This window comes from Glaciecola siphonariae (assembly GCF_042652645.1).
Lineage (GTDB): Bacteria > Pseudomonadota > Gammaproteobacteria > Enterobacterales > Alteromonadaceae > Glaciecola > Glaciecola siphonariae.
Window position 1 is genome coordinate 173,014 of sequence record NZ_JBHSGU010000029.1, and the last position, 57,671, is coordinate 230,684.

The following is a 57,671-nucleotide window of genomic DNA, read 5'->3' on the forward strand; positions in this document are numbered from 1 at the left end:
AAGCCACCGCGATGGCCGAGGCATGGCCAGGAATATCAAACTCGGGGACAACTCTAATGCCTAGCAAGCTGGCATATTGCACAAGCTCCTTTATTTCCTCTTGTGAATAATAGAGATTATCAGAGGCAAGTTGGTGTAACTTAGGATAGCGTTTTGACTCAATTCTCCAGCCTTGATCATCATTTAAATGCCAGTGAAATACATTGAGCTTTGCCGCCGCCATGCCCCTTAACTGCCGCTTAATATCATCAAGCGGTATAAAGTGGCGCACGCTGTCTATGAGCAGGCCACGCCAAGCAAATTCAGGTTTATCAACAATATTGATGAGCGGCAACTTTAATGACTTAGGCGCTGCGCTCTGCTCTTTTTGACCTGCATATTGACCGGCATGTTGACTTGCATATTGACCTGCATAACTCCCTTCGTTTGCGCTAAAGAGCAACTGCATTAAACTTCTTAAGCCATGCATAGCACCAAAGTCAGTATTCGCTTGAATGAGCACTTTCTTGTTGCCACTCATTTCTGTATCGCTGGCCTGAGCATTCATCGCGCTTAAATTTAAAGAATAACTTTCATCCATACCCAAATACGGATGCACAAAACGATTCACTTCAGGTGCGGTGTATTCGGTCTCTTTTAGGTGTTCTGGGATGGCGAGCGATGGCGCATTTGTGCCGTTTTCAACAACCTTCAGGACAATATGCGCGACGGCCTCATCATCAACCCGTTTGAGCGCGGGTAAGTTGATGCCTTGTAAAGCATCATCAAAATGATTAAGCGCGTCTTCTTTTCGTGGCTCGCTCATGCCGTTTACATAAATACTAATGGGTAAGGTAATTTTGTGCTCGCCCGGCTGCAGCCTTACTTCAAAAGGGCATGGCATGAGCGCCACAGCGCAAGCTTCATTGTTATTCTCGGCATAACTTTTTTGTAAAACCGTACAAACAACAAGAAGGGCAATTGCGAACAAGAGCCCCAAGTTCTCTCGCGTGGCATATCCGTTAAACATTATGTTTTAGCCTTTATCATGTAGAAACCTCTAGGTCGCGCGAGCCTTGCTCACAGAACCGTTTTCTGACTAAGCGAAGCATCTTCAGCTTGCGTTTTTTGCGTCATTAAACTCACCACAATGCCACCCAAAGCAGCAGCGACGAGCGCGGGTAAAATAGAGTTACCGAGTTGTTCGATTAATGGGGTGTAGGCACTCACTCCTAGCGCTGTAAACATACCCGCGAGCAAGCTAGCAATTGCGCCTTGCCATGTGTACGCTGGCCATAAACGACCCAATAGGCCGCAAACGCATAGACCCGACATCAGCACGGCTATCATTTGGGTAATATAGCTGATGATGTTATCCGAGAGCATAGCCAACAATGTGGCGATTGATATTGTAATCACTAGCGCAAAACGCGACAACAACAGGGATTTATTTTTTGCTGGCGTTTTCCTAAATATAACGGTGTAAATATCGGTGAATAAAATGCTCACACCGGCGATAGCGTCTGAGCTGGCGCTAGACAGCGTAGCCGAAATACCAGCAATAATGATAAGCACACCTAAGGCAAGCGGCAGCACGTTGAGTGCCAGATGAGGAAAGGCAAATGCTGAGTTATCTAATTCACTATTTATGGCATAAGCGCTCATGCCAATAATCGCCGGTACAATAGAAAAACCTAAGTACAACAGACCAGAACTCACAAATGATTTTCGAATAGTAGCAACATTTTTGCCCGAGTAAATGCGTTGACGAAACGACGGCGTCGCCAATACCCCTACCAATATTGCTACAGCAAGCGAAATAGCGGGCACGATACCTAAAGTATTACTACCGTCCATTGCCTTGTGCTTTGCGTCTTGCGATGCAAGCATACTCTCCCATCCACCTACATACTGCACAGAAAAGTACGCCATCAAAATAAAACCAGTAAAGAGAATGAGCGCCTGCATCGAGTCGGTCCATACCACCGCTGTGTAGCCACCAATCACTACATATACCGCAAAGCTCAGGGCAATAATGAGTTTACTGGTTTGCATATCGATGCCCGTTAACCAAGACAAATACAAACTTCCGCCTATTATATGTGCACCTAACCAACCTATGCTTGCAGCATAAATAATAAAGGCGATAAGGTTTTTTACGACCTGATTGTTTTGCACATAAAACGCCAATTCTTCGCTCATGGTGGTAAAGCGAAAGCGCCTCATAGGTGCAAAAATAAAGGCTAATAGCAAGATGCCTAGCGCACCTCCGAGGCCATAGAGCGCTCCCGCCCAGCCATTTTCATAGGCAAAACCAACCGCACCCATCGACGACCCTGTTCCTACCATTGTCGCAACAGTGGTGCCTAAAGACAGCAAAAACGGGACTTTACGGTCTGCCAATAAAAAGTCATCACTATTAGTTTGCTTTCGCGACACCGCCCACGACAAGGCAATCATGGCGAGGGTGTATACAGCAAATGCAAAAATGTAAATATAATTCATACTACACGCTCGCCTATACCTGACATGCCGCTGGCGAACATTTAATCACTCAAGGGACTTTTAAAGCAGGTCACATCCACCTCTACCTTACAATCAATCACCAAATCGGCCACCATGCAAATGCGCGCCGGAGGATGGTCACCAAATACTTGCTGAAACACTTTATTAAACGACTGAAAATACCGTGCGTCGGTCAGTACAACAGACACGTGCACCACATGCTCAAGGCCATAGCCTGCTTCGTCCATGATATTAAGGCAGTTTTCAATGGCGAGTTTAGACTGTTCAACTATGCTACCCTCAACCACCTCACCATCTCGCATCGGTGTTTGACCAGAGACTTTTAACCAGCCGCCTGCCTCTACGGCTCTTGAAAATGGCAGATGCTGCCCCCCTGTTCCTTCGCCGCCCTCTGCGCCATATCGCTTTATTGTCATCGTGTTTTCCTGTTCCAAACTAAGCTAAGCTTTGTGCATTTGTTTGGCGCTTCAAAAATCGCCCAGCGCCTTTTTTAGGTCTTAATACAGCGCCTTCAGCCTGATGTGACTGAAAGCTCAGTTGACCATTTACCCACACTTTTTCTATGCCTGTAGACATTGCCATAGGGTCTGTAAAGTCAGCCATATCGGCAATATTTTGGGCGTCAAACAACACTAAGTCGGCATAATAGCCAACGCGCAAAAACCCTCTTTTATCAATCGAAAACTCGCTTGCAGATAAACCTGTCATTTTATGAACTGCCTGCGCCAAGCCAAACAGCTTTTGGTCTCTGCAGTAGCGACCGAGTACACGAGGAAACGCGCCCCAAAGCCTAGGATGCGGATGCGGATCGCAAGGCAAGCCATCTGAACCCACCATGCTGAATGACAAAGCTAGGAAATGCTTCATGTCGTCTTCCTTCATCCCGTGATACACAGCCCCTGCTGGCTGTAGTTTTTTAGCAGCATCCATCAGCGAGAGCTCCCACTGCTTGGCTATGCTCTGTAAGGTCTGTTTTGCTTTTTCTGGATGAGATTCTGACCACGTAATAAAAATATCAAAGTCTTCGGTAACTTGCGCTAAATCTAAGGTACTCGAGCTAGCATGGTAGGGGTAACAGTCGCAGCTGATTTTTTGCGCTGTTTGGCGCTTTTTAATATGTTGGCTAACTTCTTGGGCGCGCCCCCAGTTGTTTTTACCCGCGCATTTCAAATGCGAAATAACCAGCGGGGTATTCCCGTGCTGAGCTACTGTAAACGCCTCATCTAGAGCGTCAATAATGCCATCAAACTCGGTTCGTAAATGCGTGCTATATACGCCGTTAAATTCCGCTAGGTGACCAACAAGTGCTGCCACTTCTGCCGTAGAAGCGCCCTGAGCATTTTTGTATGCCAACCCAGTGCTTAAGCCAATAGCGCCTTGCGCTAGCGCCCCTCGCAGAATGTCGGTCATTGCCGCGATTTCTTGTTCGGTGGCAGACACACTCATGTCTTTCATGACTTGTGCTCTCAAACTAGTGTGCCCAACCAACGCAGCGGCATTAACGTAAGGTGCTGCTGCCTCAAAATCCACTATATAATCTTGCAAACATGCGTAACAAAACTCCTCCGCCTTGCCCAAAAGATTAATTGGGTCGGGCGGGGAGTTTGATGAGGCATAGGGGCTTGCGCTGATGCCGCAATTACCGATGATAACGCTGGTTACGCCTTGGCTGATTTTGTTTGTCATACTCGGGTTACGCAGCAGCTCTAAATCATCATGGGTATGCACGTCAATAAAGCCCGGTGCTAAGTACAAACCCTTTGCATCAAGCGTATGTGCTGCGGTCATGTCCTGCAAGTCACCCATTGCTACAATCTTATCGTCTTTGACCGCGACAGCTTGGTTAACGGCACTGGCACCACTGCCGTCAAGCACCTTCGCATTGGTAATAATGAGGTCTGCATGCGAATGGGATTGCGACACAGGATGATGCATTTCTTGCACGGCTCAGTCCCCTAGTGGCAATCTGTTTGATGTAGACTGCATACCGCTCTGCTCTCGGTGATAATCGAGCTGAATTTTGATGCGCCTTAGCTTTTCTCGCGATTTACGCTGGTTTATAACAGCAAGCTCGCTAGACAGAATATCGATGGCAGCCAGCATTACGTAGCGAGAAGCACTAGGCTTAAATATATAGTCGCTTTCTTGAGTTTTTATGGGCAGGTGAAAGTCAGCATAATCTGCTAACTCGCCTTGTGGGCAAACCGCCACTATGCAGGCTCCATATTCTTTGGCGATGCGCATGGAGCTAAATACGTCGGCACTGATACCGCTTAACGACAAACATATCACTACGTCGCTTTTATCCACGGTGGCAGCGGTCATTCGCATCATCATAGGGTCAGAGTAAGAGTTACTCGCAATGCCCAGACGGAAGAAACGATTAGTGCATTCCTGTGCCATCATGCTGCTTCCGCCCCCTACACCAAACACCAAGCAATGCTTTGCAGCACAAATAGCTTCACTGGCCCCTTGCACTACCTCAGCCTGTATTAGGCCAGAATTAAGCAACAAGATATCGCTTATCGATTGGTATACATGAGAAATATCATGCTTTTCTACCGTTTCTTCATTGGTAAATCGCTCGCCAATAGCAGCCGACTGCGCAATTTTGAGCTTAAATTCACGCACATTTGCACAGTGCACACTCTTTGCTAGGCGGGTAATAGTCGCGTGACTAACGTCTGCGCTTTTCGCCAATTCATTAATGGTCGCATTGGCAGCAAAATTCAAATCACGCAAAATAAACTGAGCAACCTTTTTCTCAGCGGGGCTGAAGTGCCTTAGTCCCTCTTTTATGCTGTTAACAACATCCATTAACGTTTCCCTAGCGGTGAGTTGTTTATGAGTTCCAAATGCGTCGTTTGTGCAAACACAATGCGTTTAAAAAAATGTTTCAATGGTTTTCCTTACCACAAAGTCTTCGTCAATCAGCGCAATGTAGCGCCATTTGTCCATAGTTAAGCATGGATGCGAGGTTGAAAAACATACCATATCACCCGGCGCCAACGATAAAGTCGTGTCAAAAGATATCATGCAATGCTGATCCATGACCTTGATTACCTCGCAATGCTGGTCTATGCGCGTGGGTCTTAATGCTAAACAGTCGCTTGTTGGACGGTACACCCATTCGGGTTTTGGAAAACCAGCATCAAATGCAAAGTCTCGCTTTCCGGCACCTACAATCGCGAAACCTGATTCTGGAACAGAGTGAACATAAGCCCATACCGTTAAGCTCGATACCAAATCGCCTTTTAAGTCACATGCTATCTGACTGCGCCCTAGCACCTGATTTTGCGCATCCTGATAAATGCCTTTGTCATGAATTAAATAACACCCCGGGCGAATAATCGCGGTAAGGTCAATCCCCTGCAGAGCTGGACTAGACACAATAATGTCACTCACCAAATCGTACCAAGCGGAGCCGGCACCGGTTAATATTGGCTCGGTTAAGCTGAAGTGTTTGCTGTGATAAAGCCTTGCAAATAACGCACAAATACGCTCTACAAAATCACTCACCATCGCCTGTGCATTTTCACTGTGGATCACGCCCTCATAGAAGCTCAGACCACTAAGTTTCAGCCTTGGATATAAGCGAATTGCTTCAAGCAGCGGAGTAATATTATCGGCATCACGCCAGCCGCATCGACCATGCTCAACGCCCACCTCGATTAAAATATTTAAATCAAGGTTACGTTGGGTAAAAAACTCCCCCAATGCATGAATGTTTTGCACCGAATCTACAAAACAGTAAAAATCTAATTCGCCGGTTGCGAGCAGCTCTGCAATAGCGTTCATGTGGTATTTACCCACTAACTGATTGGCCATAATGATTCTTTTGATGCCATGTACAAACGCATTGTGTACTTGGGCAACCGTGGCCAGACTAATACCCCAGCAGCCCTGTTCTAATTGCTGATGAAACAATGTGGGCGCCATTGTTGTTTTGCCGTGAGGCGCAAGCTTTACCTTAGCTTTTTCGCTGAATGCCTGCATCCATCTTGCGTTGCTGTTTAGGTCTTTAATATTGAGCACCGCAATAGGCAGGCTTACTTCTTCTTTTAGCAAATGCCATCCATCGGTGCTGAGCACATCCTTACAGCCCGCCCCCTTCTCAAAAATCTCAAGACTTCGGGCCTCGTAAAAACTGGTGTCTGACTGACTATCTGCCAAAGCAAACCTCTTTGAATCAAATATAGGCAAAATTGCCCATGCTTGTAATAAAATTGTGAAAAAATTAAAAAATAAGTTGAATTACACATGAGCATAATGTTAAAAAGTAACAAGTTCAACAATATAAATTTGTTATTTAGTAACTTATACATTTTGTTTTAGACGGTTAATTATTACTCGCTGGCATAGTCAGATATCAAGTCAACATTACAAAAGCGTGAGCTGCTAATCCTCAATAAACCAAGGCGCGGTCTTTCTTACATCGGTAAAAAGAAATGACATAAGCGTTTATTTTTGTAGAACTAATGACAACGCTGTCAAGCAAAACTAAGTAGTGTTTATACAATTAAAAATGTGCTTCCAGCGTTATAAGCAGCCAAAACTGAGGTGAAACTAGGCACCCGGTTTATGCAACATACTGAGGGATAAATATGTCTATTGCATTTAAGAAAAAACGCCTCGTTATTGCCGTCTCAACAGCAATGTCGTGTGCCTTGTCGCATCCAGTGTTAGCGCAACAAGCCGCTCCTGAGCAGCAAACCGCGGAGGCGTCTACAGAAATCATTGAGGTTCAGGGAATTCGAAATAGTATTCAAGCGGCTCAAGACCTAAAACGCTACGCCGACACCGTTAAAGATGTGATCACCGCCTCAGACATAGGCGCCCTTCCAGATCGCTCAGTAACTGAAGCATTGCAGCGTGTGCCTGGTGTAACCATTGAACGTTTCGCCGCTTCGGATGATCCCAAACACTATGCCGATGAAGGTACAAGCGTATTAGTACGTGGCTTAGACCGAGTTCGCAGTGAAATTAACGGGCGCGAGTCGTTCAGCGCAAACCCATATGGAGGTCTTAGCTACGAAGACTTTCCCGCGGAATTACTCGGCGCCGTTGAAGTGGTAAAAAACCAAACGGCTGACTTAATTTCAGGCGGCATAGCAGGTACCGTCAATCTCATTACCCGCAAGCCTTTTGACTCAGACGAGCAACTCATCGCTGTAAGCGCACAAGCAAATTATGGCGACTACAGAGAAGAGGTCACGCCCTCTTTCAGCGCCTTGTTTTCAGATAATTGGGATACCGATTCTGGTAAGTTCGGTGTGTTGGTCGCTGGCTCTGTGTCTGAGTTTAAAACGCGCGGAGATGGATTCGGTCTTGGGAATTTTCATAGTCGCGGGCCGGTTGACACCTTTTCATACGACCAGTGGGGTACGCCCAGCCCTGGCGTAATCGCTGGTTTTTATTCTAATCCGTGCATACCCGGCGCGGCAGATTGGCGCGCATGTGGCGCAGGTTTTGAAGATACAGTGCAATATTCTGAGGCTGACCAAGCCGCTTATGTACCAGAGTTTGAAGGCGAAGCTTTAGAAGGACAACCTGAGGGTGTTACCTACTTTGCACCGGCTAGCTACACTATGTCGTCAGCAGAAAACGACCGTAAACGAACCGGCTTTACGGCTGCATTGCAGTGGCAAAGTAATGATGAAAAAATCACCGCTAGTCTTGAACACATCAACTCAAAGGCGTCTCTTGAATGGCGTGAATACGTCATTGCCTCTGGCGACCGCGGTTTTTTACCTTACGCTCCTAATGCGATTCAGTGGTTTGACGAAGCAGACGAAGGCAGGCCACTCACGGTTGACGAGGGTGGATATTTGACCTCAGGTGTGGGGCGTTCGAACGAACCTGAATTGCCTTTACAATTTCGGTCTCGCTATAATTTTAATGAAAGCACGGTTGAAGATACTTCTGTTAACGTCAAGTTTAAAGTGACCGACCGCTTAACACTGTTTGCGGATTATCAGCACGTCGATTCAGAACAGATTGTTCATAACAACTCTGTGACCTCGCGTATAAATGGAAACCAAACCGCCGAAAACGCACCGTTCTTTTTAGATTTAAGAGGGTCATCACCATCGCTTGAATTCTTAAATAGCAATACCTCGATGCCGCCCGACGTTGAACCGAATACCAATCCTATTTTGCGCATTTCTAATGGTATGCAGCAAGAAGAGCACAATGAAGCAAGCGCAGATACGTATCAACTAGACTTAGAATACGAACTTGATGGCATGTTTAGTGAAATCAAAGCCGGTCTTTACTATTCTGAAAAAGAACTTACCGTGCGCAACACCGAATATGAGGGCTGGCAAGCGCTCGGCACTCCATGGATGGCGCAAGCCTCGTATAACGCATCTCCTCAGGTAGTGCCAGAGCTATATGATCGTATTAGCTTTGCCGATCACTACAATGGCAATACGCTTATTGGCGCCAACACCAGCTTTTTGTTTCCGCGTATGGATTTAGCTCAAAACTATGTGCAAACACTGCGCGACAGTTGTGGTACGTGGAATGCTCTTGGCAACGCTATGGACGGAAGCGGCGCCTGCGCGCTGCCCTATGAAGACTTATCAGATAGAGTGTTCAGTCATTTTGCTCCGCGCCATATCAGTTCGAGCAACACTGAGCGAACAGAAGCCTATATAAGAGCCGATTTTTCTACCGACGATTACGGTGTCTACATTACCGGTAATATTGGTCTTCGCTATGTAAATTATCAGTTGGAGTCTACGGGTGGGATCAACTTGCCAGCCACCGCAAGACGAGGCACAGACGAGACCGGTTCGCTGTATCAGGTTATGCTAAACCAGTATCCGAGCATTTTTAACCTGGCCTCCGGAGAAACCTTTGCCAGCACTATTGACGGCACCGATTATGATACTGTGCTGCCTAGCCTGAACCTGAACTTTGGCGTGACCGATGACGTGGTCATTAGATTTGGTGCTTCCAAAGGACTTTATTTCCCTAGTCTGATTGATTCAGCCAATAAAATGATTGTGAACTTAGATTACGAAGAAGTCTTGCTCAACCCTGAAGAGGGTAAAGACGAGGCAAGCAATCCAACCGTAGACCTGCGTAATATTGAAATTAGCGCAAACGCTCGAAATGCATTTTTAGAGCCTGAAGAGTCGGTTAATTTAGACTTAACGGCAGAGTGGTATTTTGCAGAAGTCGGCTCACTCACGTTTGGATTATTCCATAAAAAACTATCCAACATTATTCGAAATCAGCCCTTTATGACAGAACTTGAGGTTGACGATACCGTGTATCCGGTTTCAGCTTATGGGCCAGATAACACTGGCTCCGGAACGATTCGCGGCTTTGAGATTGCTTACACTCAATTTTACGATATGTTGCCGGGTATTTGGAGCGGCTTAGGCTTACAGTTCAACTACACCTATATTGACCAGAACGGACTAGAAGACCCCAACACTAACCCCACCCGACAAATTCAATTTAACGGAGCGGGTGTGCCCATTAGTGATAACCGAAATACCTTCCGTCAGTTCACCGGCTTGCCACTTCAGGGCTATTCTGACCAGAACGTGAATATTGTAGGGATGTACGAAAAAGATGATATTTCATTTCGCTTAGCCTACACATGGCGCTCAGAATATTTGCTCACCTTACGCGAATCTGAAGAATTTGTGCCCGCCTATTCCAAGGCCCAAGGCATGATGGACGCAAGCCTGTTTTACAATATCAACGAAAACCTCAAAGTAGGTTTACAAGTTAGTAATGTATTGGCAACCGATACTGAGACACAGTATCAACAGAATCAAGAAGGTACCAAAACAGATGCCTTTACATTTACCACCGACCGTCGTTATGCCCTGACAGTGCGGGCCACTTTCTAATCGTTAAGTTATTTAGAAGTGGTAACATAAACTGCGCAGTAGCAATGCTGCGCAGTTTCTTTGTTTAAGCCCTTGCGAATTTGCACAAGGTTTAGGGCAACGGGTAGTGGTTAATTGAATTGAGTTTTAAGATGCAAAATTCTCTACGGTCGATTTGTATTGTTGGTGGTGGCACCGCCGGATGGATGGCCGCAAGCTTGCTTAGCAGTACCCTTCGCGGCAGCAAGATAAAGCTCACGGTAGTTGAGTCACCCGACATTGCTACCATTGGTGTGGGCGAGTCTACCGTACCGTCAATTATGGATTTTGTACAAGCCAGTCAACTGGACTTAAAATCACTCATCCAAGCCTGTGCAGCCAGTTTTAAGTTGGGTATTCGCTTTAACGAATGGACAAGCAAAGACAGCAGCTACTTTCATCCTTTTGGCAAAATTGGCAAAGATATAAATGGCTTTGATTTTTATCAGGCATGGCTTAAGTCAATTGCCGATGGGCATCAAACTGAATGGCTCGAGCACTCTCCTAGCGCGGTTATGGCGCAAAACGCGCGTTTTATGCTAAGACCTCAAAACCCAAGGAACTGGGTTGAAGGTAGCTTTGCACATGCTTTGCATTTAGACGCGGTGCTGTTTGCTCGATATTTAAGAGACATTTGCATAAAAAGAGGCGTAAGAAGAGTAGAAGCAACCGTCAGCAAAGCCGTCGTCAGTACAAATGCCTTCATTGAGCGCCTCGAATTACATGATTTAAGTACGATTGAAAGTGACTTCTTTATTGATTGTACTGGCTTTAGCGCACTGCTATCTGAGCAAACCTTAAAGGTGGGCTATGAAGACTGGTCGCACTACTTACCTTGCGACAGAGCAGTGACCGTGCAGAGTGAAAGCGCCGAGCAAATACCGCCCTACACAACAGCAACCGCCCTGCCAGCTGGCTGGGCTTGGAATATCCCCCTCCAGCATCGTCAAGGCAATGGATATGTATTTTCAAGTCGTTATTGCACCGATGCGCAAGCCACAGATGCCTTACTTGAGCACATAAAAGTTAAAGCACTCAATACACCGAAAATTATTCCATTTAAAAGCGGCAAGCGAAATAAAATTTGGCATAAAAACTGTCTGGCGCTTGGACTATCAGCGGGATTTTTGGAGCCACTGGAATCGACCGCCATCCATTTGGTTTATAAAACGCTTGTTCATTTCATTAAACACTTCCCAGACAGAGACTTTGACACGCACACCGAGCAAGTTTTTAATCAGAAAATTGATTGTGACTATGAAGAGGTGCGCGATTTTATTATTCTGCATTATTACACTTCAAAACGTCGTGACAGTGAGTTTTGGAAATGGTGCCGCACCATGCCTATACCCGATTCCTTGCGCCGCAAGCTACTGGCCTTTGAAATAGACGGGCGCATAGACGATATGCCTGGGTGTTTTTTCACATCCGACAGTTGGTGTTCGATTTTAGAGGGGATGGGAATAAGGCCAAAAAAATATCATCCTTTGCTAGATGCTTTTAGTCGCCAAGACCTTGCCAATACCTTAAGCCAGAACATACACACAGTGCGCTCATCTGTTGCCAGCATGCCTTTTCATACTGACTTTATCAAAGCGCACTGCGCAACAAAGCTATCATGAGCGCATTTAAATCTATTGCCGAGTACGTCAATTTGCAGCCAAAGCAATTTTTCGAGTATGTTGCAAACGAACAAAGGCCTGTTGTTATTCGTGGTTTTGCTCGTCATTGGCCAATGGTGGCGCATGCTCAAAACTCAGCAGAAGCATTTGTGCGCTATCTCGTCGGGTTTTACCACGGGCGTAAAACCAAAATGGTCGTTGCGCCGCCGGCTGCCAACAAACGGTTTTATTACAATGAGGATATGACCGATGTAAATTATTTAAGTGGCGAGGAGCGCGTTGACCTGTTTTTAGGCAGGCTTTTGGAGCTAGTTGACGCATCTGTTTATCCGGCTATTGCAATGCAAAGCACGCTCATTAACGATATTTTACCCGGATTAACAGACGACAACCCTTGTACGTTTTTCAAAGATACGCCGCCGCGATTATGGGTGGGCAACGAAGGTGTCGTAAACACCCATTTCGATGGGTCGGACAATATGGCGTGTGTCGTTGCCGGTAGAAGACGATTTGTGCTTTTTCCTCCCAGCGAAAGTGCGCACCTTTATCCAGGTCCGCTTAATTTTACACCAGCCGGTGCGCCCACTAGTTTAGTTGACTTAAACGCGCCTGACTTTGAAAAGTACCCCTTATTTAAGCACGCACTCGCAAACGCATACAGCGCAGAACTTGGCCCAGGCGATGCTATATTTATCCCAATGTTATGGTGGCACCATGTTGAATCATTAGACAAAGTAAATGCATTGGTAAATTACTGGTGGAACGGTTCATCTGCGCCCAATGCAAGCCCGCCAAGTGCTATCGACAGTTTAAACATAGCATTACTGGCGATGCGCGACCTAAGCCCTAAACAGCGTGAAGCATGGCGTTATTTATTTGATCATTACCTATTTAAACAAGGCGTTGACCCAGCATCCTATATACCTGAGCATCAACTGCATGTATTGGGTCAAATGTCACCTGAATACATCGCCGCCGTAAAGGCATATTTTGTGCGAAAGTGGCAACAATAAAAAGCGGCAACAATAGGCTGGCCCATTCAGCAAAGACGAATAAAAAGAAATTACTATGATACATGAGCAAAGCAAACCCAAAAAAATCGTAATTGTTGGCGGCGGCACAGCCGGATGGATGGCGGCAAATCTACTGGCATCTACATGGCGAGAAATAGACATTTGCTTAGTGGAATCAAAACAAATTGGCATTATCGGAGTGGGTGAAGGTAGCACTCCTCATCTCAAACTATTTTTTGACAGCATTGGCCTTGAGGATGCTCAGTGGATGCCTAAGTGCAATGCCACTTACAAAGTGGGTATCACCTTCGACAAATGGTCGACCAAACCGGGGTTTGGCGCTTATTTTCATCCCTTTGCGGCGCAAACGGATGACATCTTCACCCTGCCGCTATTTTACAAAAATATTCAAGCACGCAAACACGGCTATGATGTAAACCCCCATCCTGATCATTATTTTTTGCAAAGCTATTTATCACGACAAAACCGTGCCCCTTTAGCCGCTGAGTCTTTCCCCTTTGGAATGGCATATGGCTATCATTTTGATTCGGCATTACTTGGCAACTTTCTAGCAGATTACGCTACTGCAAAAGGTGTAAGCAGAATATTTGGCGAAGTTGAAGATGTTCTGTTATCGCAACAAGGCTGCATCGAAAAAGTCATACTTAATGATGGTCAACACATAGCAGCTGACTTTTTTATAGACTGCACCGGCTTCGACTCGCTATTGATGCAAAAAACACTCAAACAGCAGTTTAAAAGCTTTAAAGACACTCTATTTAACGACGCTGCGGTGGTTTTACCTACTTCTATTGCTAGTGTGCTGCCAGTGGAGACAAAAGCGACTGCACTTTCTAACGGTTGGGCTTGGAACATCCCGCTGCTTAACCGTTTTGGGAATGGCTATGTTTATAGTCGCGACTATATTGATGCAAACCAGGCTGAAAGCGAACTGCGGCAGCATTTAGATATGAGCGATAGCAACACAGAAGCTCGCCACCTCTCAATGAAGGTGGGTCGCCTAGAAAAGCACTGGCACAAAAACTGTCTGGCGGTGGGCTTATCACAAGGTTTTATCGAGCCCTTAGAAGCGACCGCCATTGCGCTATCGTTTAATACCATCGCGCAATTTATTCAGCTATACCAACGAGGCAATTTCAGCAATCAATTTGAAGATGCGTTCAACCTCGAGATTAATTCAAAATTTGACGGCATCAAAGATTATGTCGTTTGCCACTATAAAGCGAACCAAAGAAGCGATACGGATTACTGGCGCGATAATGCGTCGAACACTAAAATATCTGACAATCTCAATAAAGTCTTACAACTGTGGAAGCACAGTCCTAACTTTGTTGAAGACATGAACGCGCATAAATTGGTTGATAGCTATCAGGCGAAATCTTGGGCATGCATGCTGGCCGGTTATGGCGTGTTTCCTGAAAAACAAGCCAATACTTCAGTTGATTATTCTGCTTATCATCAAGAGATGGCAGCGCTAGATGATTTTATTCGGCGCTGTGGCATGAACTTCAAACAGCATCACGAGCAGTTAGCGTTCGCTTAACGTTAACTATCGTCCTCTAGCACAATACAGTCTCGACCTCGGCGTTTTGCTTTATAAAGTAAAACGTCGGCACGCTTAATAAGACCATCAGAGGTCTCAGCTTCATTTGCCTGAATCAAGCCATAACTTAGGGTCACTGTTAGTCGTTCGCTAGAGAAGGTGGTAGACGCAATTAGATTTTTTAATTTTTCAATGACCGGTAAGGCGCTGCTCAACTCACAGCGGCGCAATATGATTGCAAATTCTTCGCCCCCCCAGCGGCATACTGCATCACTTTTTCGTAAATTTCGGTTGAGTATGGTGGCTATTTCAACGAGTACCTGATCGCCAATTTTGTGACCATGTTCGTCATTAATCGATTTAAAATGGTCTATATCTGCCAAACACACACAAAATGGACCTCCACCGTCGGCGAGTGTTTTGTTATCGTATTCCAATAAGGTATCAAAAAAGCCGCGATTAAATAGCTTAGTTAAGTTGTCGTAGTTGGCTCTATACTGCAGTTGCTTTCGCTGCCTGATTTGCACGCTTTTAATAGACAGCAGCACTATCATCAAGGGAATAGCAGAGCAAACGGTCGATATCAAAAAAATCAGGCTAGCATAGTTTTCAAAGGGTCTTACGTTGGTTTGTTCGGGCACTAGTGCATAAAGGGCGGCTAATTCAATTAAGCATAAATACCCCATCAATTTGGTTTGTAGCTTATTCTTATTGATGCTGAATGCGGCATATACCACTGCCGGCCATAAAATTAATTGTGCGCCATAAACAGTGCCCACAATCCACACCATTATGCCGACATGAAACATCATTTCAAACACGCCAATATTCACTGCGGCCACAAAGCGTTTTTTACGCACAAAATAAATGGCCATGCTCCAGAAAAGCGCACCTGAAACTGACAAACTCATTAGAAAAAACATATTGATGTAGGCAAAAGCAACAAACAAGATGAAGTTCACTACCAGGCCAGAGAGCGCGGCCACTAAAATACCGAAGTATTCAGGATAATCCTGAGCGTCTACACCCTCAGGAACGGTGAATAAACGCTTTGCCGCTGAAGGCATCATGTTGTTGCCCTCTGTGTTTGTACGTTGTTTCTGCCGGCACTCTTTGCTTGATATAAAAGTTGATCGGCTCGCTCTAAAAGGGCATCAATACTCTCAGTGCCGTCTGATTCAACCAAACCAAGACTCATGGTAACTTTAATGCCCTGAGTTTGCTGGCTGCTAATGACGTCTCTGAGCGCCTCTATAACCGGTAGGCCTTTTTCAATAGTACTGTGAGGGATGAATACAAGAAATTCTTCTCCTCCCCATCTACAGGCAGCATCGCTTTGTGCTAAGTAAGTGTTAAAGCACTTGGCAACGTGCTTTAAAACCTCGTCGCCTTTGTCGTGCCCGTGGGTGTCGTTGATTGCTTTGAAATGGTCGATGTCTCCCATCGCCACTGTAAAAGTGCTGCGCTCTCTTATGGCAATACTGCATTGGTAATTTAAAAAGGTGGTGAAGTACTGACGGTTGTACATGCCGGTCAGTGCATCATGATTTGCCAACTGGATTAAGCTATTTCGCTGCGCTGAAAAAACCGTACGAATAGACATAACGCCCGACACTAAAATGGCGCCAAATATCAGAATTAAAATTTCTTTTAAGCCGCTGAAAACGTAGTACTGCGTATATTCTGGCGCGTACAAACTCAAGGTCGCAAAACTGACGAGGCAAACACCCGCAAAAATGATGGCGATAGTCATAGGAACGCGATTGTTTACCGCAAAAATACTGGCCAAAGGCCAAAGCGCCATGTGTAATCCCGACTCGCTTCCAAACACCCACGTTGCAAGGTTGATTTGAACGAGGATCAACATAGAATTTAGCATGACCACGGCTCTGTTTTGGCGATGGTGGAGCAAAAATACTGAAAACAACCATGCCACTACCGCAAATACGCTTGGCCAAATCAGCCACGCTATCGACTCCAGCCAAAAATATCCGAAAGCCAAGGTGTTTAATACTAAGCCCGTTCCCACGAAAGCTTTTAATCTGCCATGCTCGCGCTGGCCTGATATGAGCCGATTGACCAATACGTCGTCGTTTTGAGGCATTACTAGTAAGATATCCGTTTTAATACGTGCACAATTTGTGCGAATTTTTAGCGCGAGATTGTTTTTACTACGAGTTTTTTAGCTGTTTCGTTTGAGATTTCGTCTAAGCTTTCGTTTAGCTTTCATTTAAAAGAAACGCAGTCAAAATGTCATCATTAATCACTAGGGCTGCTAAGCTCGTTAGTGAATTGCGTACGACTCTATCCCATATTCCTTTGAAACTATAGCGCAAACAGTAAAAAATACGCTGTAAAATCGCTATCATTCCACCAAAGTTTAAAAAGATAACTAGGATATATCCACCTTATCTGAAAGCTCATGCAGACTAAACTCAGAGATTGTGATGTCAGTTAAGGTGCAAACAGATTTAGTGGCTAATTGTGATAGGACGACATGTGTCGCTTGCATGACTGCCGATTAACTTCTCTTAAGCCTTACAATTTTCATAAATTCAAACGACAAACCGGCAATTTCTTCTTCACTGGGGTAAAAAGTGATATTGACTAGAGCACCCTGCAGCGACTTATAACGCTTTTTACGCTTATATTTGAACGGTACGTCGTACCCCTCTAGCATCACAGTATTCACCCACCAGTCTCCCTCTTCTCGCTGTACGTGTGAGGCCACTTTCATATCTTCGTTATGAATTAACTGTGGGTGCTTTTCTAACAGTTTTTCAACAGGCGTTTTGGCCATACATGGAATACTTCGTAGTTAGCTCTGTGTTAATAAGCATATCATTCATGCTATGCAGGTACACGCATACAAACTACAGAATTTACAGGGCGAGCATTGCCTGAATCATTCCAAGCGGCTTATTCCAAACGAATTATTCGAGATAACTTATTCTAGACGACCTTTTCTAAACGGCCTACTCTAAACGAACAGTACAGCTTTGTCCCTCTGTAAGCGCGTCATGCCCAATGGGCATTTGCTCATATTCGCATACAAATTCTTGGCCTTTGACGCTTACGGCGTACTTGCCATACAAACCAGTAAACTCGGTAACGCCTTTTTTGTTTGTTTTCAGAGCTTGTTGATTATCGCGTAGCGCTTCTAACCAGTTTAAATAAGCAAGCGCATTAGGTTTAAACTCGTTATTAGGATTAATAAGCGCGCCGGCTGGGCGCCACATTACTGGCTCATAAAATCCCCATCGGGTCACTCCCACCGTTGCCGGATGAGCGTACATCGCTTCGTAAAAATCGGTATCAAAAGAGGCCTGCCCGCTTGTATCTCGGGTATCGCTGTCATATTCGGTAATGCGTATAGGCAAATTAAAACTAGAAAATCTATCCAGAATGTCCCACATTTTTTCAATCGGTGTCACTATTCCGTTAAAATGCCCCTGCATCCCAATACCGTGGATGGGCGCGCCCTTCTCGAGCAACTCAGTGATCAAGTTAAAATAATGGTCTTTTTGCCCTTCATTGTCGCCGCCGTCAGTCAAAATTGAATTTTCATTGATGTATAAAATGGCATCTGGGTGCAAGGCATGCACGCGCTTGTACCACTGCACTACGGTATCAATGCCGACTATATCCAGCCACTCTTTTTCAGCGCGCAGTTCATTAATCACATCATATTCTTGCATGCCGTGTGCTTTTAAAATTGGCACCATTTCGTCAATTTGTTGGTTCACACGCGCAATAAACGCTTCCTTGTCATCTTGCAAGTCAATCAACACCTTAGGACTAAAGCGAAATGCAGGATAGAGCAATACATGTCCGCGCATATCAATGCCCTGCTCTTTGAAGTATGCCATTTTATTGAGGTAAACCTCGCGCACTCGCGGATTCTCCCAGCCCCAATCGGCCCAATAAATGGTAGCGGTAGCATAGTTAAAAAATTGATCAAACCACAAACGGTACTGCTCGCCAAGTTCACTGTCTTCAACGAGGAGTTCGGTCGCCATGCTGCCGAGCTCGTAGTCTACGTCTATCATACTAATATCGACCTTAGCGTTACTTACAGCTTGCCCCTGCCTATCTAGCACAAACAGTTTGTGCGTACTTTGTCGATGAGTCTTAATCATTTCTTTTGCTTTATTGCGCCATGGTGCATCTAGCTCCATGCCCGCATAAGTAAGCTGCGTGACCGGGAATACCGATGCCTCGACCTCGCCGGGCAGCGATAAATAAATAAGATTGGCAATATCAAGCGTTTGCGCTTTTGCGGCGAGGTGCAATGACACGTAAGTTGAGCCTTCGGCTAAGTTTTCAGGCGCCCTGCCCACAGCAACTACGCGCGTCCAATGTCCACTTGGGGCTACGCTGGCGTCCGACACCATCATCCAAGAAGGTACACTGCGTTCAATAAATCCTCTAATGTTTGCCGTATTGGTGCCCTCACTGGCTCTGGCATAGTAACTGGCGTAAACCCAATCGCCTTTTTTTATAGCTTGCGTATTAGCCAATGAACGTAGGGTAGCATCCCATGAATTTTCCCCTGCAGCACTCACCTCTATGCGCACAAACCGCTCAAAATCTCCGCCTTGCGCGTCCATCCAACTTGCTGACACTATGGGCGATTGTTCGTTGATGAACACGGTCTCTTTTGAGCTATTTTCAATAAATACTGTTGGTGTGATATCAGCGGGGAGACTAACCTTTAGCTCTGCCATTGCCTGATTAGCAAAACTCAAAGGGGCCATGCACCATAGCGCAAGTAAAATTAAGAGGCTGAGTTTGCTGCGAGAAGTAAGTTTAAGCATCATATTACTAACTGTTAAAAGTCTACCTATGCAAGAGCATCGCACACTTTGTGTGCACAACTCAAAACCTTAGTTTTACTTCGTTATTATGAATTTTATTTATGATTTTATGAACGATTCTATTTATAAGAAAGCGCTTATTATTTCTTTCTTAAATTAGTGGGCTCTTCACACTTAAACATATTCTGGTGTTTCACCTTATTATTTTCAGCGCCTTCACCTTTTGCATATTGTGAATTCCATAGCTCTTTAAGCTCGGGCTTTCTGCCCTCTCGCGCCCACTGCTGTTCGGCGTCTTTTTGTTTTTGATAGTTTGTGCGCCGCTCAACTTCCCACTGCTGCACCTGTTGCATAAAGCCGAGGTCGTCTGCGAGGTCTCGAATTTCCATTTTCATCTCATTTAACAGCGCCAAAGGATAAGGGAAAATTCTGCAGATAGGTTCACCTGCTTTGAACACGATTTTTGTATCAGGCTGGGTGATGCGCCAATTCATGGTAAACGGAAACGACAGCCAATCGGTACGAATAAATGCATCTAAGGGCACTACACCCGCCTTGTCTTGATTAGCTGGCCCTGCCACTATTAATCCATAATCTGGCGGTGTTCTAAAAATAAACGGCACATACCATGTAACCGTGCCACCACCAAAATGAGGCCTAGCGGCAAAAGGGTCGGCTCGCTGTACTTTAAAATGCAGTTGGTCGCCCTTTTCTTTGCCGTCCCACACTATCTCGGTGTCAACCGGATTTAATATTTCCCATCCCATGGAGTTAGCGGCCGTCAGCGGTATACATCGATAGGCATAGCGGGCTGGGGTGGCGTCCATCCAGTCTCTTGTAATTTTGCACGGGCGTATTGATTGGCTAACATCATGCGTTACGCCTGGCACAACGTAAGCCATGATGGTATTAGAAGGAACGTCTAAAGGTGTCGTCATTGATTTATTACCTTAGTAGATGGCTTTTGCGCGCGGCCTTTCTTAAAGCTTACCGACACCTTCTCACCCAGCATAAGTAGGCTCGGCGTAATTAAAAGGGTTAAGGCCGTGGCAAAAGTCAATCCGCCGGCAATTGTACTAGCAAGCATGGTCCACCACTGCGCAGAAGGCGCGCCTACAGATACCTCGCGGTCGATAATGTCTATCGTTAACGCAAACACCATTGGCAACAATCCTAATATAGTGGTGACAGACGTAAGCAGCACCGGTCGAATGCGCTGCGCCGACGTTCTAAGAATCGCTTCTTTTGTCGACATACCTTTGCTTTTTAAATCATTAAAGGTATCTATCAGTACAATATTATTGTTTACCACAATCCCCGCTAAAGCAATAACGCCAATTCCGCCCATCACAATACCAAAGGCCTGCCCAGTGGCTACCAATCCAAGCAAAACGCCTGCGGTAGAAAACACGATTGCACTTAACACAATAAAGGCTTGATAAAAGCTATTGAATTGGGTTAACAAAATCACCAGCATTAAAAATACTGCGACAATAAAGGCATTACTCAAAAAGGTCATGGCTTGCTGTGAGTCTTCGTCTTGACCTTTAAATTTCACGCTCACGGAGCTAGGTAATGGGTCCTTTTCAAGCGCCTCTTTTAAGCGTTTTGTTTGTTCATCTGCGAGCAGGTCTTCTCTCACGCTTGACTTAATTGCCATCGCGCGTTCACTGTCGACTCTAGTGACCCGCCCCATCTTTTGCGCAGGCTCCAATGTTACAAAATTGCGAATAGGCACTAAACCCTGATTTGTGGGTATGGTCAGCGCAAAAAGTTGGTCTAAATTACGACTTTGTTTGGGAAAACGCAGTCGAATTTCAACCTCATCCTCTACGTCATCTGGGCGATATTCTGCCAACAGCGCACCATTCGTAATGAGGGTTACTGCGTTACCTAACAAACTGACGTTAACGTCAAACTGAGCCGCTAACTCCCGATTTACTTTTAAGCGCCACTCTATGCTGGGCAAAGGCCGCCCATCTTCGGTGTCAACAAAGCCGCCGAGCTCGTCCATAATTCGCCTAATATGAGCAACCGCTGGGGCAAGGTCGGCCGGATTATGCGCATTTACATTAAGCTGTACCGGCTTACCCGCAGAAGGACCAGACTGCTGCTCGCGCACTTGCACTTTAATTCCGGCAATGTCTTTTATTTTGCTGCGTATTTCGTCTATCAGTTCAACCGAATTAGGTCGGGTTTGCCAGTCTGCCAAATCAAGTTGAATTACACCAATTACGTCCTCGGGCATATCTGATTGCGACTGCATTCCTGCACCAAGCGTTTTGGTATATACCGAATCGATATGCGCTTGTGATAGTAATACTTCCTCAACTTTTGCTACCAGCGAATCTCGTTCGACAATCGACAAATCGCCACGCGCCTGCACTTGCACCTGCAAAAACTCCGGCTCTATTTCAGGAAAAAACTCAACGCCCTTACCCTGAATAAAAAATGCTGCATACGACACAAACATTGCGGCTATCGCAACGAGTAGGCTTTTACCAGGGTGCTCTAGCAACACAGTGAGCACCTTTAAATATCCCCCAACCCAGCCCTTGATGCTGCTTAAGTCGCCACTTTCGGCGGCGCGAATGTCGGCGCTGGTGCTGCTTTGGCGTTTAGAATCTAAAGACGCTTGCTGCTGTGAGTCGAGCGATTTGACCTTGTTTGTGCTAGCGCTACCGTTTGTGTTAGAGCGCATCAAAATGCCGCCCAAAACCGGAATAAATATCAGCGCCATAAAAAGCGAGGCAAACAGCGTAATGATCACCGTGATTGGAAGGAACTTCATAAATTCGCCTACCAAACCGGGCCACACTAACAAAGGCGCAAACACCACCAAAGTCGTGGCGGTAGAGGCAATTATTGGCCACGACATGCGTTTAGAGGCAGAGGCAAAGGCGGTTTGAGGCGATTCTCCCTCTTGCATATAGCGGTCTGCCAGTTCAATGGTCACAATGGCACCGTCTACCAGCATCCCTACTACCAATATTAAGCTAAACAGCACAACAATATTAAGCGTAAAACCAAACAGATTAATGACCACCATGGCCGCTAAAAACGAGCCCGGTATGGCAAGCCCTACTAAAATAGACGGGCGTACACCAAGCGCAGCAATGATCACAATCATCACTAATACAATGGCTGTAATTACGTTGTTTTCCAAATCTCCGAGCATGGTCTTAATTTGGTCTGACTTGTCTTGCAAATAATTAATTTTTACTGCCGCCGGCCATGCTTGCTGCGCCTGAGTCACAAGCGCTCTAACCTGGGCAACAGTTTCAATTATATTGGCACCGCTTCGCTTTGATATTTCGAGTGCAAGAGCCGGCTCACCTTGAATGCGTGCAAACGAGCTTGGGTCTTTAAAGGTGCGCCTTATGCTGGCAACATCAGAAAACGTCACAATAGTATTGCCGACTTTTTTTACCGGAAGGCTTGCCAAGTCTTCCATGGTTTCAATGACCCCCGGCACTTTAAACACCATACGACCTGCGCCTGTGTCTAAAGCCCCTGCCGCCACCAATCGATTGTTTGTGCTAACAAAATTAAATACGTCAGTGAACGAAAGCTGATAGGTTTCTAGTGCGGTGGGGTCAACAATAACCTCAAGTAACTCTTCGCGCTCACCACCAATATTCACCTCAAGCACGCCCGATAAAGCCTCAATACTCTCCTTGAGGTTTTTTGCAATATTGAGCAATGAGCGCTCGGGTAAATCACCCGACAAAATAACAGTGAGCACCGGGAACAATGAAATATTGACCTCTGCTACGCGGGGCTCTTCACTGCCAGGCGGCAACTCAGCTTTCGCGATATCGACTTTCTCACGCACATCCTGCAGCGCTTGGTTTGAATCAAACCCTGCATCAAATTCGAGCGTGACAGATGCAAAACCTTGCGAGCCTGTTGCTCGCATCTCGCGCAGCCCTTCAATAGACTGCAATTCTTTTTCAAGCGGACGAATGAGCAAGCGCTCTGCGTCTTCTGGTGAAATACCGTCATACACCACCGACACATACACAATGGGTATGGTCACGTCTGGTTCGGCTTCTTTGGGAATCGAAAAGTACGAACTCGCACCAGCAATAATCAGCATAATAAATACGAGTGCGACGGTTCGGCCTCGGGTAAATGCAGCGTCGATTATGGCGTGCATATTAACGAGCTTCTTGCGGGCTAAGCTCTTCAACAGCAACCTGATTGCCGTCTTTTACAAAGCCTTGACCGTTAACAATAATGCGTATTTGCGCATCTAAACCGCTTACCCAAGCGCCTTGAGTGTTACTTTGCAAAATACTGACCTCACGAAAATGCACCACGTTGTCACTATCGACCACTTTCACGCCTATTTCACCGCCCGTGCCCAAAGAAAAAAGCGACGGCGAAATAAAATGAGCCATGGCTTGTTCGGTCGCAATTTTCGCTCTTGCGCTCATGCCGCTTCGCAGTTTCCCGTCGGCATTATTTATTTCAATTTCTACCTCAAAGGTTCGGGTTTGCTCATTTGCACGGGGAGAAATATATCGAAGCGTGCCGGTGAGTTCTTCGCCAGTCGACAAGCTGATGTCGGCTTCGCTGCCAATTGATAACTTATTTACGTCTTGTTGAGCAATGGGCAAACGGACGATGAGGGGCGATTGCTCGAGCAACACCGCAACGGGCGAATTAACTTGCACAAAATCACCTTGCTCTGCAGAAAACTGTTCAATAACGCCGCTAATAGGCGCTTTTATTTGAGTGTGCTCTATCTCTAATTCAATCGCTGCGATATTGGCCTCAGAGGCTTTCACGTCAGCCTGTGCGCGGTCAAGGTCGCTTTGAGACTGATAGTTACTCTGAGCAAGCTGCTGCAAACGCTTAAGAGTATTGCTGCGAGAAGCTAACAAGGCCTGCTCTTGTTCAAGCCGTATCTTTCTGTCATTTAGTTCAATCGCAGCAATCACCTGCCCCTTCTCAACTCTATCGCCCTCTGTTGCAAAACGCTTTTCAATTTGGCCTTGTGTTTGCGCTCTCACTTGCACTACAGAGTTAGGTTCAACCTGTCCGTTGGAAGTTACGTATAGCTGGGTAGGCTTAGCTTGCATTGTTTTTACCGCTACCTTAAACAAAGTATTTTGCGCGCTTTGCCCGGACTCGCTCGACGAATCTGAATTCCCATCGCTATCGGAGGCATCAAACAGCATGCCCGATAGCATCCATAACACAAACAACAGGGAGCACAATGCGGCGATTACGTAGGATTTTCTCATTGAAAGTATTATCTCTTTAGCGAACTAGAGTGCGGAATTAGCTAATTAACTCGCAGTTACAACTACTAGGGTGTGTGGCTACTTATAATACACTTTTTACGGTAAAATTAAGAATTTGAATCACCGTGCACTGCTTTAGGCTGGCTCTCAAGCGCTGACTGTTCAGTCCATGCTGCAAGGAATCAATAACGCAGGGTCGCCTTTTAGCCAAAACCAGGCACAAAGCTGCCTAAGAGCAACTGGAAGAAACTACAAGCTGCCAGTACTCTTGCTCAAAGGCTGTTTACTATCTGCTTGAGCTGCTCTTGAATAGACTCAATCGCCTCTTTCATTTCTTCACTTTGCTCTGTGCTTTGATTGAACTGCTCCGTTTTACCGGCAACGATGGACGTAAGTTCGTCTTCTTGTTGTTCGAGTAAGCCGAGCTTGAAAAAGGCCTGTTCAAATTCAATATTCATGTCTTCAATAATATTCACAATGCTTGATTTATTCGTTTGATATTGTTTTGACAACATGTCGAGCGTACTGGCCACATCTAATAATCGCTCTCGTAATTCTGGTGACGTCGATGCAGCTAGGTTTTGTTTTGCGTCGGCAGATGCTGCGCCATCAGAAGTTTGTGCAGAATCTGGCTTGACAGGAGAACTAGAGGCAGCAGGGGATGCACTGGCACCCAGTTTTGTATTGAGTGCATCGGTATCTTCTAAAATCATCATCAGGTTGTCGCGCAAATCGCCTTTTACGATGTCGTCTTCCGGCATGTTTTTCACAATTACCGAAATGCTCTCAAAGTTAACTATGTAACGATTGCCTTTTTCTAGAAAACGCGCCTGCATTCTGCCAGCCCTGCTCAACAAATCTTCTTCAAGGGGCGTGAGCATGCCGCGAGTGGCTTTGTTTATCACGTTAACTGGGGTGCGCAGCTGCACGCATACGTCCATATTTAATCCGTCAAAAACATCAAAAAGTGCACTTAACAGCCCTTCGTGCGTTTTTATTTTTAAACCCGCTCGCAAAAACCCTAGCACTGTTCCCAAATGGCCGGCACTTTGAATCACTGACATCACCATGTCAGATGTGTTTTTATGTTCGTCTTGCAACTGCTGCAGTAACTCGCGCTCATGAACAATCACATCGACCTTTCTGGCAACAACATTGGTATCAATAGGCTTGGTTAAATAATCTACGCCACCTACATCAAAGCCTTTCAAAATTTCGTCAGTCGAATCGTTTGCCGATACAAACACAACGGGTAGCTCAGGCGATATCGCAAGGATCTCTTTGCACGTGTCGTAGCCATTTTTAAGCGGCATATTTACGTCCAGCATCACCAGCTCGATTTGTTTGTCTTCCTTAACCATATTTACGGCTTGCTCACCAGAAGTGGCCACTACGATGGCATACTTATGCTTGAGCACCTCCATTAAAATACGAAGTTCATTAGGTGAATCGTCAACCAGTAAAATGCGGTGTTTATCCATTATTTAATCCATCGTAAGTCTTGCTTGAGTCAGCGCTTTTGCCACTGCTTGAGTGTCAAAAGCCTGCATGGCAGTCTCTGCACTTTTAAGTACAGCAAGTAAAGTTGCATCTAAATCAAAGCTTAAAAGCTCGTTTAAGGCAGCTTCGGCTGCAAAAACATCTTGCTTAAGGTTTTGTTCTATAAGCGATATCTGTGCCAGTATTTGCGTAGGTGACGCTGAAACAAGTGATTTTTCTGGCTGAGCGTCGGCCGGAGACGCTAACGCCTCAAAATCACGACGAGTTTCCTCCAGCATCTGGCTCATTTGCTGAATAACATCATCACTTGGCCAAGTATTATGTTCGAGTAACATCGCTTCATGGCTTGATGCTAATTCTGATAGTGCCTGCATGCCTAAGTTACCGCCGCTGCCTTTAATTTTATGCAGCATAGATATCGCATAATCTGTCATATCGTCTGCTTTTGCCTGCTGAAACACCGGTAAAAAATCAGTAAATTCCAACAAAAATCGGCTTAATAAACTGTGCAGCAACAACCAATCACCGCCAACTCGTGGCAAAGCGCTCTGCAAATTAAGATGGGCAATGTTAACAGGCGGTAAATCAGCGGACTCTTCATTGGCATCAATGTCTTGTGTCACATGCTTTTGCAACACGCTAAGCAGAATATCTTTATCGAGAGGCTTTGAAACATGCGCCTGCATACCGGCGTTAAAACACTCTTTTATGTGCTCATCGCTGCTGTGTGCAGTCATGGCAATAATGGGTATGGAGTCGGCAATTAGGCCCTCGTTACGCATCACTTTTGCCGCCTGCACGCCGCCCATCACTGGCATTTGCAAATCCATGAGGATGCCGTGATAGTCAGCTTGCTTCACCATTTCAAGCGCTTGCGCGCCATTTTCAGCCAAGCTCACGTCAAACCCCCAGGTCTCTAACAAGCGTTGGGCAACAAGTTGGTTAACTTTGTGATCCTCAACCAATAATAAATGGGCTTGTAAAGTGTTTGAGCGTTGCTCGTGATGCGTGCTCTGGGAGGCGCTTAATTCAGGCGCTAGGTCCATACTTACGTCAACTGTAAACGTGGTGCCCTCACCTAAAGTACTCTCAATATCTATCGTACCGCCAAGCATATCTACCAAGCGTTTTGTGATATTCATACCCAAACCAGTACCACCAAATTCTCGCGTAATACTTGTGTCGGCTTGTTCAAATGCAGAAAACACCGACTTTAAATTTTCTTGGCTAATGCCAATACCGGTATCAATAACCTGTAAGCGATACCTGCCCTGCTCTAAGCGTTTAAACCGTAGGTTAACGGTACCGCTGTGGGTGAATTTAATTGCATTTGACAGCAAGTTGGTAATGATTTGAGTCAGTCTTAACTTATCGGTGGTAAGGGTTTTTTCTACGCTTGGGTCAACCTCAACGTTTAGAGCAATATTTTTTTGCTTCGCCTGCAACACAAACGGCGCTGCCACACCGCTTAAATAGGGCGCTATTTCTACAGGTCCGAGTTCAATACTTATTTTGTTAGCTTCTATTTTCGAGAAATCGAGAATGTCGTTTATCACTTCGAGCAAATGCTTTCCAGAAGACTCAGCAATGTCTAGCAGCTCTCTTTGTGCAGGGCTCACCTTTTCATTTTGCAGCAGTGTTAACACGCCTAAAACACCGTTCATGGGTGTTCTGAGTTCGTGACTCATATTAGCGATAAAATCGGTTTTCACTTTTAATGCATTTAGCGCATCGTCGCGTGCTTTTTGCATTTGCGCGGTACGCTCAGCCACCAGCTTTTCTAGACTTTCGCTTAGGGCAAAAAGCTCTAGGTTTTTTTCATAAAGCGCCGCGCTCTTTTCTTCTAATAAACGCTCAGCCTCTTTACGTGCTAAACGCTCTCGCTCAATTCGGCGCTGAAACTTATCGGCATCGGTCATTCGCTCAATGCCTCACTTGCGAAGAAACCTCAGGCCTAATTTCAAAGGTTGCGCAATGCACCGAGCCTTCTTGCCAGTGCTTCACGTCAACTTTGTGAGGTTCGCTGTAGTATTCAAAACATGCGGTTATAAGGCCATAGGCCAGCAAATAGAGATTTCGCTCTGAGCGATAGTGCAGTTTAAACGGCGTGTCGGCGGTAGCATCTTCGTACTTAAAGTCGGGAAGCTCTGCATCGGGATAGAGTTTTTTTACCTCAACATGAATATGCCGGTCTATTTCTCTAAATAGAGCTAAGGCAGAACCAGCCTCAACAAAAAATTGTGCGAAATTTTGCGTAAAAACGCCTGCCAGATGCTTGCCAAAGGCTTGCAGTAAGTCGCCTACGGCCATCCCTGACTGCGCGGAAAGCTCAACAACCATGTTTTCCAGCTCTTGGTAGTCGTATGAACCTACAGCAGTATACGCCCCTCCAGATTTTGGCTGGGTATTATCAATGAGGGTGTCGACCATATCATAGTCAAATGTATCCTCTACCATTTCTAAAAACTCGGTAAATACTAAGCCTCTCATTGTTGCTCCCTATAAGAATACGTGGCATTTTGTTCGATTATTAGTCATTATCGGCCTTAGCACGTAATCATTAAGCAATTTTAGTGAGTTAAGGCACGCTTATTTTGCCGATTTGATGCATCGCATTTACGTACTGATTGATTTGAAGGAAAACAAACTTCGTCTATGAGCAGTTCTCTTTACATACAGATAGCGAGATTAGTAGGAGCGATGGTACTGGTGACTGCGCTGCTGATTTTAGCTGTTGTGTGGAATAACCTAAGCCAAACCGTTCACAAAAATATATTTTCTGGGCTTACAGGGGCTGAGTATGGCTACAAGCGTGAGTTAGGTAATTTCCAAGCCAATAAAATCGAAAAAATAAAGCTCATGCTTGAAAACAGCGCTTACATAAAGGCCTTACAAAGCCCTGAAAAAGCAATCCAACAGCAAGCCTTGCTAGCGATGAATGAAGAGGTTGAGGCCACGTTTGTCGCCCTAAACGACAGTTCACTCTTAAACGCTCACGTGGTATCAAACCCCAATGTTATTCTGCCAAAAGACGTGATTGAAGAGATGGTAAATGTCGCCGAGAAACGAGAGGCCAGCTCTTTTTTTTATAATCTAGACGGTTCACTGTATTGGTTGATGAATGCGCCAGCACAACAAATGGGCGAAAATAAATGCGTATTGGTTGCCTACAAATTTGACAGTGACATTATAGACAGCTTGTCTGACGCCTTAGGCATGCGGATTGCGGTCACCTTCAATCAAAACAATCCTCAGTTAATTAGCTCATTAGACAATGTATCGATTGACCAACTCGAAAGATGGCAAATCAGCGACGATTATCTTGACTTATTTAACCCCAGTGTGATGTTTGGCCTTCAGTCTTTGTACACCAAACGCATACCTGTTGAAGGCATGAAAAACGATACGGCTGCAACTTATCTAACCATAAATGCCCAGCGCGTTTCTAACAACTTTATTACCCTGCAGAGCACGATAGCGCTTATTAGTTTAGTGGCAGTGGCCCTTGCCATAGCGGTTGGCGTGTATCTGGCCAGAAAAATCACTCGCCCCTTATCGAATATGGTGACCTACACCGAAGGTATCGCAAGCGGCGATTACTCACAAAAGCTTAAGTTTGAGAACGTTTCATCAGAATTTAAAGCATTAGCAAACGCCTTTGACAATATGCGCCGCGCCATTCAGGAGCGCGAGGCGACCATTACCGAGCAAACTCAAATCGACACCCTCACCGCCTTGTACAATCGCTCATATTTGCGCGTGATAATTGAGCAAAAGCTAGGCGCGAATATCGGCTTTCAAGCGGTTGGCATTAATATTAGAGGATTTAGAAGTATCAATGATGTATTCGGCTATGAGATAGGCGATGGCTGTTTGCAATTGGTCGCTAAAAGGGTAAAAGAATTAAGCGGCGTCGCAGCAAGGATAACGGGCGGCGAAATCATATGGCTACCTGATGAAAGCTATAGCCGTGCCGCCCTGTTGACCCTGCAAGACGAGCTTGAAAATGATGTTGTGGTTAGAGGCGTAACGATTAACCTTAAAATTGTAATTGGGGTTTTGTCGCTACCTCAAGATGCAACTTGCGCAGAAGATTTGTACCGGCGAATGAACATCGTCATAGACGAGGCGCACTCCAGTAAAACCTTTTTGCTGTATTACAACGAAGAGCAAGAACTTAGATACTTGCGGCGCTTGTCTATTATTAGCGCACTGAAAAAAGCCATTGAGGATGATGATGGTCAACTGCGCTTGGTCTACCAACCGAAAGTTCCTTTGCAAAACAACCAAGACAACAAGCTAGGCGATAAGGTTTATCTAGAGGCCCTTGCGCGATGGGAACACCCCGAATTAGGGCACGTATCACCCGATGAATTCGTCAGCGCTGCTGAGCATGCTGGCTTTATCAATATGTTAACACGCTGGGTTATCACTACTGTTGTTGCAGATATTTGCGACATGAGGCAAAGCGCTCCAGACATCAAAGTCGCCGTTAACATTTGCGCCGACGATGTGCTAGATAGCTCATTACTACCGTTTATTGAAAACCTCCTTAAAAAGGCGGGGTTGAAAAACAGCGCAATATTACTCGAACTCACAGAGCGAGTGATTGTTAGAAACCCAGATACTTCAATAAAACGGCTGCGAGCGCTAAATCAAGCTGGATTTAAAATTGCGATAGATGATTTTGGCACCGGTTATTCATCACTTTCGTATTTGACCAAGCTGCCCATCGACATATTAAAGATTGACCAAAGTTTTGTGTATGAACTACATAAAAACAAAGAACAGCAAGCCATTTGTAAAACCATATTAAGTTTGGCTGAAAACCTAAACATTGACGTGGTAGCAGAGGGCATAGAAGATGATGCCAGCCTAGAAGTTTTAACGAAACTTGGATGTAAATGGGGGCAAGGCTACCTAATTTGCCGACCAACTGCTAAGGCTGAAATAGTCGCTTGGATAACAACATGGCCTAAAGCTCACTAGCTTAGCCTATCGCACGCGGTCAATAAATACGCGCTAATTTTAGCTCATCAAACCTACTTCTTTTGCATAAAGGTTGATATTATCTAGCGTATTAGTTTAGTAAATTAGTAATTCAAGGAAGTTTCATCATGATTAAGCCTATTGTTTTAGCAGGCGGCACCGGAAGTCGCTTATGGCCAAAATCGCGCGCGGCGCTACCCAAACAGTTTTTAGCGCTCACCTCTGACAAAACCATGTTGCAAGACACGATTTTACGCCTACCTCGTAACGACGTATCGGCTCCCATGGTCATTTGCAACGAAAACCATCGCTTTTTAGCCGCCGAGCAACTGCTGCGCGCGGGCATAAAGCACGACGGTATTTTGCTAGAGCCAGTTGGCCGCAATACTGCACCTGCCATTGCGCTTGCCGCTATGTTAGCCGCCAAGGCCGGCGATGACCCTGTGTTGTTAATTTTGGCTGCCGATCATTTAATTGAAAATCATGATGCCTTTGAACAAGCAATAGCCAAAGCAAACAGCCTAGCTCAACAAAACAAATTAGTGACCTTTGGTATTGTGCCAAGCGAAGCACATACTGGTTATGGATATATCAAGGCCGGTGAGACAATTGGCAATGGTTTTAGCGTTGCTGAATTTGTTGAAAAACCCGATGCCGCGACCGCTCAAAGCTACCTCGATTCTGGGCAATACTTTTGGAACAGCGGCATGTTCATGTTTAAGGCGAGTGTATATTTGAGCGAGTTAAAGCAGCACCGACCTGACATTTACGCAGCCTGTGAGGCAGCGGTAAGCGCCACCGAAGCTGATCTTGATTTTATACGGATTGACCAAGATGCATTTGCAAGATGCCCAGATGAGTCAGTCGATTACGCGGTGATGGAAAAGACCGAACAAGCAGCTATGGTAAGTTTAGATGCTGGCTGGAACGACGTTGGCAGTTGGAGTTCTTTGTGGGATACCAGCAACAGCAAAGACGCTTTTGGAAACGTGAGTGTGGGCGATGTAATGCTAGAAGGCGTGACAAATAGCTACGTAAACGCCGAACAGCGCTTGGTATCAGTAATTGGTTTAGACGATGTCGTGGTGGTTGAAACTAAAGACGCCGTGATGGTGGCTAACCGCAACAAAGTGCAAGACATTAAGAGCGTTGTAAATACTTTAAAGGCTGAACACCGACCTGAGTTTGAATTTCACCGAGAGGTATTTAGGCCATGGGGCAGCTATGATTCAATAGACAACGGCACGCGCTATCAAGTTAAGCGCATATCGGTAAAGCCCGGCGAAAAGCTCTCTGTACAAATGCATCACCATAGAGCTGAGCATTGGATTGTGGTGAGCGGCACAGCCAGCGTGACCGTTGGCGAACAAACGCAATTGGTCACCGAAAATGAGTCTGTTTATATCCCTGTGGGCGAAGTACATGCATTAGAAAACCCCGGCAAAATCCCGCTTGAACTCATTGAAGTGCAATCTGGAAGTTATTTGGGTGAGGATGATATTGTACGGTTTTCTGATCGGTATGGGCGGGTTAAATAGACTCGCTGTCATCACGCTGAAATTACAAAATCTACGCTGGGGTTTCCCAGCGTTTTTCATTTTGCCGAACGATTAAAGTGCTCGCGTAAGTAGTCGAAGGCTCGTAGACTGCCTGCTTCACTAAGGTGCGCATGGTCAGACACCATCAAATGCTGGCTGTCGTAAATGGCGCACTCTCCTTTGTCTGTGCAGAAAGCTTTATGAAGATTAATAACCTGCGCAGATGAAAACTTGCGCTGTATAAGGTTCGCCGTCTCAAGTCCACGAGCCGGTTTTAAATAATAAGCATTGTCTAAAGCCTTAGCGTTTTCTAACCGACTCAGTAAGTACTCTGGGCTGCTTATCGAATATATAGGCAGTTGATTGATAATTGATACCGTGAACCCCTTTTCGAGCAGAACATCAACGGTTTGCTGCATTTGCTCTATTAACATTCCGCCATCATTCATTGCATAAAACCAACTCGCAGCTAAATAAATGTGCTTAACAGAAGTGCCCTCTAAAAAGGCAATAAAAGCATGATTATTTTCAACGCACCTTGGTCTACTTTTAATTGTGCCAAAAAGTGTGGGCGGACAACCCGCACTCGCGTAAGCATACAAACCGGCTTGCAATTCTGTTTGCCGAGCACTTATGCCGGGCAACAGATGATTAGCATGAGAATCTCCCCAAAGTGCATGGGTATTTTCGCCAGTTGCGGTGCCGAATACACATTTGTTGGCCTGCCAATTTGAGAATGCAGCGTTTGTTTTTAAAAAACATGGGTTGATTTCGTCTTTTTTAGCCGCGTATTGTTCAACCACTAAAGCGCTAGGCTTGAAACGCTCTGGCAAACCATTATTGAGGCTAACAAACCCGCCTAAGGCTATAAAACACGCTGACAAAACTGTCGTTACCGCTAATGATTTTACGAAGCTAAACTTATGCGATAATTTCCTAAAGGGCGATTCAAACACGTAGTATGAGAAAAGCGAAAGACCCAAGGTAACAAACATCATGAGCAGTTGATCAAATAATTCAAACGGCCTTATCAGCCAATATCCGTAAAAAACAACAACGGGCCAGTGCCATAAATAAAGCGAATATGAAATTTTACCGGTAAACACAAACAAGCGTGTTGAAAGTAGCTTGCTGACTAAACTAGTAGATGAGCGAGCCGCTATAATACAAACAGCACCTATGACTGGCATCAGCGCGAGCAAACCGGGGAAGTGTGACGCTTTTGAAAATGTGAGTGCGGCAAAGATAATAAGGCTTAAACCTAACAAGGATACGATGTTGCAATATTTGTCGGGCAGCGTGTACTTTTGAAAGTGTAAATATCCCAAAATCGCCCCAGCCAATAACTCCCAAAACCGCAGAGGCGAAAGAAAAAACGCACTGCTTGCGTGGTTTTCTAGCGTCGCCATACCAGCAATAAACGAAACCAGGGTAACAACTAAGAGAATCGGAAGAATAAACGCTTTTATTTGCTTAAAACAAAAAAGCAGAAAAACCGGGAAGATTAAATAAAATTGCTCTTCAATGGCCAAAGACCAAGTATGTAGAAGCGGCTTGAGCTCAGAGGGCCCCGCGAAATAGTCGCTTTTAAGCCAAAAATAAAAGTTAGATACATACAAAGCTGTTGCCGCTGCGCTTTCTGCAAACTCCTTAAATTCGTCTGGCATAAACAGAAAGTAAGCTGTAAAAAACGACGCGCCGAGCATGGCGAATAATGCAGGAAACAAACGGCGAATACGCTTGTCGTAAAAAGTAACAAATGAAAATGTGTCGTTATGAAAATCGTGCAATAAAATAGACGTAATTAAATATCCGGAGATAACAAAAAATACATCCACACCCACAAAGCCGCCGGAGAGCGTAGTTGAGCCAAAATGGAACAAAAGCACTGAAAGCACAGCGATTGTTCTGAGGCCGTCTATGTCTGGTCTGTATTGCACGTTAATTCCACATCATGGTTATCTGGTTATCTGGTTATCTGGTTATTTGAATATTTGACTACGCATTTTTATAGTAATGTGACTTAGCAAAAGACACTAGTATTGAATCGTATTTATACAAAACTAGCCCTGTCGAGCGGCGAGGTCTCGCCGATAAAGAAGTCTAGAGAGCATCAACTAAGGGTCACACTTCATGTCTTTTAATCTAAGAGCTGTTTTTATTATCGCGTTTTGTATCGCTGTTCAGTCCTGTGCGATTGTAAACAAGAATAAGAGCGAGACAAGTAAACAACTCGGCGAGACGCTTCTTCACGTTCACAAGCAACATTCTAACCTTGGCCGCGAAGAACTTGAACACATGTTCAAAAACGGTGAAATCAGTAAGCAAGACTTAGCATTTCTGCAGCGTGATATTGCCTTGCTCAATGAGTCCTTGAATACAATCTCGACAAACAAAGACCTATACTTATCATTAGAAGTTATCTCTGCTAACGATCACACACACTCAAAAGACATATTGCCGCTAATTTTTTGGATGTATCCCAATGAAGTCAACAGGCTAATTGAAGAATTAGAAAGCTCTGAAGCATTTTTACATGAGGATGTAGAGCGAGCAGCCTTAATTGCTCGGCTAGACCCCTCTGTAGCATTCGAACCAACCGCCTCCGGTATCAGCGGAGAAAAAATTGTGCCATTGATTAACTCAGCAAGCATCACGCTTTATGGCTTTAATGAGGAAATACAAAACGAAGTATGGTTTAAAGAATCTACCGATAACGTTTGGCAACAAGGGTATCCTTTACAATGGGAGCCAGTTGATGGCGCCCTATCGGGAAGTATTGTTTATCTTTTGCCTGATACTAAATATGACGTGAAAGTGTCTTATACCTACGATGGGCAAAATACTGAGCGGTCTTATTCATTCGTCACTCGCCCTGATTCACCACCAATAGACCCAGATAAGATTTACTACCTGTCGGATCTCTACAGTGGTGGCTCCTTTGACCTCAGCGCTTTCGATATCAGTGGGTCAGAAAAGGGCTGGGCAAAAATAATAGGCGATGGCGTAGTCATTGATGGAGATGAACTTACTGAGGCCGCTTTTGATATTGGAGATGCCAGCTATCTATTACTTGAAAACATTGTTGTGAAAGGAGGTCGAAATTATGGCATCCACGGCGACGGTGCCCATCATATTTGGATTGATGGCTGTGATGTTGAGCAATTTGGACGCAAACCTTATGAACGCAGAAAAGGCATAGCCTACGAGAGCGCAGAGGCCACTACAGCTATTAACTACGACTCTGGGATATTTTTTCGTTATAGCGGCGTTATAACGATTGAGAACTGCCATGTTCACAACCCGAATGTAGCGGCTAATCATTGGGGTGATGGCCACCCTAAAGGTGCCAGCGCATTATTATTAAGTGCCAAACACCGCAACCCGGAATATCAGGGGCAATACATTGTGCGATTTAATAAATTTACCGGCTCGCACGACAATCGTTTCAATGACGTGATAGAAAGTCGCGCGAATGTCAGGCGATGGGGCGGCTTTTTTCGTGACTCCGCCATTCATGATAATTTTTTGGCCTATGCCAATGACGATATTATGGAGTTGGATGGTGGGCAAAGTAATGTCTTGGTTTACAACAATTACATGACACAAGCTTACTGCGGGATAAGCGTAGCGCCAAATATGCAAGGACCAAGCTATATTTTCAATAATGATATTGTAGATTTAGGAGACCAAAGAGACGCTCAGTGGGCCGCGATTAAAATGGGAGGTCTTTTTGCTGCTCCATCGGGCAAAACGCTGGTTTTTCAGAACTACATTGATGTTGGAGCGCACGGCATAGCAGGTGCATATTTGCGTGGGGACAAAAGTTTTTGGACAGAAACTCGTTTAAATATAATAAGACTCTCAAGCTTTAGAAATCAAAAACGAGGTTATGGACTTAGAGACGATGAAGGCTATTTTTTAAATCATTTTAAAGACGACCTAATTTATAACGAAGTGACAAAGCAAGCAGAGGTTTGGCTTAACCAAGGGAACAATCAACTAGATTTGTATGCCCCCAGTGAATCGGAGCTCGAGTTAGTTTCAAACAAGCTTTTAAAACAACTCGACTTAAAAAAGGTAGTTCCGCTACCCAACTTTTCTTCTGAAACTAAAGCCTCGCCAAATACCGCGCAAGCAATACCAGTGCTTAGCGATGCCATTTTAGAGGGCTTTGATACACAAGATTCTGCCCCGAAAGTATTATCAAAAAATGACGACCAAGTCACTCTATCGGGCAACACTTGGAAGTCGATATTGCTAGCACAACCGCTTACAAACAATGCCGTAATTTCGCTTGATGTAGATATTGACGGAACAATTGAGATAGTGGGGCTTGGTCTTGAAAACGACAATCGCTTGAGCCCAGAACGAGTTTTTAATTTGTATGGGACACAACGGTTCGGGAATACGGCGCTCAGGAAAGCTGAAAAAACGCAGCGACGTTTGCTATTTAAACCCAGTGATTATGTTGATGGCGACATAAATCGACTTGTCTTAATTGTTGATAACGATAGTCCTGAGCTACAAACCGCGTCGGTTACCTTTAGCAATCTAGAGATATTCAGCGATGCTAATGAACAAAGCGTTAGCAGCACTCAAGCAATCAGTGACCATATTGCAGTAGGCATGCGTAGACCAACAAACGAGGATTGAAAGCAATTTTTACATGTTCAGTGGTAAAGATTATTCTATAATTGGCTCTAACGCCCGACGCACTTATTATCAAAGGAAAATAGACAGTTGATTTCACACAAATACGGTTTTATTTTCGTACATATACCCAAATGCGCAGGCAGCAGTATTGAAAAAGCTTTTGGGCACTTTGATAAGTCCAACTCTCGAGGGCGTCAAGACCATAGAAGCATTAGAATGATCGAGAAACCTTTTTCTCCTATCAAAGCAATAAAAAATACTGAAAACATTAAAGATACTATCAGAAGGTTCAGAGAACACTTTCGAAGCCATTCTAATCCGAACAACAAGTTACAAGTCAGCGCCGATCAATTCAGGGACTATTTTAAGTTCACCATTGTGAGAAACCCATGGGATCGCGCCTATTCTTGGTATAAGAACGCGATGCGTGACCCTATTCATCAAAAAAATTACCAAATACCGCCAGACATTAGTTTTGATGATTTTATTAGGAAGTTTGCCGGAAGCGGGTATTTGCGCCCTCAAACCTACTGGCTTGAAAATTATAACAATAAGGTAGAGCTCGATTTTATAGGTAAGTTCGAGCGACTGTCTCAAGACTATGCACACATATGCAAAACGCTTGGCGTTGATACACCCGCACTCCCGCATGAGGTAAGCTCAGGTAGCGCAACAAAATCTGACTATAAAGTGTCCCAAGCTACCATAGACTTCGTAAGCAACTTTTATGCAAAAGAAATAGCACTGCTAGACTATGATTTTGCAAAAGATTCTGTCATGACAACAAAATAACCTGTCACCAATTTGCAACACACCTCCATAAACTGTATATTTATTGAACGCTTTGAATATTAATCACGTATTATTTATGCATAGGCGTCACCAACCCATTTGGAGGTTTTATGAAGTTTATCTGTTTGCCGCTGGTGTTGTTGGCATTAACTTTTCAAGCCAAGAGCGCTTTTATTACCAATGATGATATAAGCTCAATCGACATCGTCACACCAAAAGGGTGGACCTTTATGAATGAGTCCGCACTCTTTGACGGCGACACTAGAAAACGCAGAAGCCTTGCATTTCGGGCCAACCAACAAAATAGCGACTCCATAAGCGCAGTGAACCCCTTAGAGATAAACGTATCGCTTACAAATGCTTTCAATATAGATGGGTTCTCTTTTTTCAATGACTGGGGCTATCACTTGAAACAGCAAGTAGTTGGTATGGACATCAGCTTCTTTGATGCACAGCGTCAAGTCTTGTTCTCATATAGCACAGACAGTCTATTACTAGACCGCTGGGAGCAAATAGATGTATTTACACTCAGTGACGCTATTCAAAACGTAAGTGTCTTAAGAGTTTTAATAACCCGCTCTCAAAGCAGTGAATTTGAAATAAGAGAACTGCTGTTTCAGGCTACTCAGTTTGTAAATAATCCTGACACTTTAAACGACCCGACCGCAAATGTAGCGGCTCCTGCGATGTTTAGCGGCTTGTTATTGCTCTGCATCGGATTATTCGTAAGACGGGGTGTTGCTAATTAGCAACAGAATGTCTGCTTTTTTTACAGCTTATTTTTTAATATTAATTTTTCCCATATAAAACAATAGTTTAAAACTTGGCAAGCATCTTGCTTTTAAACGGTTAAGTAGTTTAAAAATTTAAGGATTAAGATGAAATTAGTGAAGAAATTAATTGCTGCAGCAGCCCTAGTAGGCGCTAGCTTGTCGGCAAACGCTGCATTAATAACCATAGACGACATCGACGGTGGTGTTGCTGGGTTCACTGCAACGGGTACTGGTTTTACGTTCGAAAACTTCGACGCGTTAATCGACGGTAATTTTAGCACTCGCATAGCGACAGAGCGTTTTAACGGAATGGGCGCTGGTATTGTGGCTGGAGAGATGGTTGTAATCGAGGCGAATTTCAACAACTTATTCACTGTTGATAGTTTCGGCATCGCGCAAGATTGGGGTCGTCGATTCAATCAGCAGATTGAGGCCTTAACGCTTGTATTATTCTCAGAAGACGGCGATGTAAGATTTGATGTTACCGGCTTGGCTACAGACACTTTTGATGTGCATAATCTGTTTTCTGGCAACGTAGAAAACGTTTCTGGCTTTGCGCTTGAAATCACAAGCCTGCAAGCGCGTGAGTTTGAGATTCGCGAGTTGGTAATCAGCGCTACTGCAAACCCTGTAAATGCTCCTTTGATGGGTGCACTTACTTTGCTTGCTTGCGGTATGATCCTGCGCCGCAGAAAGTAAATAGTTCAATCGCTTAGTTAAAGTCGGCTTTGTGCCGGCTTTTTTTTTGGATATACTTCAACAAAAAAAGCCTTTCACGAATGTTTCTTCATTAAGTGTTGAGAGAAGCGCGTAAAAATTTTCCATTTAGAGAATATAAATTTTGATTAAAAGTAAACGTGACTTGTTTCGTTACCTACAGCAAGACATAAAGAATAGTCATTTTAATCCAACATTTATGAATTACTTGTTTAGTGACATGTGGTGTTTCCACCGACGCCTAAGACGATTGGAGTATTTCCTAAATACAAAGCGTGGGAAATTTTGGAAAATCATTATTAAAATTGAAAAATATAGATTCAAAAAAATAAGTAAAAAACTCGGATTTAGCATCCCACCAAATGTTTTTGGGCCAGGTCTTTGCATTCCACACTATGGAACAATTGTAGTTAACCGAAAGGTAAGAATTGGAGAGAATTGTAAGATTCATACTTGCACAAATATAGGCGCAGATTTTAACGACCCCGACTCGTTCCCTACCCTGGGTAATAACTGTTACATAGGCCCTGGGGCCAAATTGTTTGGAAATATCAAAATTGCTGATGGAGTTAAAATAGGTGCTAATGCGGTTGTAAATAAGTCTTGCGAAGTAGAAGGGGCTGTTCTCTTAGGCGTGCCCGCTAAAATTCATTCATAAGCTCACACCCTTCTAATAAGAAGATATTTAGTAGTTGAAACCCACCCTGTGTACTTAGCAGCCAAGATAAGCCAACCGAGCTTATATCGTCTAGAAGTAAAATTGTGAAGTAGTTGGTGAAGTACCCTTTTTTTAAAGGCTTTTTCTCCAAGCCATGCTCTATGTTTTATAGCTGATAAAAGGCGCTTTTCAGCGGCTTCTGGTCGAAGAGTCTTAAGCCTTTGAGTGATTCCTCCTTGAGTACCACGACGATACAAGTAGAGGGCTTGAGATAAGTTTTTTAACTGAGCCCCGCCATTAACGACTCGAATAAAGAAATCCCAGTCTTGACCATTCTGTAATTCTTCATCGAAACGAAAGCTTTTAGCAACAGAAGCTTTAACAGTAACGCCGCTCATACCACAGTATGTGTTACCCATCTTTAATTCTTCTAACGATACATAGGCTGCACTATTAACAATGCACTCACAATCAGTGTCCATTATTTCCTTGCCTGATGTAGTACCCGATATATCTGGCTCGTCTATATATGCTTGTTCTATGCTTGCCAAATACTGCGGCTTCCACGCATCATCATCATCTAAAAACGCAAGGATGTTAGATTGCGCCAACGCAAGGCCTATATTTCTGCAAGCATTCGCACCGTGCACGGTTTCCAAGCGTTTTATCAAGATGTTTGGCGCACTGCTTTGTATTGTTTGCCAATCGTAATCGACGGTTGAAGCATCATCTACAATAATAATTTGTTCTGGCAAACGCTCTTGGTTTAAGACGCTTTGCAATGAAGTGCGCAGATAGTCTGGACGATTTTGAGTTGTTATTATTGCGGTTATACTTAATGTCATATGTTCGCTTGCGCCGTTTTAAAGATTAATCGGGTTTTCGCTATCTTGAGTCTAGCACTGTTTAATTAATGCGCTGATTGCTCTTTTATATCGCTTAAGAGTGCAAAGTCGTTCGCATAACGCTTTTTTATTTTATCGCACGTCGTATCACTAATGGATGCCAGCTCACGCTGTGATGTCCTCATTTGGTTCGCATTCATCGAAACCGGCACAGTCAAGCCTCGTTTATCCATCAGCATGTGTATGACAGCTTGAATCTCATTTAAAGGATACAGGTGCAGTTTTGTATTCGATGATGCATCACTTTCATACAGCTTTGCTTGTGAAATCCAATGACGGTCGGCGTAATCATCAGAGCCCTCCTCGGAGCAAAGCCAATCAACAAAATCGTCAAATGGCATATTAGGATAAAGCCCTTTGAAACGAGTAATAATGAAAATATCAGCAGCGCGCTGTTTAGTGCTTATTTTGTCCTTCCAGCAAGAATAAATTCTCTCAATCGGGTCACGAACAAACGAGAAGTGAAACATATCCTCAGACCGCTCGTCACGTTTTATGTATGTGTTATACGATGCATCCAAGAAAAACTCGCTGCCGGGTATATCGTTTAGAAACAGTCGTTTCATGGTGCTTGAGGCAACCTTTGGGTTGCCAACATACAATAAGTTAAATGCTGTGTTTAGAATAATGCCGCCGCGGTTGTCGGCTTTTGGCGGTGTCATTTTGCGAAGCAAATATCGAACGATGTATATACCAAACGTTATTACACGCAGCAACCATGGTATCGCTGACAAATATGAAAGTAAGCGATTGATGACTCGTTTATATTTCCAGTTGTTCTTAACTATCACTTTGAGCTCACTCTATGATTTCTTTTTATTGCCGATTTTAAAATCTGAGGTGTAGGGGATTATAAGGCTTCTTACTGATACACCCTCACGGTAAGACATTAGAATACAACATCCAAGCGCAGCGATGGCATAGCTAATTGTGGTAGATATTGCAGCGCCTGTGCCGCCATAAACTGGTATCAACAATATGTTAAGTATAATGTTTAAACACGCAATTGTACCCATCAGATAAACGGTCACAAGAGGTTGCCCCTGCCCTGAAAAGTATGAGTTGATGGTTTTAAAAACGGCTGCGAGCACTAGCCCTGGCAATAAATATAGGATAATAAAAAAGCTGCTCGCAAACTCTTCACCAAAGACCGGTCCAATCAAAAAATAGCAGGCGAACGCAAAGGGTAAGGCACTAAAGGCGGTGATAAGAAGTGTAAGCCTAGTTGTTTTTGCTACAGTCAACACTATCGAGTTATCAATGCTATTGGCTGTTTTAGACATTATGACTAGTAATACGGCCCCAGGTAACTGCCATAAAAGTTCGCCTAACTGCACGGCTATGGCGTACCGTCCCACCTCATCAGGCTCTGCCATCCAGCTCATAATGAGTAGGTCGATTCGATAATTCGCGGTGATAAAAAAGAAAGCGAGCGCGTAAACCACGCCTAATCGAAACATAGGGAAAAAGGTCTTAGCGCTGAAAGTAAAGCTTAAGGTCTCATGCTTTTTAAGAAAATAAAGCGCCTGTACTAAATTAAATATAGCAGCGCCAACAGTTGCGAACATTACGGTTGATACGGTTAAGGTGTTAGATACATACAGCAGCGCTATTGCCGCAACAAATAGAATTTTTTGTACCCAATGGGCTTTGTTAAACTGTTTAATTCGCTCCTTACCAAGAAAAACGCCCTTAATAGCGTTCACGGCAAGTGTCGCTGGTAAAATCGCTGCTGCAGCGAGCATCATAATATTTGTAAACGCGTCTGGCCCAAACGTGCGCTGAAGCCAGTAAACCATCAAATATCCTATACTACCTGCCAAAATCGTGTAGCTAAGCAAGGTACCAATAATTTCGGCATCGCTCGCTTTCTTTTTACCGATGTAAAAAATAGCTGCCTGCCTCATGCCGCCTTCTGTCAGGGTGACCAGTAGCGCTGGATAAACCAGTAAAGCAGCATATATTCCTCGACCCTCGGCTCCTAAACCGCGAGCAATTAAGACTGCACTGATAAGCCCTATCGATAATACAAATATTCGTGTTGAAAACACCGAAAAGATGTTTCTAACTAAGCCTCGTTTTGCATCAGACATACGACAAAACCATCAAGCAAGACGCATTAACACGAACAATCAGCCTGAGGCTATTGAGCATTGGTCTTGCGTGCTTTAAAAAACAGAATGGCATGTCTAAACCACCTCTTGCTTAGACTTTTGATTTTCATTACAAATTATGAAAAAACAGATAAGAAACAAAAACATGTCTACACTATTGTGGTTGATAATAATGTAGCCAATGTAATTTATTATAGCTTGAATAATTACCATCATGAGTAAAAGCGAAGTCAGCTTTTTGTTCGCAGGCGCAATGTAAAGCTTAATTGCGTTGACCAACTGAAAGGCCAATAAAAATAATAGAGCGCCCAAACCAACAATCCCACTATGCAGCATGATTTCTCGATAACCAGAGTGGGCGTTACCAATAAAACCCCAGCGTTCAATAAACGGGATCGCGCCCTCGCTCAACCAAAATGCACCATAGCCATAGCCAAGCAACAGCTCCTCAACAATCAAGGGATCGATAAGCTCCCATATAATAGCTCTATTTGTTAATGTAGGGTCTCTGCCCAAGGCGCTTAGAATAAACTCGTATGCGATGTTTGCGATGTAACTTCCTAACAGCAACAATGCCATGAGTACGATGAATCTGAGCAAATTCTGTTTGATTGCCTTGCCCTTAAAGGTGTTAAACAAAACAATTAATCCTGTTCCCATCACCGCCATAACGACTGCTGTCGCCGACTGAGACACCAAGACCGCAAACACAAGCAAACTCAGGCACACGAGGTCTCTTTTTTTCTGATACCTGCCTAATCCAATGAACAGCAGCAAACCATATGTATAGACTCTTGCTGCCCCATTTTTATCGCCAAAAATTCCCCTAAACCCGAGTGATCTGTCAGACAAGCCGAAGCTTAGACCTTGTCCACTTAATACTGTAGTGATTAGACCAAGTACAACGGTTAAAACGATTGCGTTAGCAATAACATTCAACAAACTTGTGGGAGTGTACATTTTTACTAGCGCCAAGCAGGTGAATACCATTGTGATTAAGGCAATCACCCGACGAACAGAGATGTTTGGCGTATAAGACCAAGTGATCGAAAAACTAAATAGCACTAAAAGCGCCCACAAAGGCCAAGCCATTTTAGCGATTTCACTTACGCTTACTTTTTGAATTTTAAATAATATAAACAGCCCAGCAAAAAAAATTGCCAGTCCAAGCACCTGATTGATTCGATTGCCCGAGCGAGAGCTCTCAATACCAGATTCGATGTTAAATAATAAATCGGCGCCAAATCCTACAATTGACAAGTAAAACCCTACTGCCATAAGGAGTGTTATTTTATAGAAGTCTTCTTTAGCGATTTTCATGAGAGGATTAATTCTCTGTATCTTGCTGCTGAATTCTCGGACGTAAATTGCTCTACAGTTAGTATGGGCTCCGTCGGGCTAAGCTTGTTTTGCGATAAACCTTCTTGTATTGCAGCTTCCAACATCTTCGCATTTTGATTTTCAACAAGTGCGCCAATTTCTCCATCTTTTAGAATCTCTCTCGCCCCATGCGGACAGTCAAAGGCCACCACAGGAGTTCCAACCGAAATCGCTTCCACTATTGCGTTTGGACTTCCCTCAAATCGCGATGACAATACATAAAGGTCTGCCGCTTTCATTTCGGCTATGGGATTTTCAGTATATCCGGGCATCGATACTTTTTGTGTGAGTCCTAAGGTGTCTATTTGCTGCTGCAGTTCAGCACGCAATTCCCCTTCGCCGAAAATAATAAGCCGGCAGCTAAGTGTTTTGTTTATTTCAAACATGGCGTCTAGCAGCATATCAAACCCTTTCTGATAGGCTAAGCGCCCTACTGCCACTATTACTTTTTCGGTTTTATCTAGCAGCCACTCGTGTTTAGGGGCTTGTTTGGCGGCATCTATCGTTTCTTTTGTAATAACTGGGTTGGGGGCGGTAACAAGGTCTTTAGGTCTTACAATCGTGGTACTGATCAAATCGTTGGCAACCCCCTTTGAAACCGCAATTACCGGTCGAGGTATTAACCTGTACACAAAGGGCGCTATAAAATAGGTCAACTTCATGACGGGGTCTGAGTTGACTTGTTTGTCTAATGAAAATGCATTCCTTTCACTTACGCTGAGGCGCTTAATCCAGCCTAAACTAAAGCAGGCAATGGAAGTAATCACGTTAATATGAGTCAAGGCCGCTAAAATGGCGTCAGGCTTTATGTCTTTTAGGGCCTTTCGCAGCGGTATAAATGCGCTTAAGGTACGAGCACAGTCAAGCTCTGTGAGTCTTACTCTGCTGTCTAAATACGCCTTATTCTGACCACCGCCGGTAATGAGCACCATGTCCACATAATCGCCGTCCTCAACCATCTGATTGGCCAGCCGCACCATCATTTTTTCAGCACCGCCGCCACGCAAATCATGGAGAACTATGGTTATCTTAGACATCAACGCGTCCTGTGCATAAAGCTAAGTATTGAGAAGCAACGTTTTCATATGAAAACTGCTGCACGCCTGAGGATAAATTCTCTTGGGGCAGCGTTTCAAATGCAAGCATCGCCTCAAGCAACTTGTCTACGTTAAGATACTCTACCAATATACCGTTTATTCCATCATTGATAATTTCACGCGGCCCAGTTGGGCAATCAAACGCAATAACCGGAGTTTCTAGCGCTAAAGACTCAATTAAAACAGTGGGCATGCCTTCATGCCGAGACGACAGTACAAACGCCTTTGCCTGCTTAATGCATGGATAAGGATTGCCAGTAAAACCAGCAAAACAAACGTACTGCTCAATATTTAAACTGCCCGCTAACGAGGCTAAGCTGTTTTTTAATTCGCCCTCACCTAGTATTAACAAATCTGGTAAGCGCTCATTAATAGCCCGCGCTCTAGCATACGCCTGCAATAACAGGTCAAAGCCCTTCTGCTCGGCAAGTCTGCCAATCGCAATAAAATAAGGCGTCTGTGGCATCAACTCGTGCGCTAGTTCAGCTTTGGCAAACATGGTTTTGCTTAACACCGCGTTCGGAATAAAATGAACAGCCTTTTTGTTAAGCAACACAGAGCGCTGTATTTGCGTTTTCAGCGCGTTTGAAACCGCAACAATATTCCCATTAAGTGCGAAAAGAGAATAAAAGCATCGTATGGTCCATGCCGGCAAAGCTTGGTCACTAACATCAAATGCACAGTGGCGCGTATAAGTAACAGTGAGTTTTTTTGTGAGGAGCTTGGCAACAAACGCTAATACATTCGCTTGTTCGGTTGCCGATATCACGGCATCAATTTTATGGATTTTTATGACGGCGCGCACATCTGTAAGCTTTTGCCAAAAACTAGCTGTTTTGCGGCTTCTTACGCTTTCAAACTTGGTGCTTAGCTGCAAAAAACCGTCTTCTTCCTCAGCCGCGTGGTTCATGACGTAAAAGAAACATTCACATCCCTGAGCAGTCAACGCTTCGGCTAAATTTCGATGAACTCTCTCAATACCGCCACTTTTCACAAACCACTTGTGTAAAAACAAGACGCGCGTTGACATATTACTCCTAGGTAGTTTGCCTAAACTTATGTTTCAACACGCAATATACACTATGTGGATTGGTTGTTAAGTAACGCCAGAAAAGTTTTTTAGGTTGGGTAAGTAGTCTGTGTAACCACTCGATGCCCGCTTTCTGCATCCACATTGGTGCACGGCAGTAGTCTCCGGTTACGTAGTTATAGCAGCCGCCGCAGGTAATAATAACAGGCACCTGTAGTTTGTCTTTATGCTGTATCACCCAAAATTGCTCTTCGGGCTTTCCTAAGCCCACCCACAAAATGTCGGGTTTTGCCGCATTTATTTGTGCAATGAGTTGGTCGCAATTTTGTTTGTCAAAGTAACCGTGATGGGTGCCGTTGAGCTTAAAGTTTGCATAACGCTTAGTTAATAACTCGCCGCACTGAGAAACAACGTTTTCAGAACCGCCTAACAAAAAATGTGAAAGAGTAAGGCCTTTCCGTCCAGGAATATCGTGCATGAGGTCTGTCGTAGCGCTTCTTTCCGGAATCGATACTCCACCCAACCACTTCGACATCGACACGACGCTTTGACCGTCGGCGTGAATCAAATCTGCTTGCGTTAATGCTTCATAAAATGCTTTGTCGGAATTGGCTAAGGATATCCCATGCCCATTCGAATCGAAGACAACCATGGGCTGGCTAGCCGAACGCTCTCGCACCATATCCACTTGTGAAGCGATAATGTCGACCAGTTGCTCACGAGTAACACATGCCGTTTTCAATCCGCCTACATTGGCGAAAACAACATCTTTCAGGGTCATATTTTTAATTCCGAATTACTACTGTCAAAATCTGGCCATATTGCGTGCATTTAAGCAAAAAACGAACCACATTAAAAGTCACCATTGGTATGGAAACCCATAGCCAAGTATAAATAGGTCGCAAGACGCACTGCAAGCCACTCATTTTATTGCATTAATCATTAATGTTTTGTCGTTTACATACGATTACCTATATAGACAAATCGATTTAGGTGACCCATACCGCGATGCTTAGCAGTCGAGGCATACGGTTAGTTGTGTTGGCATGCTTAGTGTTAACCCAAGTGACGGTATTATCAGACATCACGTTTTCTGAAAAGGTGTTTAAAAGCGTGGCTGAGCGTTATAGCGCTGAGGCAGAGGTGCGTGTGCGCGAATGGCAACAGCTTTTAGATAAGCAGCGCGACTTATCAATCGACACCCAGCTTTATGAAGTTAATAAATTCTTTAATCAGGTATCTTTTATTGACGATATTCAGCACTGGGGAATAAAAGATTATTGGGCCACACCATTAGAATTTTTAGGCACTAACGCTGGCGACTGTGAAGACTTCACTATTGCTAAATATTTTTCACTACGCGCCTTAGGTGTGCCAGCATCACAATTACGGCTCATGTACGTTACCGCCACTCGACCACGCCAAGCGCACATGGTCTTAGCCTATTATGAGACGCCATCGTCTGTTCCCTTGGTGCTCGACAATATCAACAAACGTATTCTCCCCGCGTCCCAAAGGCGAGACCTCATTCCCGTTTACAGCTTCAACGGTGACGGCTTATGGTTGGCTAAGTCTCAAGGCCGAGGACGTCAAATGCAGGGTAAAAACAACAATGCATTATGGGAAGACCTAAACAAAAGAATGCAGCAGGGCTATTAATGAACAAGCATATGTTATATAAGGTAAATAACTCACGGAGGAACATCCAAGATGTCGTTATCTAAGCAACTCGGGTTGGGGTTTTTCTTTGTTCTGATGATCGTGTTTTTGGGTACCTTATGGATGAGCACTCAAAATACCCGCGCATTTCTAGAGCAGCAACTTAACTCTCATGCACAAGACACCGCAACGTCTCTGGGCCTATCAATCACCCCGTATATTGGCACTGAAGACGACTTACCTATTATTGAAACTATGGTTAACGCCATATTTGATCGCGGCTACTATCGTTCAATCGCGCTCTACGACCAGAACAACCAGCTCGTATTTGAAAAAACGCAAAGTGCCGGCGTAGCAGATGTACCCGATTGGTTCATATCGCTTTTTAGTATTACCGCGCCCGAGGCGCAGACAGAAATTAACAACGGCTGGAATATCGTGGGGTCTTTACGGGTGTTAAGCAACCCTGGCTTTGGCTATCGCCAGCTCTGGCAGAACGCGGTTTCAAGCGCAATAGCCAGTTTCATTGGCTTTGTCTTGTCAATGCTCTTTGTATGGTTTTTGGTAAAAAAAGTCATTTCTCAACCTATCAATCGCGTTATCGACCAAGCAGACGCCATCAGTAAAAAACAGTTTGAACGGATTCAAGATATCCCCTCTACCAAAGAACTTTATCGCTTTGTAAACGCGATTAATGTGATGTCTGACAAACTCTTTGTCATGTTTAAAAAGATGACCAATCAGTCAGAAGAATATCGTCGCTTTGCTTACGCAGATTTTGTGACCGGGGTGGGCAATAGAAGAGCCTTTGAATTAGCAATAAATGGGCTGTTAGGCGATAGCGATAGTCAAACCGACGGCTACCTCTTTCTAATCAGGGCAAGCAGTTTAAAGGCGATTCATACCGAACTTGGCGGTGAGGCTGGCGACAAATATCTAAAAACCATTTGCCAAGCAATAAAAGAAGCTGCCTCTGCAGAATATGATCATTTTTCTATTTTTCGGGTCAACGGTGCAGACTTTGCGTTAATTATTGAGAACATACGTGAAAACCATGCAAAGGCCATGGCGCAGCTCTTAGCTATTTACACTAAACGCCTTGAGAAAAACGAACACAAGGCCGGTGTTGCTCATATTGGTGGCGCGAAGTTTAAGTATGGCGCTATTTACAAAGAAGTTTTGGAAAATGTCGACAGCGCCCTGTTGAGTGCCACCGCTGCAGAGCATAGATGGGAGCTTAGCAGCAGTTTAAGCGTATCGCACTCTAATCAAGAATGGCGAGATGTCTTAACAAACATTATTCAAGAAGGAAAAGCCGATTTTGTAGCTCAACCCATCATCGCTAAAGACGGAGTAACTTTATATAGCGAGTGGTTTGCTCGATTATCCGACAAACAAAGCGGAGAACTTGTCCCCATGGCGCAGTTATTACCCGCTTCTATGCGCCTAGACTACGCACAGCAATTAGACAAGATGATCATAGAAAACATGTTTGTAGTGGCTCAGCAACAAAGCCAATCGATAGGCGTAAACATTAGCCGTTTGTCACTCTTTGATGCTGCGTTTACTAGCTGGTTTATTGAAAAGATGAATGTTTACCGCTCAACTTGTTCAAAAATCGTATTAGAAATACCCGAGCGGGCGCTTGTTCACGACGTAAATGCACTGGCTGAGTTTATAAGTCTTATAAAACCCTACGGCATGAAAATTTGCGTAGAGCACTTCGGCGCTCAACTTGCGGGCATTACCCACTTGCGAAAGATCATGCCAGACTACTTAAAAATAGACGGTCGATTTACTGCCGACATCCATCAGCAGCCCGATAACCAGCTATTTGTGAAGTCCTTAATTAACATTGCACAGGGTTTAGACATCAAAATTCTTGCTGAAAAAGTAGAATCCGAAGATGAGCAGCACTGGCTGCTATCGCAAGACATAGATGGCGTGCAGGGATTTTACGTAAAACCCCCTGCCGAAATAATGAGCTTATCGAAGGGTTAAGCAATTCATGCATTGATTAAGTATTAAACAAACCGTAAAATAACGAAATCGTAGTTTAGCGGCGCGCCGCTAATTGTTTAGGGCTTTTTGTTAAGGCTTTTTGTTAAGGCTTTTTGTTAAGGCTTTTCGTTTAAGGGAAATCGATGAATATTGCACGTTCATTTATATGCGCAGTAGTTTGCACGTTAGCTTTTATTACAACGGCATCAGCCAATAATATTGCACACACAAGCAATTTGTTTGGTGATGAAAAGCAACCTGGCAACCGCCTGCATGACCGAATTGTTGAGCTACATACTGCTGCTCACCCTACGCCAATCCCTCAAGCCATAGAAACCGTGCTGCAAGACGACGACACCACCTTAGGCGGCGAAGCTAAGCAAGCAGTAGCGTTTGATGTTCCTCACGCAAACGCATTTTACGAACATATGACCGAGCACAACAGCTTAATTGAGGTCACGAAGCGCCTTATTGAAGCAAAGCCAGACATGGCCGTACACACAATTACGCTCGGCGTGGTGTTATATCCTGACCATGCTCAAGAAATTTACGACGGTGCAGCACTTACCGGTCTTTTAGATTCTGACGATATTTTAGTTGCGCTCTTGCAAGCCGGCGCCGACCCAACCACCGTGAGCGATGCTACTGCTGCTGACGGCACCTTCGTGAGCTCTGGTCCGTCTACCGTAACAATTAGCCCGTTAGGCGCGGGTGTTGGCGCAGGTGGAACTGGCGGTGGTGACACCACTGCCTCAACTAACTAAACATAAGCGCGTATAAACCAGATAGCGTAAAATAAGTAAATCAGGCCCCTAGTTTTCAGGGGCTTTTTTATGAGAGTTGTATTTAAACGAACAGGTGAACCACATCATTTCTCAACTAGAGCATAAACGCTCCGCCCCTTTTTATATATTTTTAGCAATTATTTTCTTATTGCCTATTCCGCTTGGCGCTAACCGTCCTTGGGCATGGAGTGCCTTTCAATTAGCCATATTTGCACTCACCTTTTACACAACATTTACCCTCAGAGCTACCAAAGACATTGGCGTTTATAAATATAAAAGCATGGTTTTTATGTGGCTGGCATTTATCGCCCTCGCCTTATTTCAAATCATTCCGCTGCCTTCCGCCGTAGTGAGTTTATTGTCTCCCTCGTCTTTAGATTTATATCAAACAGCCAACGCAACGAGCTTCTATATTTCAACCGACCATGGTCAAAGTACCGTTAACTTTATTAAACTGCTAAGCCTGTTCTGTCTGCTTATATTAACCATGCAGTTGGTCAACAATGAGAGAAATATACGCTTATTACTGATTACCATGCTCGCAAGCGGCACGTTTCAAGCGCTTTATGGCTCACTAGAAATTTTACTCGGAGCACAAACCAGCATGGTATTCGGACTTGAGGTAAAAGAGACCGCCACCGGCAGCTTTGTCTATCGTAACCACTATGCCAACTTCTTAATGCTTTGCTTGTCGGCCGGTATCGGTTTAATCGTAGCGGGGTTAGAGAGAGACAACTTGTTGTCGCCTAAAGATAGACTTCGCTCCGTGGCAACAAGCTTACTTGGCAGCAAAGCAATTATTCGAATTTGTTTGGCGGTGATGGTAATCGGCCTTGTAATGTCTCGCTCTCGCATGGGCAATACGGCATTTTTTGCCTCAGCGGCCATTATTGGACTTATAGCATTAGTCTTAATTAAAAATCGTAGCAGTGGTCTACTTGTGTTTGTTGTGAGCATGTTCATTGTCGATTTGTTTATTGTTAGCGCGTATTTTGGCTTAGCAAGGGTAAAAGATAGGCTTGAGCAAACAAGTTTAGATTCTGAGTCTCGAGATGAAGTGATTCGAGATGCCTTTCCGATTATTCAGGATTTTCCGTTGTTTGGTTCCGGGGGAGGTAGCTTTTACAGTATATTTCCGGGGTATCAGCATCAAGATGTCTATGCGTTTTACGACCACGCTCATAACGACTTTCTTCAGTTTGCGATTGAGTTTGGGCTGATTGGCACCTTTTTGTTGCTCGTGATCATGCTATTTACAGTTTATAAAGCCCTGCGCGCCATGCATAAACGTAAAAATTCGATTTTCAAAGGTCTGTCATTTGCGGTCGCCATGGCAGTCTTGGGAATGTGTATCCATATGAGCGTTGATTTTCCGCTGCAAGGTTTTGCCAACGCGAGCTACTTTGTTGTATTTATTGCTCTGGCAATGATAGCTAACGGACTCAAAATAAGGCGTATACAAAAAGCCTAAGCGCCGAGTATTTCGGCAACCAAGCCTACGCGCACTCTAGAATGTTGTTGTGCACATAAGTGTCGCGAGATTTACTCCAAATGCAGGCAAACTCCTTTGCATTGTTGAGCTTCACGCTAGTGAGTACTCTGTCACGACTAACGGGGTTTCTGAGACCGCGAACAAGGCGTTGTTTCGTTTGCTCACTAATACCTGTGTAAAACGGATGATTAGCGGTGTATAGCGCCAAGCCAAGTTCAGAAAATAGAACATGAATTTCAGGCTTTTGTGCGCCAAATCTATCGGCGTTGTTGAGGTAAGTCATCATTTCCTCGTCAAACTCTTGCTTACGCCATTTAATCATAGCCAGTGAGCCCCATGTTACCGGCCAAGCCGGCCTTAGCGCTGCCGCTCGCAAGTAGTAAGCTTTAGCATCATCAAGGCTCTGTGCCGTCGCATATCCAGCCACCACACCCCACTCGCTTACTTGCCCAGACATGTCTAAATACAAGGGATGTGACTCATGTTTTGAATGGGCTTGTGATACAGCTTCTTGCGCAGCAACAAACGCGGCTTCGGTTTGTGCGTCTTTATCTGTTTGCCAAGATTCAATCGCGTTTCGCACAAAGTAATAATCGAGTGTCGCTCTACCAAAGTTAAGTGAGGTAAAAAAACCAAATATTGCCACCAGCATAACAAATAGCGCTAGCGCTCTGGTGCGACTAAACTCGCGTTTCATCGTAGTTAACACTTCGTCTTTGTTCAGCTTATTTATTGCCATGAGGTCTGACTCGTTATCTGTTCGGGTACATCATAAAACAAGGACTGAACATAGGCCTGCTCAATCTCTTCACTCAAAAACACATATGCATCACGCATTTCGTTAGGACGACGATGCACATTGTGCATATCTGAGGCAACATAATGCGTTAGTTTATCATTTAGCATATTCAGTGCAGTTATCTTTACCGCCTCTCCGAATGTCCCTGTGTAAGCGCCGGCAGTTGCTTGAAACAGCACCCCCAGCTTTTTTAGCCAGGTGACTTTGTCGTAATTTGCGAGTATTTCACGATTGCGCTCTGGGTGCGGAATGATAGGTTGAATCTGATGCTTTATTAGCCACGATATCAAATTTTCGATGCCTGCCGGGATATGACTATGCGGAAGCTCCAACAATAAAGCTGCTTTGTTCTCCCAATGCCCAAGATAGGGTAAGGCAGAAGCGCCAACGAGCTGAATTATTTCGGCGCAGGCTCGCATTTCACAGGCATAGCTAAATTTTATGTCGAGTGAACGTTTGTGAACTTCATCAACAAAAGCAGTAAAACTATCTTCAATAATTTGTGCGCTGTTGTCGAAGGTACCGAGGTGAATATGCGGCGTACAAACGATGTGCCGAACGCCTTGCTCATAAGCTTGCTCAGCCATTGCTAGAGCGTCGTTGAGCGTTCTCGCCCCGTCATCAATTCCAGGAAGAATGTGACTATGTAAATCTATCAAGAGTTCGCGTCTTCTGCTTTATAACTGTTGTAACCATACTGGTCGTAAAAACCGCTATATTCACCCGTTTTCTTGGCTTTTTTCAAATCAACCTGGTTAAGTACTATGCCGTCAATACGATGTCCAACTTCTATGAAGCGGCTGAGGCCATTGTTGATCATATGATAGCTCGTGCTGTCTGCGCGCACCACGTACATCAATGAGTCACAGTGTTTTGATACCACTATGGCGTCACTCACCGCCTGAATCGGTGCACTGTCTACTATGATGTACTGGTAAGTCTCACGCAGTTTGGCCATTAAATCTGCAAATTTTGAGGATGCTAAGAGCTCCTGCGGATTCGGCGGAAGGGTGCCTGCGCAAAGCACATGAATATTACTGGCCTCATCGTGCACCACGCACTCATCTAGGGTGTGGCTGCCTGAAATGATATTTGCTACGCCGGGTTGAAACCCAGGCAAGCCAAACTGTTTTGCCACAGAAGGTTTGCGCAAATCGGTATCGAGCAGCAATACCTTTGATAACTGACCAAGCGCAAACGACAAATTAATTGCCACGGTGCTTTTACCCTCTTTAGGGACGCTTGACGTAACTAATATAACCTGCGACGGTTTTTCAATATTAAGAAGCTGCATACTTGTCCGCAACGTTCTTACCGACTCACTGAATACATGATGTTTTTGGTCAAAATAATGCTTTAAAGGCAGGTCTTCTTTTCGGTTATGTGGCTGCCACGGAATAATGCCTAACATACGCTGAGAAAGTTTCCTCTCTACATCATCAACTGAGCGGATTCCGCTATTAAGCGCTTCTAATGACAGAGCCAAAAACACCCCTAAACCAATACTCAACACAAATGCAGCAGCAATAATCAAACCTTTTCTTGGCCTTGAGGGCGCTACGGGTGGCTTAGCGGCGTCTAACACGCGCGCATGGGCAGACTCAAAACCACCGAGTTGGTCAGTTTCTTTTAAGCGTGTAAAAAACGAATCGTAAAGCTGTTGATTGGTATCTACGTCACGCTGCAAGGTTTTACGGCGGCTCTCCAAATTAGACAGATTTCTAAAATCTGAACGCGATTGCGACACCTGCAATTGCAGTGCCTTTACCTTTGCTTCGGCCGAGCGATACTCATTTGTGATACCTGACACTAAATTACTAATTTGCTGACGAATACTCTCTTGAATCGACGCTAGCTCAGCGGTAGCCGCAATCATCCTCGGATGCTTAGGTCCGAACACCTCTCGCAGCTCTGAAACGCGGCTTTGCGCCAAAATCTCTTCTCTTTTAACCGACTGAATAGAGGGATGATTAAGCACTTCAGGAATGGTCGATAGCTCAGCTATGGAAAGACCTTGCTGATTCACTTGTTCATAAATCGCTTGGCTGCGCTTTAAGGCAACTTGCGCGTCTATAAGTTGATCGCTTAGCTGGCTTAACTCTTCTGATGCCAGCCCGACAACTCCGTCAACGTCAACTAGTTGCTCGGTTTCATCAAAGTCCGCTAGCCGCTTTTCTGACTCATCTAATTTGGTTCTGAGCCCTTCTAAACTCTCATTGAGCCACCTCGTGGCTTTTTGCGTCATTTCTAGCTTGGCTTCTAGATAATTTTCGATATAAACATCTGCCATTTCATTAGCAATGTTGGCACTTAGCTTGTTATTCGGCGTTTCTACCGATACTTCGACTACCTGCGTGTTTTTAAGCGGATTAACCCGCGTGCGCTCCATCAGCAGCGACACCGCAAAGCTCTTCTTCGACGCCAAGCGTTCTTCTTCTGTTTGAACTTCATTTACCTGCTGCGGCAGAAACGGCAGTGCGGCCTTTAAAGACTCTTTCACGCCATCGATTAAACCGCTGAGCATGCCTTCACTTTCAGCTAGAATGTCTTTATCGAAATGTGGGTTGTTCTGAAGCTGCATCCGCTCAACCACCCTTTCGGCAATTTGGCGTGAGCGCAATATTTCATATTGGGTTTCAAAGTATTCTTTGCGGCTGGAGTCAAGGCCATAAACCTCTTCTATGGCTAGAACATTGGTTTTTTCAGCTTCTATCAAAATCGACACTTTTGCTGTGTAGTGCGGCGTCATGGTGAGCACCACTAAACCTACCAATACCGTTAAGAAAAACGCAAGTGAAAGGATGCGCCAGAAAAAACGTTTAATGACTTGGAAGTACTGCGAGAAGTCAATAACGTCTGAGTCGAACAGCTTTGCTTCTACTTGTTCTGCTTGTTGGTTAGCCATGAATGGGAATTGCCTGCTTAGAAAAATCGTTGTTGAACGGTAATAATATCGCCCGGCATGACAATTTCACTAGTCGCAGACTCTATTGATGTTTCAGTACCGGTAATATTGCGGCGTATTAGCACAGACGACTTAGCCGCTCGCTCCGTGTAACCACCCGCTAGTGCGGCTGCTTTTTCAACGGTAAGCCCCGGCTGATAGGGGTAGCCGCCAGGTTTTGATACTTCACCATTGATAAAAAACGGTCTATATTCGATTACCGTTACCGAGACCGATGGGTCGACGAGGTAATCGCCGCGCAAGCCTTGGTCAATAAGAAGCTCAACTTGGTTTACGCTTTTACCCACAAGCCGAATATCGCCTAAAAATGGATATCGAATCACGCCGTTATTCGACAGCCGGGTTTCTACCGTTAGGTCCTCTTGTCCAAACACAGTGATTTTAATTTCATCACCACTGCCAAGGATGTAATCACCCTCAACGTTTTGTGCATGACTAAAAGATGAAATAAACAAGGTTAACAACACAAGCAATGCTGACTTTGGAAAAGCCATAAGTCTTTCCAACATAATGCCTTTGACTACTTGATACGAGTCATTCTTCGCGTTATTTGTCAGTTTTTCTCGCATTAACCACATTATATTTACCACGCCAACTTCTAGTACAAAACACACACTATGACTACAGAGTAATTAAAGCATTCAAAATAAACTGATTGCGATCAAAGTCGATGGCATCTCGATTACTTTCGCGCTCATCATAAACATAGCCCAATTCAAAATTTAACCATCTTCTAAACTGGTAGTACACCGATGCGCGCAAGCGTCTGTTGTCATCTGAACGAATGTCGAAGCCATCAATAAGTTGGCCCTCATAACGCTCATTCGCAAACGAAATTTGCACGCTTGAGCGAAGTCTTTCCAACCATTCATGCTTCCATTCTAAAGAAAATCTATTGTCGCGAATAAAGTTACCTTCGCCGTTTGTTTCGTTTGTGCCAGAGCTTGTGATGAATTCAAGGCTTGAATAGTCGACCGGCTCCCACAACACACCAAGCTCCCAATCAAAGCCATCAAAGTCCTCTCGCAATGACGACTCAAAATCCTTCTCTTGATAACCTACTTTTGCAAAACCTGAGGTTTGTGCTGTCGCCTTCCATTCAATACCTACTAAATATGACACTTCGTCACTGTCGAGCACATTCATTGGGTTTAACGCA

General features: G+C 44.5%; 44 protein-coding genes (2 of these 44 only partly in view). 15 read left to right on the forward strand and 29 right to left on the reverse strand.

The window, feature by feature from the left end:
• The 6 genes from ACFO4O_RS17535 to ACFO4O_RS17560 all read right to left on the reverse strand — a co-directional run.
• Window positions 1-1,009 carry the 5' end (the start) of a family 20 glycosylhydrolase gene (locus tag ACFO4O_RS17535; protein ID WP_382410911.1) on the reverse strand. It extends 2,597 nt beyond the left edge of the window, so the window shows 1,009 of its 3,606 coding nt (coding positions 1-1,009); the start codon lies at window positions 1,007-1,009; its stop codon lies off the left edge, out of view.
• 50 nt (window positions 1,010-1,059) lie between these two features.
• Entirely contained in the window at window positions 1,060-2,484 is a 1,425-nt protein-coding gene (locus ACFO4O_RS17540) for a sodium:solute symporter family protein (RefSeq protein ID WP_382410913.1), read from the reverse strand.
• Window positions 2,485-2,525: 41 nt separating this feature from the next.
• Window positions 2,526-2,921, reverse strand: a complete 396-nt coding sequence (locus tag ACFO4O_RS17545; RefSeq protein ID WP_382410915.1) for a RidA family protein — start codon at window positions 2,919-2,921, stop codon at window positions 2,526-2,528.
• A gap of 19 nt (window positions 2,922-2,940) precedes the next feature.
• Window positions 2,941-4,440 (reverse strand): N-acyl-D-amino-acid deacylase family protein, encoded by a 1,500-nt coding sequence (locus tag ACFO4O_RS17550; protein ID WP_382411127.1) that lies wholly within the window; start codon window positions 4,438-4,440, stop codon window positions 2,941-2,943.
• Window positions 4,441-4,452: 12 nt separating this feature from the next.
• Window positions 4,453-5,322, reverse strand: coding sequence for a MurR/RpiR family transcriptional regulator (locus tag ACFO4O_RS17555; RefSeq protein ID WP_382410917.1), 870 nt, complete (start codon window positions 5,320-5,322; stop codon window positions 4,453-4,455).
• Window positions 5,323-5,388: 66 nt separating this feature from the next.
• Entirely contained in the window at window positions 5,389-6,678 is a 1,290-nt protein-coding gene (locus tag ACFO4O_RS17560) for an alanine racemase (protein WP_382410919.1), read from the reverse strand.
• 431 nt (window positions 6,679-7,109) lie between these two features.
• On the opposite strand from ACFO4O_RS17560, the gene ACFO4O_RS17565 reads away from it, so the two are divergent.
• From ACFO4O_RS17565 to ACFO4O_RS17580, 4 genes are all read left to right on the forward strand, one after another.
• Entirely contained in the window at window positions 7,110-10,376 is a 3,267-nt protein-coding gene (locus ACFO4O_RS17565) for a TonB-dependent receptor (protein WP_382410921.1), read from the forward strand.
• Between the two features lie 131 nt (window positions 10,377-10,507).
• Window positions 10,508-12,016, forward strand: a complete 1,509-nt coding sequence (locus tag ACFO4O_RS17570; protein ID WP_382410923.1) for a tryptophan halogenase family protein — start codon at window positions 10,508-10,510, stop codon at window positions 12,014-12,016.
• Window positions 12,013-13,029: a cupin-like domain-containing protein gene (locus ACFO4O_RS17575; protein ID WP_382410925.1), complete on the forward strand. Its 1,017-nt coding sequence runs from the start codon at window positions 12,013-12,015 to the stop codon at window positions 13,027-13,029. Before ACFO4O_RS17570 ends, ACFO4O_RS17575 begins: the two co-directional genes overlap by 4 nt.
• 55 nt (window positions 13,030-13,084) lie before the next feature.
• Window positions 13,085-14,593, forward strand: a complete 1,509-nt coding sequence (locus ACFO4O_RS17580; RefSeq protein ID WP_382410927.1) for a tryptophan halogenase family protein — start codon at window positions 13,085-13,087, stop codon at window positions 14,591-14,593.
• Between the two features lie 2 nt (window positions 14,594-14,595).
• Here the strand turns inward: ACFO4O_RS17580 and ACFO4O_RS17585 are convergent, their stop codons facing one another.
• The 10 genes from ACFO4O_RS17585 to ACFO4O_RS17630 all read right to left on the reverse strand — a co-directional run bounded on the left by ACFO4O_RS17585 (window position 14,596) and on the right by ACFO4O_RS17630 (window position 28,652).
• On the reverse strand, window positions 14,596-15,663 hold the full coding sequence (locus ACFO4O_RS17585; protein WP_382410929.1) for a GGDEF domain-containing protein: 1,068 nt from the start codon (window positions 15,661-15,663) through the stop codon (window positions 14,596-14,598).
• Entirely contained in the window at window positions 15,660-16,697 is a 1,038-nt protein-coding gene (locus ACFO4O_RS17590) for a GGDEF domain-containing protein (RefSeq protein WP_382410931.1), read from the reverse strand. The genes ACFO4O_RS17585 and ACFO4O_RS17590 overlap by 4 nt, the downstream gene beginning before the upstream one ends.
• A gap of 417 nt (window positions 16,698-17,114) precedes the next feature.
• Complete coding sequence (locus tag ACFO4O_RS17595) at window positions 17,115-17,393, reverse strand: hypothetical protein (protein WP_382410933.1); 279 nt, start codon at window positions 17,391-17,393, stop codon at window positions 17,115-17,117.
• A gap of 175 nt (window positions 17,394-17,568) precedes the next feature.
• Window positions 17,569-19,413 carry an endo-1,4-beta-xylanase gene (locus ACFO4O_RS17600; protein ID WP_382410935.1) on the reverse strand — a complete coding sequence of 615 codons (1,845 nt, stop codon included), beginning with the start codon at window positions 19,411-19,413 and terminating at the stop codon, window positions 17,569-17,571.
• A 137-nt stretch (window positions 19,414-19,550) separates the two neighbouring features.
• A complete protein-coding gene (locus ACFO4O_RS17605) occupies window positions 19,551-20,348 on the reverse strand; it encodes a DUF6065 family protein (RefSeq protein WP_382410937.1) in 798 nt (265 codons plus the stop codon).
• The gene (locus ACFO4O_RS17610; protein ID WP_382410939.1) at window positions 20,345-23,569 is read right to left on the reverse strand and encodes an efflux RND transporter permease subunit; all 3,225 of its coding nucleotides are present in this window, start codon (window positions 23,567-23,569) and stop codon (window positions 20,345-20,347) included. Before ACFO4O_RS17610 ends, ACFO4O_RS17605 begins: the two co-directional genes overlap by 4 nt.
• Before the next feature lies 1 nt (window position 23,570).
• On the reverse strand, window positions 23,571-24,662 hold the full coding sequence (locus tag ACFO4O_RS17615) for an efflux RND transporter periplasmic adaptor subunit (protein ID WP_382410941.1): 1,092 nt from the start codon (window positions 24,660-24,662) through the stop codon (window positions 23,571-23,573).
• A gap of 272 nt (window positions 24,663-24,934) precedes the next feature.
• Window positions 24,935-26,143 (reverse strand): response regulator, encoded by a 1,209-nt coding sequence (locus tag ACFO4O_RS17620; protein WP_382410943.1) that lies wholly within the window; start codon window positions 26,141-26,143, stop codon window positions 24,935-24,937.
• A 3-nt stretch (window positions 26,144-26,146) separates the two neighbouring features.
• Window positions 26,147-28,081 carry an ATP-binding protein gene (locus tag ACFO4O_RS17625; protein WP_382410945.1) on the reverse strand — a complete coding sequence of 645 codons (1,935 nt, stop codon included), beginning with the start codon at window positions 28,079-28,081 and terminating at the stop codon, window positions 26,147-26,149.
• Window positions 28,082-28,085: 4 nt separating this feature from the next.
• A complete protein-coding gene (locus ACFO4O_RS17630; protein WP_382410947.1) occupies window positions 28,086-28,652 on the reverse strand; it encodes a heme NO-binding domain-containing protein in 567 nt (188 codons plus the stop codon).
• A gap of 165 nt (window positions 28,653-28,817) precedes the next feature.
• Here ACFO4O_RS17630 and ACFO4O_RS17635 point away from each other — a divergent pair, with 165 nt between their 5' ends.
• Both ACFO4O_RS17635 and ACFO4O_RS17640 read left to right on the forward strand, forming a co-directional pair.
• Window positions 28,818-31,151, forward strand: a complete 2,334-nt coding sequence (locus tag ACFO4O_RS17635; RefSeq protein ID WP_382410949.1) for an EAL domain-containing protein — start codon at window positions 28,818-28,820, stop codon at window positions 31,149-31,151.
• Between the two features lie 131 nt (window positions 31,152-31,282).
• A complete protein-coding gene (locus ACFO4O_RS17640) occupies window positions 31,283-32,689 on the forward strand; it encodes a mannose-1-phosphate guanylyltransferase/mannose-6-phosphate isomerase (RefSeq protein ID WP_382411129.1) in 1,407 nt (468 codons plus the stop codon).
• A gap of 56 nt (window positions 32,690-32,745) precedes the next feature.
• Here the strand turns inward: ACFO4O_RS17640 and ACFO4O_RS17645 are convergent, their stop codons facing one another.
• Window positions 32,746-34,629, reverse strand: a complete 1,884-nt coding sequence (locus tag ACFO4O_RS17645) for an acyltransferase family protein (RefSeq protein ID WP_382410951.1) — start codon at window positions 34,627-34,629, stop codon at window positions 32,746-32,748.
• Between the two features lie 193 nt (window positions 34,630-34,822).
• Between ACFO4O_RS17645 and ACFO4O_RS17650 the strand changes: the two genes are divergently transcribed.
• From ACFO4O_RS17650 to ACFO4O_RS17670, 5 genes are all read left to right on the forward strand, one after another.
• Window positions 34,823-37,345 (forward strand): right-handed parallel beta-helix repeat-containing protein, encoded by a 2,523-nt coding sequence (locus ACFO4O_RS17650; RefSeq protein WP_382410953.1) that lies wholly within the window; start codon window positions 34,823-34,825, stop codon window positions 37,343-37,345.
• Between the two features lie 87 nt (window positions 37,346-37,432).
• Complete coding sequence (locus ACFO4O_RS17655; protein WP_382410955.1) at window positions 37,433-38,137, forward strand: sulfotransferase family 2 domain-containing protein; 705 nt, start codon at window positions 37,433-37,435, stop codon at window positions 38,135-38,137.
• Window positions 38,138-38,247: 110 nt separating this feature from the next.
• On the forward strand, window positions 38,248-38,886 hold the full coding sequence (locus tag ACFO4O_RS17660) for a hypothetical protein (protein WP_382410956.1): 639 nt from the start codon (window positions 38,248-38,250) through the stop codon (window positions 38,884-38,886).
• A 129-nt stretch (window positions 38,887-39,015) separates the two neighbouring features.
• Window positions 39,016-39,609 carry a hypothetical protein gene (locus tag ACFO4O_RS17665; RefSeq protein ID WP_382410957.1) on the forward strand — a complete coding sequence of 198 codons (594 nt, stop codon included), beginning with the start codon at window positions 39,016-39,018 and terminating at the stop codon, window positions 39,607-39,609.
• A 238-nt stretch (window positions 39,610-39,847) separates the two neighbouring features.
• Window positions 39,848-40,285 carry a serine O-acetyltransferase gene (locus ACFO4O_RS17670; protein WP_382411131.1) on the forward strand — a complete coding sequence of 146 codons (438 nt, stop codon included), beginning with the start codon at window positions 39,848-39,850 and terminating at the stop codon, window positions 40,283-40,285.
• Window positions 40,286-40,287: 2 nt separating this feature from the next.
• On the opposite strand, the gene ACFO4O_RS17675 is transcribed toward ACFO4O_RS17670, so the two are convergent.
• The 7 genes from ACFO4O_RS17675 to ACFO4O_RS17705 all read right to left on the reverse strand — a co-directional run bounded on the left by ACFO4O_RS17675 (window position 40,288) and on the right by ACFO4O_RS17705 (window position 47,592).
• Window positions 40,288-41,130 carry a glycosyltransferase family 2 protein gene (locus ACFO4O_RS17675; protein ID WP_382410958.1) on the reverse strand — a complete coding sequence of 281 codons (843 nt, stop codon included), beginning with the start codon at window positions 41,128-41,130 and terminating at the stop codon, window positions 40,288-40,290.
• Between the two features lie 65 nt (window positions 41,131-41,195).
• Window positions 41,196-41,981, reverse strand: coding sequence for a sulfotransferase family 2 domain-containing protein (locus ACFO4O_RS17680; protein ID WP_382410960.1), 786 nt, complete (start codon window positions 41,979-41,981; stop codon window positions 41,196-41,198).
• A 12-nt stretch (window positions 41,982-41,993) separates the two neighbouring features.
• Complete coding sequence (locus ACFO4O_RS17685; protein WP_382410962.1) at window positions 41,994-43,283, reverse strand: oligosaccharide flippase family protein; 1,290 nt, start codon at window positions 43,281-43,283, stop codon at window positions 41,994-41,996.
• A gap of 96 nt (window positions 43,284-43,379) precedes the next feature.
• The gene (locus ACFO4O_RS17690; RefSeq protein WP_382410964.1) at window positions 43,380-44,624 is read right to left on the reverse strand and encodes an O-antigen ligase family protein; all 1,245 of its coding nucleotides are present in this window, start codon (window positions 44,622-44,624) and stop codon (window positions 43,380-43,382) included.
• Window positions 44,621-45,721: a glycosyltransferase gene (locus tag ACFO4O_RS17695; protein WP_382410966.1), complete on the reverse strand. Its 1,101-nt coding sequence runs from the start codon at window positions 45,719-45,721 to the stop codon at window positions 44,621-44,623. The genes ACFO4O_RS17690 and ACFO4O_RS17695 overlap by 4 nt, the downstream gene beginning before the upstream one ends.
• The gene (locus ACFO4O_RS17700; protein WP_382410968.1) at window positions 45,714-46,811 is read right to left on the reverse strand and encodes a glycosyltransferase; all 1,098 of its coding nucleotides are present in this window, start codon (window positions 46,809-46,811) and stop codon (window positions 45,714-45,716) included. Before ACFO4O_RS17700 ends, ACFO4O_RS17695 begins: the two co-directional genes overlap by 8 nt.
• A gap of 7 nt (window positions 46,812-46,818) precedes the next feature.
• A complete protein-coding gene (locus ACFO4O_RS17705) occupies window positions 46,819-47,592 on the reverse strand; it encodes a WecB/TagA/CpsF family glycosyltransferase (protein ID WP_382410970.1) in 774 nt (257 codons plus the stop codon).
• Window positions 47,593-47,819: 227 nt separating this feature from the next.
• Here ACFO4O_RS17705 and ACFO4O_RS17710 point away from each other — a divergent pair, with 227 nt between their 5' ends.
• The 4 genes from ACFO4O_RS17710 to ACFO4O_RS17725 all read left to right on the forward strand — a co-directional run bounded on the left by ACFO4O_RS17710 (window position 47,820) and on the right by ACFO4O_RS17725 (window position 52,727).
• Window positions 47,820-48,470, forward strand: a complete 651-nt coding sequence (locus tag ACFO4O_RS17710) for a transglutaminase-like cysteine peptidase (protein WP_382410972.1) — start codon at window positions 47,820-47,822, stop codon at window positions 48,468-48,470.
• 51 nt (window positions 48,471-48,521) lie between these two features.
• On the forward strand, window positions 48,522-50,471 hold the full coding sequence (locus ACFO4O_RS17715; RefSeq protein WP_382410974.1) for a bifunctional diguanylate cyclase/phosphodiesterase: 1,950 nt from the start codon (window positions 48,522-48,524) through the stop codon (window positions 50,469-50,471).
• Window positions 50,472-50,614: 143 nt separating this feature from the next.
• Window positions 50,615-51,235 carry a hypothetical protein gene (locus ACFO4O_RS17720; RefSeq protein WP_382410976.1) on the forward strand — a complete coding sequence of 207 codons (621 nt, stop codon included), beginning with the start codon at window positions 50,615-50,617 and terminating at the stop codon, window positions 51,233-51,235.
• Window positions 51,236-51,329: 94 nt separating this feature from the next.
• Window positions 51,330-52,727, forward strand: coding sequence for an O-antigen ligase family protein (locus ACFO4O_RS17725; RefSeq protein WP_382410978.1), 1,398 nt, complete (start codon window positions 51,330-51,332; stop codon window positions 52,725-52,727).
• A gap of 25 nt (window positions 52,728-52,752) precedes the next feature.
• Here ACFO4O_RS17725 and ACFO4O_RS17730 read toward each other — a convergent pair whose 3' ends face one another.
• The 5 genes from ACFO4O_RS17730 to ACFO4O_RS17750 form a co-directional block, all read right to left on the reverse strand.
• Window positions 52,753-53,487 carry a VpsP family polysaccharide biosynthesis protein gene (locus ACFO4O_RS17730; RefSeq protein ID WP_382410980.1) on the reverse strand — a complete coding sequence of 245 codons (735 nt, stop codon included), beginning with the start codon at window positions 53,485-53,487 and terminating at the stop codon, window positions 52,753-52,755.
• Entirely contained in the window at window positions 53,478-54,206 is a 729-nt protein-coding gene (locus ACFO4O_RS17735; RefSeq protein ID WP_382410982.1) for a tyrosine-protein phosphatase, read from the reverse strand. The genes ACFO4O_RS17730 and ACFO4O_RS17735 overlap by 10 nt, the downstream gene beginning before the upstream one ends.
• The gene (locus ACFO4O_RS17740) at window positions 54,203-56,452 is read right to left on the reverse strand and encodes a GumC family protein (RefSeq protein WP_382410984.1); all 2,250 of its coding nucleotides are present in this window, start codon (window positions 56,450-56,452) and stop codon (window positions 54,203-54,205) included. Before ACFO4O_RS17740 ends, ACFO4O_RS17735 begins: the two co-directional genes overlap by 4 nt.
• 17 nt (window positions 56,453-56,469) lie before the next feature.
• Window positions 56,470-57,006, reverse strand: a complete 537-nt coding sequence (locus ACFO4O_RS17745) for a polysaccharide biosynthesis/export family protein (RefSeq protein WP_382410986.1) — start codon at window positions 57,004-57,006, stop codon at window positions 56,470-56,472.
• Between the two features lie 127 nt (window positions 57,007-57,133).
• On the reverse strand, window positions 57,134-57,671 hold the 3' portion of the coding sequence (locus ACFO4O_RS17750) for an outer membrane beta-barrel protein (protein ID WP_382410988.1). 674 nt of this gene lie beyond the right edge of the window; the window shows 538 of its 1,212 coding nt (coding positions 675-1,212); its start codon lies beyond the right edge, outside the window — the gene reads right to left on this strand; the stop codon is at window positions 57,134-57,136.

Bases quoted from the DNA above. Each gene is read 5' to 3' on its own strand.
- ACFO4O_RS17615 (WP_382410941.1), bottom strand. From the start codon at position 24,662: ATGAGAAAATCCTACGTAATCGCCGCATTGTGCTCCCTGTTGTTTGTG.
- ACFO4O_RS17700 (WP_382410968.1), bottom strand. From the start codon at position 46,811: ATGTCAACGCGCGTCTTGTTTTTACACAAGTGGTTTGTGAAAAGTGGC.
- ACFO4O_RS17630 (WP_382410947.1), bottom strand. From the start codon at position 28,652: ATGAGAGGCTTAGTATTTACCGAGTTTTTAGAAATGGTAGAGGATACA.
- ACFO4O_RS17705 (WP_382410970.1), bottom strand. From the start codon at position 47,592: ATGACCCTGAAAGATGTTGTTTTCGCCAATGTAGGCGGATTGAAAACG.
- ACFO4O_RS17590 (WP_382410931.1), bottom strand. From the start codon at position 16,697: ATGCCTCAAAACGACGACGTATTGGTCAATCGGCTCATATCAGGCCAG.
- ACFO4O_RS17740 (WP_382410984.1), bottom strand. From the start codon at position 56,452: ATGGCTAACCAACAAGCAGAACAAGTAGAAGCAAAGCTGTTCGACTCA.
- ACFO4O_RS17720 (WP_382410976.1), top strand. From the start codon at position 50,615: ATGAATATTGCACGTTCATTTATATGCGCAGTAGTTTGCACGTTAGCT.
- ACFO4O_RS17550 (WP_382411127.1), bottom strand. From the start codon at position 4,440: ATGCATCATCCTGTGTCGCAATCCCATTCGCATGCAGACCTCATTATT.
- ACFO4O_RS17540 (WP_382410913.1), bottom strand. From the start codon at position 2,484: ATGAATTATATTTACATTTTTGCATTTGCTGTATACACCCTCGCCATG.
- ACFO4O_RS17710 (WP_382410972.1), top strand. From the start codon at position 47,820: ATGCTTAGCAGTCGAGGCATACGGTTAGTTGTGTTGGCATGCTTAGTG.
- ACFO4O_RS17745 (WP_382410986.1), bottom strand. From the start codon at position 57,006: ATGGCTTTTCCAAAGTCAGCATTGCTTGTGTTGTTAACCTTGTTTATT.
- ACFO4O_RS17650 (WP_382410953.1), top strand. From the start codon at position 34,823: ATGTCTTTTAATCTAAGAGCTGTTTTTATTATCGCGTTTTGTATCGCT.
- ACFO4O_RS17545 (WP_382410915.1), bottom strand. From the start codon at position 2,921: ATGACAATAAAGCGATATGGCGCAGAGGGCGGCGAAGGAACAGGGGGG.
- ACFO4O_RS17575 (WP_382410925.1), top strand. From the start codon at position 12,013: ATGAGCGCATTTAAATCTATTGCCGAGTACGTCAATTTGCAGCCAAAG.
- ACFO4O_RS17585 (WP_382410929.1), bottom strand. From the start codon at position 15,663: ATGATGCCTTCAGCGGCAAAGCGTTTATTCACCGTTCCTGAGGGTGTA.
- ACFO4O_RS17605 (WP_382410937.1), bottom strand. From the start codon at position 20,348: ATGACGACACCTTTAGACGTTCCTTCTAATACCATCATGGCTTACGTT.
- ACFO4O_RS17620 (WP_382410943.1), bottom strand. From the start codon at position 26,143: ATGGATAAACACCGCATTTTACTGGTTGACGATTCACCTAATGAACTT.
- ACFO4O_RS17580 (WP_382410927.1), top strand. From the start codon at position 13,085: ATGATACATGAGCAAAGCAAACCCAAAAAAATCGTAATTGTTGGCGGC.
- ACFO4O_RS17610 (WP_382410939.1), bottom strand. From the start codon at position 23,569: ATGCACGCCATAATCGACGCTGCATTTACCCGAGGCCGAACCGTCGCA.
- ACFO4O_RS17695 (WP_382410966.1), bottom strand. From the start codon at position 45,721: ATGTCTAAGATAACCATAGTTCTCCATGATTTGCGTGGCGGCGGTGCT.
- ACFO4O_RS17600 (WP_382410935.1), bottom strand. From the start codon at position 19,413: ATGATGCTTAAACTTACTTCTCGCAGCAAACTCAGCCTCTTAATTTTA.
- ACFO4O_RS17635 (WP_382410949.1), top strand. From the start codon at position 28,818: ATGAGCAGTTCTCTTTACATACAGATAGCGAGATTAGTAGGAGCGATG.
- ACFO4O_RS17715 (WP_382410974.1), top strand. From the start codon at position 48,522: ATGTCGTTATCTAAGCAACTCGGGTTGGGGTTTTTCTTTGTTCTGATG.
- ACFO4O_RS17660 (WP_382410956.1), top strand. From the start codon at position 38,248: ATGAAGTTTATCTGTTTGCCGCTGGTGTTGTTGGCATTAACTTTTCAA.
- ACFO4O_RS17665 (WP_382410957.1), top strand. From the start codon at position 39,016: ATGAAATTAGTGAAGAAATTAATTGCTGCAGCAGCCCTAGTAGGCGCT.
- ACFO4O_RS17675 (WP_382410958.1), bottom strand. From the start codon at position 41,130: ATGACATTAAGTATAACCGCAATAATAACAACTCAAAATCGTCCAGAC.
- ACFO4O_RS17685 (WP_382410962.1), bottom strand. From the start codon at position 43,283: ATGTCTGATGCAAAACGAGGCTTAGTTAGAAACATCTTTTCGGTGTTT.
- ACFO4O_RS17625 (WP_382410945.1), bottom strand. From the start codon at position 28,081: ATGACCGATGCCGATAAGTTTCAGCGCCGAATTGAGCGAGAGCGTTTA.
- ACFO4O_RS17570 (WP_382410923.1), top strand. From the start codon at position 10,508: ATGCAAAATTCTCTACGGTCGATTTGTATTGTTGGTGGTGGCACCGCC.
- ACFO4O_RS17565 (WP_382410921.1), top strand. From the start codon at position 7,110: ATGTCTATTGCATTTAAGAAAAAACGCCTCGTTATTGCCGTCTCAACA.
- ACFO4O_RS17670 (WP_382411131.1), top strand. From the start codon at position 39,848: ATGTGGTGTTTCCACCGACGCCTAAGACGATTGGAGTATTTCCTAAAT.
- ACFO4O_RS17730 (WP_382410980.1), bottom strand. From the start codon at position 53,487: ATGGCAATAAATAAGCTGAACAAAGACGAAGTGTTAACTACGATGAAA.
- ACFO4O_RS17555 (WP_382410917.1), bottom strand. From the start codon at position 5,322: ATGGATGTTGTTAACAGCATAAAAGAGGGACTAAGGCACTTCAGCCCC.
- ACFO4O_RS17690 (WP_382410964.1), bottom strand. From the start codon at position 44,624: ATGAAAATCGCTAAAGAAGACTTCTATAAAATAACACTCCTTATGGCA.
- ACFO4O_RS17595 (WP_382410933.1), bottom strand. From the start codon at position 17,393: ATGGCCAAAACGCCTGTTGAAAAACTGTTAGAAAAGCACCCACAGTTA.